The sequence below is a fragment of the Streptomyces sp. 7R007 genome, assembly GCF_054850255.1.
Map to the genome: position 1 here is coordinate 1 of NZ_JBTWMV010000024.1, position 56,796 is coordinate 56,796.

At 72.1% G+C, this 56,796-nt stretch carries 49 protein-coding genes (1 of these 49 only partly in view); 33 read left to right on the plus strand and 16 right to left on the minus strand.

Annotation, left to right across the window (positions count from 1 at the left end; all coding sequences use genetic code 11):
- Positions 1-1,666, plus strand: a 1,666-nt coding sequence (sucB, locus tag ACYF6T_RS27740) for a 2-oxoglutarate dehydrogenase, E2 component, dihydrolipoamide succinyltransferase (RefSeq protein ID WP_461699783.1), incomplete at its 5' end; no start/stop codon positions are given.
- Positions 1,667-1,728: 62 nt separating this feature from the next.
- On the opposite strand, the gene ACYF6T_RS27745 is transcribed toward sucB, so the two are convergent.
- Positions 1,729-2,433: a hypothetical protein gene (locus ACYF6T_RS27745; RefSeq protein WP_461699784.1), complete on the minus strand. Its 705-nt coding sequence runs from the start codon at positions 2,431-2,433 to the stop codon at positions 1,729-1,731.
- A gap of 278 nt (positions 2,434-2,711) precedes the next feature.
- Here ACYF6T_RS27745 and ACYF6T_RS27750 point away from each other — a divergent pair, with 278 nt between their 5' ends.
- From ACYF6T_RS27750 to ACYF6T_RS27765, 4 genes are all read left to right on the plus strand, one after another.
- Complete coding sequence (locus ACYF6T_RS27750; RefSeq protein WP_461699785.1) at positions 2,712-3,335, plus strand: GntR family transcriptional regulator; 624 nt, start codon at positions 2,712-2,714, stop codon at positions 3,333-3,335.
- 270 nt (positions 3,336-3,605) lie between these two features.
- A complete protein-coding gene (aceE, locus tag ACYF6T_RS27755; protein WP_461699787.1) occupies positions 3,606-6,308 on the plus strand; it encodes a pyruvate dehydrogenase (acetyl-transferring), homodimeric type in 2,703 nt (900 codons plus the stop codon).
- Positions 6,309-6,364: 56 nt separating this feature from the next.
- Complete coding sequence (locus ACYF6T_RS27760; protein ID WP_461699788.1) at positions 6,365-7,339, plus strand: helix-turn-helix transcriptional regulator; 975 nt, start codon at positions 6,365-6,367, stop codon at positions 7,337-7,339.
- Positions 7,340-7,395: 56 nt separating this feature from the next.
- Positions 7,396-7,914, plus strand: a complete 519-nt coding sequence (locus ACYF6T_RS27765; RefSeq protein ID WP_461699934.1) for a DUF4240 domain-containing protein — start codon at positions 7,396-7,398, stop codon at positions 7,912-7,914.
- A gap of 12 nt (positions 7,915-7,926) precedes the next feature.
- Here ACYF6T_RS27765 and ACYF6T_RS27770 read toward each other — a convergent pair whose 3' ends face one another.
- The gene (locus tag ACYF6T_RS27770; protein ID WP_461699789.1) at positions 7,927-8,160 is read right to left on the minus strand and encodes a hypothetical protein; all 234 of its coding nucleotides are present in this window, start codon (positions 8,158-8,160) and stop codon (positions 7,927-7,929) included.
- Between the two features lie 157 nt (positions 8,161-8,317).
- Between ACYF6T_RS27770 and ACYF6T_RS27775 the strand changes: the two genes are divergently transcribed.
- A complete protein-coding gene (locus ACYF6T_RS27775; protein ID WP_461699791.1) occupies positions 8,318-9,439 on the plus strand; it encodes a lipid II:glycine glycyltransferase FemX in 1,122 nt (373 codons plus the stop codon).
- Positions 9,440-9,450: 11 nt separating this feature from the next.
- Here ACYF6T_RS27775 and ACYF6T_RS27780 read toward each other — a convergent pair whose 3' ends face one another.
- On the minus strand, positions 9,451-10,272 hold the full coding sequence (locus ACYF6T_RS27780) for a peptidoglycan recognition protein family protein (protein WP_461699793.1): 822 nt from the start codon (positions 10,270-10,272) through the stop codon (positions 9,451-9,453).
- A 197-nt stretch (positions 10,273-10,469) separates the two neighbouring features.
- Between ACYF6T_RS27780 and ACYF6T_RS27785 the strand changes: the two genes are divergently transcribed.
- Positions 10,470-11,654, plus strand: coding sequence for a MarP family serine protease (locus ACYF6T_RS27785; RefSeq protein WP_461699795.1), 1,185 nt, complete (start codon positions 10,470-10,472; stop codon positions 11,652-11,654).
- A gap of 3 nt (positions 11,655-11,657) precedes the next feature.
- Here the strand turns inward: ACYF6T_RS27785 and ACYF6T_RS27790 are convergent, their stop codons facing one another.
- The gene (locus tag ACYF6T_RS27790) at positions 11,658-12,146 is read right to left on the minus strand and encodes a GNAT family N-acetyltransferase (protein WP_461699796.1); all 489 of its coding nucleotides are present in this window, start codon (positions 12,144-12,146) and stop codon (positions 11,658-11,660) included.
- Positions 12,147-12,213: 67 nt separating this feature from the next.
- On the opposite strand from ACYF6T_RS27790, the gene ACYF6T_RS27795 reads away from it, so the two are divergent.
- Positions 12,214-13,110 (plus strand): TIGR01777 family oxidoreductase, encoded by an 897-nt coding sequence (locus ACYF6T_RS27795; protein WP_461699797.1) that lies wholly within the window; start codon positions 12,214-12,216, stop codon positions 13,108-13,110.
- A gap of 149 nt (positions 13,111-13,259) precedes the next feature.
- Positions 13,260-14,618, plus strand: a complete 1,359-nt coding sequence (locus tag ACYF6T_RS27800) for an NAD(P)/FAD-dependent oxidoreductase (protein ID WP_461699799.1) — start codon at positions 13,260-13,262, stop codon at positions 14,616-14,618.
- Positions 14,619-14,643: 25 nt separating this feature from the next.
- Here ACYF6T_RS27800 and ACYF6T_RS27805 read toward each other — a convergent pair whose 3' ends face one another.
- Complete coding sequence (locus tag ACYF6T_RS27805) at positions 14,644-16,077, minus strand: regulator (protein ID WP_461699800.1); 1,434 nt, start codon at positions 16,075-16,077, stop codon at positions 14,644-14,646.
- 215 nt (positions 16,078-16,292) lie between these two features.
- On the opposite strand from ACYF6T_RS27805, the gene lipB reads away from it, so the two are divergent.
- From lipB to ACYF6T_RS27825, 4 genes are all read left to right on the plus strand, one after another.
- Complete coding sequence (lipB, locus tag ACYF6T_RS27810; protein WP_461699802.1) at positions 16,293-17,117, plus strand: lipoyl(octanoyl) transferase LipB; 825 nt, start codon at positions 16,293-16,295, stop codon at positions 17,115-17,117.
- A 74-nt stretch (positions 17,118-17,191) separates the two neighbouring features.
- Positions 17,192-18,157: a lipoyl synthase gene (lipA, locus tag ACYF6T_RS27815; protein WP_461699803.1), complete on the plus strand. Its 966-nt coding sequence runs from the start codon at positions 17,192-17,194 to the stop codon at positions 18,155-18,157.
- 277 nt (positions 18,158-18,434) lie between these two features.
- The gene (locus ACYF6T_RS27820; protein ID WP_461699804.1) at positions 18,435-18,635 is read left to right on the plus strand and encodes an SCO2195 family GlnR-regulated protein; all 201 of its coding nucleotides are present in this window, start codon (positions 18,435-18,437) and stop codon (positions 18,633-18,635) included.
- A 67-nt stretch (positions 18,636-18,702) separates the two neighbouring features.
- Positions 18,703-19,404 (plus strand): DUF4191 domain-containing protein, encoded by a 702-nt coding sequence (locus ACYF6T_RS27825; RefSeq protein WP_461699805.1) that lies wholly within the window; start codon positions 18,703-18,705, stop codon positions 19,402-19,404.
- A gap of 113 nt (positions 19,405-19,517) precedes the next feature.
- Here ACYF6T_RS27825 and ACYF6T_RS27830 read toward each other — a convergent pair whose 3' ends face one another.
- Complete coding sequence (locus ACYF6T_RS27830) at positions 19,518-19,988, minus strand: RDD family protein (RefSeq protein ID WP_461699806.1); 471 nt, start codon at positions 19,986-19,988, stop codon at positions 19,518-19,520.
- A 196-nt stretch (positions 19,989-20,184) separates the two neighbouring features.
- On the opposite strand from ACYF6T_RS27830, the gene glnA reads away from it, so the two are divergent.
- The 4 genes from glnA to pspAB all read left to right on the plus strand — a co-directional run bounded on the left by glnA (position 20,185) and on the right by pspAB (position 23,592).
- Positions 20,185-21,594 carry a type I glutamate--ammonia ligase gene (gene glnA, locus ACYF6T_RS27835; RefSeq protein ID WP_461699807.1) on the plus strand — a complete coding sequence of 470 codons (1,410 nt, stop codon included), beginning with the start codon at positions 20,185-20,187 and terminating at the stop codon, positions 21,592-21,594.
- 105 nt (positions 21,595-21,699) lie between these two features.
- On the plus strand, positions 21,700-21,963 hold the full coding sequence (locus ACYF6T_RS27840; protein ID WP_461699809.1) for an SCO2583/SCO2584 N-terminal domain-containing protein: 264 nt from the start codon (positions 21,700-21,702) through the stop codon (positions 21,961-21,963).
- A 117-nt stretch (positions 21,964-22,080) separates the two neighbouring features.
- Positions 22,081-23,004, plus strand: coding sequence for a zinc metalloprotease HtpX (gene htpX / locus ACYF6T_RS27845; RefSeq protein ID WP_461699811.1), 924 nt, complete (start codon positions 22,081-22,083; stop codon positions 23,002-23,004).
- 3 nt (positions 23,005-23,007) lie between these two features.
- The gene (gene pspAB / locus ACYF6T_RS27850) at positions 23,008-23,592 is read left to right on the plus strand and encodes a PspA-associated protein PspAB (RefSeq protein ID WP_461699813.1); all 585 of its coding nucleotides are present in this window, start codon (positions 23,008-23,010) and stop codon (positions 23,590-23,592) included.
- A gap of 49 nt (positions 23,593-23,641) precedes the next feature.
- Here pspAB and ACYF6T_RS27855 read toward each other — a convergent pair whose 3' ends face one another.
- The 3 genes from ACYF6T_RS27855 to ACYF6T_RS27865 all read right to left on the minus strand — a co-directional run bounded on the left by ACYF6T_RS27855 (position 23,642) and on the right by ACYF6T_RS27865 (position 26,585).
- A complete protein-coding gene (locus ACYF6T_RS27855; RefSeq protein WP_461699815.1) occupies positions 23,642-23,923 on the minus strand; it encodes a hypothetical protein in 282 nt (93 codons plus the stop codon).
- A gap of 321 nt (positions 23,924-24,244) precedes the next feature.
- Complete coding sequence (locus ACYF6T_RS27860) at positions 24,245-25,108, minus strand: GAF and ANTAR domain-containing protein (protein ID WP_461699816.1); 864 nt, start codon at positions 25,106-25,108, stop codon at positions 24,245-24,247.
- Between the two features lie 136 nt (positions 25,109-25,244).
- The gene (locus ACYF6T_RS27865; RefSeq protein ID WP_461699818.1) at positions 25,245-26,585 is read right to left on the minus strand and encodes a DUF2252 domain-containing protein; all 1,341 of its coding nucleotides are present in this window, start codon (positions 26,583-26,585) and stop codon (positions 25,245-25,247) included.
- Positions 26,586-26,854: 269 nt separating this feature from the next.
- Between ACYF6T_RS27865 and ACYF6T_RS27870 the strand changes: the two genes are divergently transcribed.
- A complete protein-coding gene (locus ACYF6T_RS27870; RefSeq protein WP_461699819.1) occupies positions 26,855-28,042 on the plus strand; it encodes a winged helix DNA-binding domain-containing protein in 1,188 nt (395 codons plus the stop codon).
- A 128-nt stretch (positions 28,043-28,170) separates the two neighbouring features.
- Here the strand turns inward: ACYF6T_RS27870 and ACYF6T_RS27875 are convergent, their stop codons facing one another.
- The gene (locus ACYF6T_RS27875) at positions 28,171-28,479 is read right to left on the minus strand and encodes a hypothetical protein (RefSeq protein WP_461699820.1); all 309 of its coding nucleotides are present in this window, start codon (positions 28,477-28,479) and stop codon (positions 28,171-28,173) included.
- A 150-nt stretch (positions 28,480-28,629) separates the two neighbouring features.
- Here ACYF6T_RS27875 and ACYF6T_RS27880 point away from each other — a divergent pair, with 150 nt between their 5' ends.
- The 8 genes from ACYF6T_RS27880 (at position 28,630) to ACYF6T_RS27915 (ending at position 37,638) form a co-directional block, all read left to right on the plus strand.
- Positions 28,630-28,989, plus strand: coding sequence for an arsenate reductase family protein (locus ACYF6T_RS27880; RefSeq protein WP_461699821.1), 360 nt, complete (start codon positions 28,630-28,632; stop codon positions 28,987-28,989).
- A gap of 148 nt (positions 28,990-29,137) precedes the next feature.
- A complete protein-coding gene (locus ACYF6T_RS27885; protein WP_461699822.1) occupies positions 29,138-29,842 on the plus strand; it encodes a hypothetical protein in 705 nt (234 codons plus the stop codon).
- A 254-nt stretch (positions 29,843-30,096) separates the two neighbouring features.
- The gene (gene glnII, locus ACYF6T_RS27890) at positions 30,097-31,125 is read left to right on the plus strand and encodes a glutamine synthetase (RefSeq protein WP_461699824.1); all 1,029 of its coding nucleotides are present in this window, start codon (positions 30,097-30,099) and stop codon (positions 31,123-31,125) included.
- A 337-nt stretch (positions 31,126-31,462) separates the two neighbouring features.
- Complete coding sequence (locus tag ACYF6T_RS27895; RefSeq protein ID WP_461699826.1) at positions 31,463-32,047, plus strand: winged helix-turn-helix domain-containing protein; 585 nt, start codon at positions 31,463-31,465, stop codon at positions 32,045-32,047.
- Between the two features lie 75 nt (positions 32,048-32,122).
- Positions 32,123-33,139, plus strand: coding sequence for an SDR family oxidoreductase (locus ACYF6T_RS27900; RefSeq protein ID WP_461699828.1), 1,017 nt, complete (start codon positions 32,123-32,125; stop codon positions 33,137-33,139).
- Between the two features lie 849 nt (positions 33,140-33,988).
- Entirely contained in the window at positions 33,989-35,257 is a 1,269-nt protein-coding gene (locus tag ACYF6T_RS27905; RefSeq protein WP_461699829.1) for a sensor histidine kinase, read from the plus strand.
- Entirely contained in the window at positions 35,242-35,895 is a 654-nt protein-coding gene (locus ACYF6T_RS27910) for a response regulator transcription factor (protein ID WP_461699830.1), read from the plus strand. The genes ACYF6T_RS27905 and ACYF6T_RS27910 overlap by 16 nt, the downstream gene beginning before the upstream one ends.
- Before the next feature lie 192 nt (positions 35,896-36,087).
- Positions 36,088-37,638 (plus strand): DUF1996 domain-containing protein, encoded by a 1,551-nt coding sequence (locus tag ACYF6T_RS27915; protein WP_461699832.1) that lies wholly within the window; start codon positions 36,088-36,090, stop codon positions 37,636-37,638.
- Between the two features lie 80 nt (positions 37,639-37,718).
- Here the strand turns inward: ACYF6T_RS27915 and ACYF6T_RS27920 are convergent, their stop codons facing one another.
- Positions 37,719-38,135 carry a hypothetical protein gene (locus tag ACYF6T_RS27920; protein ID WP_461699833.1) on the minus strand — a complete coding sequence of 139 codons (417 nt, stop codon included), beginning with the start codon at positions 38,133-38,135 and terminating at the stop codon, positions 37,719-37,721.
- A 117-nt stretch (positions 38,136-38,252) separates the two neighbouring features.
- Between ACYF6T_RS27920 and ACYF6T_RS27925 the strand changes: the two genes are divergently transcribed.
- From ACYF6T_RS27925 to ACYF6T_RS27945, 5 genes are all read left to right on the plus strand, one after another.
- Complete coding sequence (locus tag ACYF6T_RS27925; protein WP_461699834.1) at positions 38,253-38,753, plus strand: tetratricopeptide repeat protein; 501 nt, start codon at positions 38,253-38,255, stop codon at positions 38,751-38,753.
- A gap of 50 nt (positions 38,754-38,803) precedes the next feature.
- On the plus strand, positions 38,804-40,765 hold the full coding sequence (locus ACYF6T_RS27930; protein ID WP_461699835.1) for a hypothetical protein: 1,962 nt from the start codon (positions 38,804-38,806) through the stop codon (positions 40,763-40,765).
- A gap of 86 nt (positions 40,766-40,851) precedes the next feature.
- Positions 40,852-41,739 carry a metal-dependent hydrolase gene (locus ACYF6T_RS27935; protein WP_461699836.1) on the plus strand — a complete coding sequence of 296 codons (888 nt, stop codon included), beginning with the start codon at positions 40,852-40,854 and terminating at the stop codon, positions 41,737-41,739.
- On the plus strand, positions 41,739-42,758 hold the full coding sequence (locus ACYF6T_RS27940; RefSeq protein WP_461699837.1) for a PDR/VanB family oxidoreductase: 1,020 nt from the start codon (positions 41,739-41,741) through the stop codon (positions 42,756-42,758). Before ACYF6T_RS27935 ends, ACYF6T_RS27940 begins: the two co-directional genes overlap by 1 nt.
- Before the next feature lie 56 nt (positions 42,759-42,814).
- Entirely contained in the window at positions 42,815-43,504 is a 690-nt protein-coding gene (locus ACYF6T_RS27945) for a TetR/AcrR family transcriptional regulator (RefSeq protein ID WP_461699838.1), read from the plus strand.
- Positions 43,505-43,507: 3 nt separating this feature from the next.
- Here the strand turns inward: ACYF6T_RS27945 and ACYF6T_RS27950 are convergent, their stop codons facing one another.
- The 4 genes from ACYF6T_RS27950 to ACYF6T_RS27965 all read right to left on the minus strand — a co-directional run bounded on the left by ACYF6T_RS27950 (position 43,508) and on the right by ACYF6T_RS27965 (position 53,258).
- Positions 43,508-43,873, minus strand: coding sequence for a 5-carboxymethyl-2-hydroxymuconate Delta-isomerase (locus ACYF6T_RS27950; RefSeq protein WP_461699839.1), 366 nt, complete (start codon positions 43,871-43,873; stop codon positions 43,508-43,510).
- 60 nt (positions 43,874-43,933) lie between these two features.
- Positions 43,934-45,556 (minus strand): SpoIIE family protein phosphatase, encoded by a 1,623-nt coding sequence (locus tag ACYF6T_RS27955; protein WP_461699841.1) that lies wholly within the window; start codon positions 45,554-45,556, stop codon positions 43,934-43,936.
- A gap of 68 nt (positions 45,557-45,624) precedes the next feature.
- Complete coding sequence (pulA, locus tag ACYF6T_RS27960) at positions 45,625-51,027, minus strand: pullulanase-type alpha-1,6-glucosidase (protein ID WP_461699935.1); 5,403 nt, start codon at positions 51,025-51,027, stop codon at positions 45,625-45,627.
- A 152-nt stretch (positions 51,028-51,179) separates the two neighbouring features.
- Positions 51,180-53,258, minus strand: a complete 2,079-nt coding sequence (locus ACYF6T_RS27965) for a carbohydrate-binding module family 20 domain-containing protein (RefSeq protein WP_461699842.1) — start codon at positions 53,256-53,258, stop codon at positions 51,180-51,182.
- A 202-nt stretch (positions 53,259-53,460) separates the two neighbouring features.
- Here ACYF6T_RS27965 and ACYF6T_RS27970 point away from each other — a divergent pair, with 202 nt between their 5' ends.
- Together ACYF6T_RS27970 and ACYF6T_RS27975 are read left to right on the plus strand one after the other, a co-directional pair.
- Positions 53,461-54,837: an alpha-amylase gene (locus tag ACYF6T_RS27970; protein ID WP_461699843.1), complete on the plus strand. Its 1,377-nt coding sequence runs from the start codon at positions 53,461-53,463 to the stop codon at positions 54,835-54,837.
- Positions 54,838-54,875: 38 nt separating this feature from the next.
- Positions 54,876-55,799: a glycoside hydrolase gene (locus tag ACYF6T_RS27975; RefSeq protein WP_461699844.1), complete on the plus strand. Its 924-nt coding sequence runs from the start codon at positions 54,876-54,878 to the stop codon at positions 55,797-55,799.
- Between the two features lie 169 nt (positions 55,800-55,968).
- Here ACYF6T_RS27975 and ACYF6T_RS27980 read toward each other — a convergent pair whose 3' ends face one another.
- A protein-coding gene (locus tag ACYF6T_RS27980) for a glycoside hydrolase family 13 protein (protein ID WP_461699845.1) crosses the window boundary here: on the minus strand, positions 55,969-56,796 show its end. It continues 834 nt past the right edge of the window; 828 of the gene's 1,662 nt are visible here — the last part of the coding sequence; its start codon lies off the right edge, out of view — the gene reads right to left on this strand; its stop codon occupies positions 55,969-55,971.

The following is a 56,796-nucleotide window of genomic DNA, read 5'->3' on the forward strand; positions in this document are numbered from 1 at the left end:
GATCCCCTCGCCCGCCGCCGGTGTCCTCGCCTCCATCAAGGTCGCCGAGGACGAGACCGTTGAGGTCGGCGCCGAGCTGGCCGTCATCGACGACGGCACGGGCGCGCCCGCCGCCCCCGCCCCGGCCGCCGAGCCCGCGCCCGAGCCCGCCGCGGCTCCGGAGCCGGCCGCTGCCGCCCCCTCCACCGAGCAGGCCGCGCCCGCCCCGGCGCCCACCGCCGAGGCCGCGTCCGGCGGCGGTTCCGCCGAGGGCACGGACGTCGTCCTGCCCGCGCTCGGCGAGTCCGTCACCGAGGGCACCGTCACCCGCTGGCTGAAGTCGGTCGGCGACTCCGTCGAGGCCGACGAGCCGCTGCTGGAGGTGTCGACCGACAAGGTGGACACCGAGATCCCGGCGCCCGCCTCCGGTGTGCTGCTGGAGATCGTCGTCGGCGAGGACGAGACGGCCGAGGTCGGCGCCAAGCTCGCCGTCATCGGCGCCCCGGGTGCCGCTCCCGCGGCCGCCCCGGCCCCCGCCGCCCCGGCTCCGGCGCCCGCCGCCGAGGCCCCGGCCGCTCCGGCCCCGGCTCCGGCCGCCCCCGCGGCTCCGGCGCCCGCTCCGGCCGCCCCGGCCCCGCAGGCCCCGACGGCTCCGGCCCCGCAGCAGGTCACCACGCCGGCCCCCGAGCCGGTCCCGGCCGCTCCGGCGCCCGCCCCGGCTCCGGTCACCCCGGCCCCGGCCGCGACCGCCGGTGACGACGGCGCCTACGTCACCCCGCTGGTGCGCAAGCTCGCCGCCGAGAACGGTGTCGACCTGGCCACCGTCAAGGGCACCGGCGTCGGCGGCCGCATCCGCAAGCAGGACGTCATGGCCGCCGCCGAGGCCGCCAAGGCCGCCGCCGCTGCCCCGGCCCCCGCCGCTGCCGCCCCGGCCGCCAGGAAGGCGCCCACCCTGGAGGCCTCCCCCCTCCGCGGCCAGACCGTCAAGATGCCGCGCATCCGCAAGGTCATCGGCGACAACATGGTCAAGGCGCTGCACGAGCAGGCGCAGCTGTCCTCGGTCGTCGAGGTCGACGTCACCCGCCTGATGAAGCTGCGCGCCCGGGCCAAGGACGCGTTCGCGGCCCGCGAGGGCGTCAAGCTCTCCCCGATGCCGTTCTTCGTGAAGGCGGCGGCCCAGGCGCTGAAGGCCCACCCGGTCATCAACGCCAAGATCAACGAGGCCGAGGGCACGATCACCTACTTCGACACCGAGAACATCGGTATCGCGGTGGACTCCGAGAAGGGCCTGATGACCCCGGTCATCAAGCACGCGGGCGACCTGAACATCGCCGGCATCGCGAAGGCCACGGCAGAGCTGGCCGGCAAGGTCCGCGCCAACAAGATCACCCCGGACGAGCTGTCCGGCGCGACCTTCACCATCTCCAACACCGGTTCGCGCGGCGCGCTCTTCGACACGATCATCGTGCCGCCGGGCCAGGTCGCGATCCTCGGCATCGGTGCCACGGTCAAGCGCCCGGCGGTCATCGAGACCGAGGAGGGCACGGTCATCGGCGTCCGCGACATGACCTACCTGACCCTCTCCTACGACCACCGTCTGGTGGACGGCGCCGACGCGGCCCGTTACCTGACCGCGGTCAAGGCGATCCTGGAGGCCGGCGAGTTCGAGGTCGAGCTCGGCCTGTAAGGCGCGGCCCTTCTGCCGACCCGCCCCCGCCCGGTGCTTTCCGGGCGGGGGCGTCGTCGTGTCTAGCGGGGGGTCAGCGTGTGGTCGCTCCAGGCCCACAGCGTCTCCACCCACACGTTCGGGATGCCGAGGTGGGGCGCGTAGGTGAGGTGCCGGGTGCGGTAGGCGTGCAGGACGTCGTAGGTGGCGTCGAGGCAGTCCCGGGAGGTCGGCTCGCCGGTCGCGGGGTCGACGCCGACGAGGAAGCCGCGGCTCTCGACGGTGCGGATCATCGCCCGTGCGCTGCCGACGTCACTGGTGGAGGACGCGACACAGCGGTACCGGCTGTAGGGATGAGTCGACTTGCCCGGGTAGTGCGCGTCCCGGGACATCTCGCTGAGCATGCGGTCGTACGTCCCCTGCGCGTGCCAGGCGCCGATGGAGCCGCCGGGCGGGGTGTAGAGCTTGTTGCTGGGGTTCTCCACGGCGCCGTAGACCCACTGGTCCGTGCCGGTGACGCGGAAGCCCCAGCCGACGTGGCCGAACTTCTGCGCGCCGTCCGGCTTGACGAAGACGCAGGCGCCGCCGGTCGCGCCGTGGGCCGCGCCGCCCTGGGCGGGTGCGGCCATGCCGGTGAGCGCCGTGGCGCTGTGGCTCGGCGTCCGTGTCGTGGGCTCGGTCGCCGCCGTCGGTGTCGACCGGCAGCCCGTGAGGCCGACGAGTGTGCCGGCGAGCGCCGCCGCCGCGAGCGCCCAGCGAAGCCTGCCGCGCTGTCCCCCGATGTCCATGCCATCCCCCAGTCGTTCCCGGGGCGCCCCGGAACAGGCACCCCTGCCGACCGCGACGGCCCGGGCGGCCTGGGGGTTCTCGCCGTGACACGGCGGTGACGACTCCGCGGTCCGTCCGGTACGGGTCTTTACAGGCACCCTGAGGCTGTGAGCGTGTAAGTCTCGTCTCACCTGCGCGAAAGCGCCCCCGTGCGCCCCTCCCGGGAGCGCCGGCGGCCTTATTGTCTAAGCGTCAAAGCCCCCGGGGGCCGCAGGGCCCCTCGCTACGAGGAGCCCTCATGACCGCGCCCGTCGTCCACTCGCTGCGCGAGCAGATCCGCGAGCACATCCTGGAGGGGATCATCAGCGGGCGCTGGCAGCCGGGTGAGCGGATCGTGGAGCGCCGGATCGCCACCGAGCTGGAGGTCAGCCAGACGCCGGTGCGGGAGGCGCTGCGCGAGCTGGAGTCGCTGCGGCTGATCGAGTCGGCGCCGAACAAGGGCGTACGGGTGCGGAACCTGACGGCGGCCGACCTGGAGGAGAGCTATCCGGTGCGGGCCGGCCTGGAGGCGATCGCCGCCGAGCTGGCGGCCGAGCGGCTGGCGCAGGACTGCTCGGCGCTGGAACCGCACGTGGCCGCCCTGTACGAGGCCGACCGGGCGGCGGACGGCACGGGCCAGGTGCGGCACACGGTGGCCTTCCACCGGGAGCTGGTGCGGGCCGCGGGCAACTCCGTGCTGCTGCACACCTGGGAGGGGCTGGGCATCGAGGTGTTCACCGCGCTGTCCATCCGCTGGCTGGGGACGGTGCAGCAGTCGTACGCCGAGGAGCACGAGGAGCTCGTCCAGGCGTTCCGCCGGCGTGACCCGAGGATCGCGGAGCTGGTGAAGGCGCACGTGCTGGGCTGCGCGCCGCGCGCCTGACACAGCCGAGCATTCCTGCGCTCACCTGCGGAAATCTCTCTGAAAACCCCTCCCCGACGCGGCACCGGGTGCCACTTTCCCGGGCACCCCATGCCGACTTTCTCGGAATCGAGAAGTTTTGGCCCTCAACCCTTTGATCGATCATCGATCAGAGAGTTACAGTCGCCGACGGACCTCCACCCAGGTCCCAGCCCTGTCCTGCCAAAGACCTAGGGCACCCCCGAACCCTTGCCGATGAGGGAACCCCCTTCGACTGAGGAAGGCGGCGACATGACCGACCCCAACGCCATCCAGCCGAGCGAGCTCGACCAGCTCCCGGACCGCGACCCCGAGGAGACCGCCGAGTGGCGGGCCTCCCTGGACGCCGTCGCCAGGGAAGCCGGGCCGCACCGCGCCGCGTACCTGATGCGCCGCACGCTGGAGCGCGCCGAGGCGGGCGGCATCGCGCTGCCGAAGCTCCTCGAGACCGACTACGTCAACACCATCCCCACCTCCGCCGAGCCGGCCGTGCCCGGCGACGAGGAGATGGAGCGCCGGATCACCGCCTGGAACCGCTGGAACGCGGCCGCGATGGTGACCCGGGGCAGCAAACACGGCGTCGGCGGCCACATCGCCACCTTCGCCTCGGCCGCCTGGCTGTACGAGACCGGCTTCAACCACTTCTTCAAGGGCAAGGAGGCCGACGGGTCGGGCGACCAGCTCTACATCCAGGGCCACGCCTCCCCCGGCATCTACGCCCGCGCCTTCCTCGACGGCCGGCTCACCGAGCAGCACCTGGACAACTTCCGCCAGGAGGCGGGCGGCAACGGCCTGCCGTCCTACCCGCACCCGCGCCGGCTGCCCTGGCTGTGGGAGTTCCCGACGGTGAGCATGGGCCTCGGCCCGCTGTCCGCCATCTACCAGGCGCGCTTCAACCGCTATCTGACCGCGCGCGGCATCAAGGACGTCTCGTCCTCGCACGTGTGGGCCTTCCTCGGCGACGGCGAGATGGACGAGCCCGAGTCCACGGCGGCGCTCGCGCTGGCCTCCCGCGAGGGCCTGGACAACCTGACCTTCGTCATCAACTGCAACCTGCAGCGCCTCGACGGCCCGGTGCGCGCCAACTTCAAGATCGTGCAGGAGCTGGAGGCCCAGTTCCGCGGCGCCGGCTGGAACGTGATCAAGACGCTGTGGGGCACGGCCTGGGACGAGCTGTTCCGGCTCGACACCACCGGCGCGCTGGTCCGCCGGCTGCGCGAGGTGCCGGACGCCCAGGTGCAGACGTACCAGACGCGGGACGCGGCCTACATCCGCCAGGACTTCTTCGGCGCCGACCCGGCGCTCGCCGAGATGGCGAAGCTGCTGAGCGACGACAAGATCCTGGAGTGCTTCCACCTCTCGCGCGGCGGTCACGAGGCCCGCAAGGTGTACGCGGCCTACAAGGCGGCGCTCGACCACAAGGGCGCGCCGACGGTCATCCTCGCCCAGACCGTCAAGGGCTTCACCCTCGGCGAGGGCTTCGCGTCGAAGAACGCCAACCACCAGATGAAGAAGCTGACGGTGGACGAGTTCAAGGCGATGCGGGACCTGCTCGAACTGCCCATCAAGGACAGCGAGTTCGTCGACGGCGTGGTCCCCTACCGCCACCCCGGCGCCGACTCCCCCGAGGTGCGCTACCTCCAGGAGCGCCGCGCGGCCCTCGGCGGCCCGGCCCCGGCCCGCCGCGTCCACCCGGTGGCCCCGCTGCCGGCCCCCGCGGAGAAGGTGTTCGCGTCCTTCGACAAGGGCTCCGGCTCGCAGAACGTGGCCACCACCATGGCCTTCGTCCGCCTCGTCAAGGACCTGGTCCGCGACAAGGAGACGGGCAGGCGCTGGGTGCCGATCGTCCCGGACGAGGCGCGCACCTTCGGCATGGAGTCGCTCTTCCCGTCCCTCGGGATCTACTCCCCCAAGGGCCAGACGTACGAGCCGGTCGACCGCGACCAGCTGATGTACTACAAGGAGGCCACGAACGGCCAGATCCTCAACGAGGGGATCACCGAGGCCGGTTCGATGGCCGACTTCATCGCCGCTTCGACGTCGTACGCGACGCACGGCGAGGCGATGATCCCGTTCTACATCTTCTACTCGATGTTCGGCTGGCAGCGCACGGCCGACCAGATGTGGCAGCTCGGCGACCAGCTCGGCCGCGGCTTCCTGGTCGGCGCCACGGCCGGCCGCACCACCCTGACGGGCGAGGGCCTGCAGCACGCCGACGGCCACTCCCCCGTCATCGCGGCCACCAACCCGGCGGCGCTGTCGTACGACCCCGCGTTCGCCTACGAGATCGCGGTGATCGTCCGCGAGGGTCTGCGCCGGATGTACGGCGAGGCCAAGCCGGGCGAGGACCAGAACGTCTTCTACTACCTGACGGTCTACAACGAGCCGCTGCCGCAGCCCGCCAAGCCGCAGGGCCTCGGCATCGACGAGGGCATCGTCAAGGGCCTGTACCGCTTCAACACGGCGGAGTCGGCGGGCGTGACCGTCCCGGCGGGCGCCCCGCGCATCCAGCTGCTGGGCTCCGGCACGGCGATCCACTGGGCGCTCAAGGCGCAGCGGCTGCTCGCCGAGGAGTGGGGCGTGGCGGCCGACGTCTGGTCGGCGACGTCCTGGACCGAGCTGCGCCGTGACGCGCTGGAGGCCGACGCGGCCCTGCTGCGCGGCGAGGAGCGCGTCCCGTACGTCCGCCAGGCGCTGCAGGGCGCGGAGGGCCCGGTGCTGGCGGTCTCCGACTACATGCGGCAGGTCCCCGACCAGATCGCGCAGTGGGTCGAGCAGGACTGGTCCTCGCTCGGCGCCGACGGCTTCGGCCTCTCCGACACCCGTGAGGCGGCCCGCCGCCACTTCGGCGTCGACGCGGAGTCCGTCGTCGCCGCCGCGCTGGCCCAGCTCGCCAGGCGCGGCGAGGTGAAGGCGACGGCCGTGAAGGAAGCGCGCGCGAAGTACGGCCTGTAAGAGGCGTGCGACGAGGCCCCCGCCACCCGGCGGGGGCCTCGTCGCATGATGACCGTATGCGCGCCGCCCGCCTCATCAAGATGGTGCTCCTGCTGCAGTCCCGGTCCGTCATGACCGCCGCCGAACTGGCCCGGGAGCTGGAGGTGTCGGAGCGGACCGTCACCCGGGACGCGCAGGCGCTGTCGGAGGCGGGCGTGCCGGTGTACGCGGACCGGGGGCGGGCCGGCGGATACCGGCTGGTCGGCGGGTACCGCACGCGGCTGACCGGGCTGGCGCGCGGTGAGGCCGAGGCGCTGTTCCTGAGCGGGGTGCCGGGGGCGCTCAGGGAGATGGGGCTGGAGGACGCCGCCTCGGCGGCCCGGCTGAAGGTGTCCGCGGCGCTGCTGCCGGCCCTGCGGGACGCCCCGGAGAGCGCCGCCCGGCGGTTCCACCTGGACGCGCCCGCCTGGTTCACGGAGCCGGAGACACCCGCGCTGCTGCCCGTGATCGCCGAAGCGGTGTGGGCGGACCGCCGGGTCGGCGCCCGCTACCGGCGCGGGGACGGCGAGGTGGAGCGCGTCCTGGAGCCGTACGGGCTCGTGCTGAAGGCCGGCGTCTGGTACCTGTGCGCCCGGGTGGGCGGCGACGGCGCCTTCCGCACCTACCGCATCGACCGGTTCGCCGCCGTCGACGCCCTCGACGAGCGGTTCGACCGCGACCCGGACTTCGACCTGTCCGCCCACTGGGCCGAGCAGGCCGAGCGGTTCGCGCGGTCGATCCTGCGCGCCGAGGTCGTCGTACGGCTGTCGCCGGACGGTGCGCGCAGGCTGCCGTACGTCGTCGACCCCGCCGCCGCACGGGAGGCGCTGGCGGGCGCGGGCGACCCGGACGCGGACGGCCGGGTGACCGTGACCCTGCCGGTGGAGTCGGAGGAGGTCGCCCACGGGCAGCTCACGGCGCTGGGCCCGGAGGCCGAGGTGCTCGCGCCCGAGGAGCTGCGGGCGCGTTTCGCGGCGGACGCGGCCCGGCTCGCGCGCCTGTACGGCACATAACAATCCACCGCACTCCACGTGCGCCCCACTCCCGCAGGCCCGATGCTGGACCCGTGATGGACGAGACGGAGTTCTGGGAGCTGGTGGACGCCACCCGCGAGGCCGCCGAGGGCGACCCCGAGGAGCAGGCCGACCTGCTCGTGGACCGGCTGCTGCAGCTGGACCCGGACATGGTCCTGGACTTCGCCCGTCACTTCGAGGCCCGCTACAACCGGGCGTACACCTGGGAGCTGTGGGGCGCCGCCTGGGTCCTGCTGGACGGCGCGAGCGACGACGCCTTCGACTTCTTCCGCTGCTGGCTGATCGGCCAGGGCCGCGAGGTGTACGAGGGCGCGGTGCACGACCCCGACTCGCTCGCCGACCTGCTGGACGACTTCGACGAGGAGATCGACGGCGACGGGGAGGAGCTCGGCTACGCCGCGGACGAGGCGTACGAACAGCTCACCGGCACGGTCGCCCCCGACCTGGGCATCCCACCGGCGCCACCCGAACCCCTGGGCACCGCCCTCGACTTCGAGAACGAGCGCGCCCTCGCGGAACGCTATCCGAAGCTGTGGGAGCGGTTCCGGGACTGAACGCCGGGGGCGTCAGGCGGCCGTGGTGCGGCGGCGGGCCTGGTCCGACGGGATGTAGGCCAGGGGCTGGTCGGCCTTTGCCGTGTGGTGCATGGGGGCCGCGTTGGCCTGGTCGAGGGCGGACGCGGTGACCGCGGCCGGGCCCAGGACGACGGCCACGGCGGCGCACAGGGCCGTCCAGGGGCCGCGCGCGGCCTTGGTCCAGCCGCTGGTGCGGGCCGGGGCCCGGGTGTGACTGCTGTTCATTTCTTCCCCACCTCCAGTCAGTGCGTGTGCATGACGATAGGGAGCCGGTCTCGGGAAGACCGGTGAGGCGGCTGGGAGAAACCTGTGAACCGGGCGGCCTTGCCCCCTCCCGTGAACCCAGGCTTACGGTGGCCGCCCGAACAGGAGCACCCTGCCCATGACCAGCCCGTATGTGCGTGAGATCCAGCGCGAGGAGCATCTCGCCCACCTGCGGCTGCACCCCGACGCGAGCCATCTGCAGATCCCCGAGTGGGCCGACGTGAAGCCGGACTGGCTCGCGGAGAGCGTCGGCTGGTTCGACGGCGAGACACTGCTGGCCACCGCGCTCGTGCTCTGCCGCCCGCTGCCCGGCACCCGGCGCTTCCTCGCCTACCTCCCCGACGGTCCCGCCATCGACTGGCGCACCCCGCGCCCGGAGCGCTGGCTGGACCCGCTCGTCGCCCACCTGGCCGGCCGCGGCGCGTTCTCGGTCCGCATCGGGCCGCCCGTCGTCGTGCGGTGCTGGGATCCGGCCACCGTCACGGCGGGCATCGCCGACCCCGGCGTACGGCATCTGCGGGAGCTGCCCGCCGCCGACATCGACGGATTCGCCCTGGACGCCGCCGAGCGGCTGGAGCGGCTCGGCTGGCGGCGCTGCGCCGAGGGCGACGGCTTCGGCCTGGGCCAGCCGCGCTACGGCTGCCAGATCCCGCTGGCCGGGCGCACGCCGGACGCGTTGCGCGCCGCCCTCGCCCCGCACTGGGCGCAGGCCCTGCGCACGGCCGACGCGGCGGGCGTCCGGGTCGCCTGGGGCACCGGCGCCGATCTGCCGGAGTTTTACCGCCTGTACACCGCGACCGCCGCCCACGACGGCTTCAGGGCCCGCCCGCTGGAGTACTTCCAGCGCATGTGGAAGGCGCTGAACGCGGAGGACGACGACCGGCTGCGGCTGTATCTCGCCGAGTACGAGGGCGAGGTCCTCTCCGCCGCCTTCATGATCAACGTGGGGTCCCGCAGCTGGCACTCCTACCCCGCCTCCGGCCGCCGGGGACGCGAACTGCGGCCCAGCAGCGCCCTGTTGTGGCGGATGCTGTACGACGCCCGGACCTCCGGCGCCGAGACCTACGACCTGCGCTCCATCACCCCCGCCCTGACCGGGGGCCGGCTGCTGGGCCGCCTCCGCTTCAAGACGGGGGCGGGCGGCATGGCGGTGGAGTACCTCGGGGAGTGGGAGCGCCCGGTGGGCGCGCAGGGCAGGGTGCTGCAGCGGGCGGTGCGGGCCTGTCTGGAGCGCAGGTAGGCGCGGAGCGGTCACCGGCCCTGGAGGCGGGCCGCCCGTTGCCGGATCTCCGGGAGGCGGGCGGTGAGGGAGGCGCCGGGGCAGCTGGTCATGTAGCCGTCGCTGTGGGCGGCGAGGGCCGGGAGGGTGGCGGTGGTGCCGGCCGGAAAGCGGCTGAGGCTGTTGCTGGAGACCAGGCGGGCCGTGCCGCGCGGGTCGACGCCGGCCAGGCCCAGCTTCCAGGCGGCCAGCGCGGCGATGGCGTCCAGCATGGCGCGCGGGACCGGGACCCCGGCGGTGAAGGTGCCGATCGCGGCGATGCCGGCGGTGCGGTGGTTGAACCCCTGGGTGTGGGCGCCGGTGACGGGCCGGTCGACGCCGCCCGCACGGCCCTCGTAGATGGTGCCGCACCGGTCGACGAGGAAGTTGTAGCCGATGTCGTCCCACTGCCGGGCGCCGGTCTGGCCGGCGGCGAGGTAGCGGATGACGCGGGGAGTGTCGGCGCAGTCGTAGTCGTTGGGCGAGTCGGTGTGGTGGACGAAGACGGCGACGACCCGGTCGTCGTAGTGCGGGGGCGGCGGGGTGCGGGCGGCGGTGTCCGCCGCGCCGCCGGCCTCCGCCCAGACGGACCGCGGCACGATCGCCGGCCGCGCGGCGCGGTGCGCGGCGGCGGCGGCGCGGACCGTGGGTGGCCGGGCCGGGCCGGCCGCGGCCTGCCGTTCGACGCCGCCCGCGCACAGCGCCAGCGCGAGCACGGCGGCCAGGCCCGGCAGGCAGGCGAGCAGCGGCACCGCGCGGGCGGGTATCCGGACCCGGCGCCGCCGTCGTATCCCCCGGCGTCTTCGGACACGCATGGTCCCACTGTCCGTCCGATCCCGTCCGCCCGCGATGTGTGCTGTGCCACCCGGTGGAACCATCGTCCCGGTCCGGGTCGTTTCTCCAAGTGCACGGACATGCACGCGCGCGTGGCGGTTTCCGATCGTCACGCGCGCGTGACTGATCACTGGGCCCGTCCCAGCCGTACTAGGGGGTCAGAGAGAGAGGCGGCTTCGTGGACCTGCTCGACATCCTGTTGCTGCTGGTGGTCGCGGCCTACGCGGCATCCGGCTACCGGCGCGGACTGGTCGCCGGATGTGTGGCGCTCGCCGGGTTCGTGGGCGGTGCGGTCGTCGGGGTGTGGGTGCTGCCGTGGGTGATGGACATGGTGACGCCGCAGACGACCGGGGCGACGGTGGCCGCGGTGCTGACGGTGCTGGTCCCGGCGGTGGCGGGGCACGAGCTGGCGGGGCGCCTGGCGCTCCGGCTGCGGCGCGAGCTGGACCGGGGGCCGCTGCGGGTGGCGGACGGGGTCGGCGGGGCCGTGGCCAACTCGGCGGCGGTGCTGATCGTGGCGTGGGTGGCCGCGAGTGTGCTGGGCGCCTCCTCCTCGCCGCTGGTGACGACGGCGATCCGGGACTCGGCGCTGCTCGGCGCGGTCCAGGACGCCATGCCCGACACCACGCCGGCCTGGTTCTCCCGGGCCACCTCCGCGCTCACCCAGGCGGGCTTCCCGCAGGTCTTCAACCCCTTCGAGAACGAGTCGACGGCCGAGGTCGCCAAGCCCACCGGCGACAGCGTCACGGCGCGCGCGACGAACGCGGCCAAGTCGAGCACGGTCAAGATCGAGGGCGTCTCGGGCGACCAGGGGCGCGAGGGCAGCGGGTTCGTGTACGCGCGGGAGCACGTGATGACCAACGCGCACGTGGTCGCCGGCATCGACGACCCGAGCGTGCGGATCGGCGGGGTCGGGCGGTCGTACCAGGCGCGTGTGGTGCTCTTCGACCCGGACCGGGACGTCGCCGTGCTCTACGTGCCCGGTCTGGACGCCCCCGTGCTCCGCTTCGACGACAGCGCCGCGCGCGGCGACTCGGCGGTGGTGGCGGGTTATCCGCAGGACGGCGACCTGAACCTGCAGGCGGCCACGGTCGCCGGCCGGGTGCGGGCGACCGGCCAGAACATCTACAGCGACGCCACCGTCACCCGGGAGATCTACTCGATCCGCTCCACCGTGCGCCCCGGCAACTCCGGCGGACCGCTGCTGACCACCGACGGCCGGGTCTACGGCGTCGTCTTCGCCCGCTCCACCACGAACGACGAGACGGGTTACGTCCTGACGGCCGCCGAGGTCGCCGCCGACGCCCGGCGCGCGGCGGACGCGACGGGCGCGGTGGACACCGGCGAGCTGATCAGCTCCTGAGGCTCACAGGAAACAGCCCATGAGGACGTCGTCGACGTACGCGCCCTCCAGCAGGAACTCCTCCGGCAGGACCCCCTCCACCGCGAAGCCCTCCGCCTCGTAGAGCTTGCGGGCCGGCACGTTGTGCCCGAGCACCCGCAGCGTCAGCCGGCGCGCCCCCTGCCGGCGGGCCTCCTCCCGTACGGCCCGCAGCAGCGCCCGCCCGACGCCGGCGCCCCGCGCCTCCTCGGCGACCAGGAGCCCCTGGATCTGGCGCACGTGGGCGTTGCAGGCGAGCGGGGTCGGGTAGCCGAGCCTGACGTAGCCGACGACCTCGCCGTCCAGCTCGGCGACGAGGTGGTCGCGCGGCCCGAACCGCTCGTTGTAGAAGGGCTCGTAGGGCGGTTGCGGGCGCGGCTGGACGGAGTGCAGCGGCGACCAGGCGACACGGTCGAGGCGGCCCAGCGCGTCCTCGTCGTCGAGGGTGGCGTGGCGTATGTACGGAACGGACATGGCGGCCAGCCTAGGACGCGCCGTGTCCACACCGGATCTTTATCCCCGCACCGGGCAGGATGGGATTATGGAAAGTTCAAGAATCTTGGTGGCCGGCGCGTCCGGACTGATCGGCACGGCTCTGGTGCGTTCCCTGCGGGCCGACGGGCACACGGTGGTCCGCCTGGTCCGCCGCGCTCCCGAAAGCGCCGACGAGGTCCGCTGGGACCCCGAGCGGCGGCACGTGGACGCGGCCGGGCTCGCCGGGTGCGACGCCGTGGTCAACCTGGCGGGCGCCGGGGTGGGCGACCGGCGCTGGTCGGAGGCGTACAAGACGAGGATCCGGAACAGCCGGGTACACGGCACCGCCGCGCTGGCCGAGGCGATCGCCGCGCTCGATGACAAGCCGCGGGTGTTCGTGAACGGCAGCGCGATCGGCTACTACGGCGAGACCGGCGACCGCGCGGTGGACGAGGGCGCGCCGGCCGGGCGCGGGTTCCTGCCGGAGCTGTGCGTGGAGTGGGAGGGCGCGGCGGCGCCGGCCCGGGAGGCGGGCGTGCGGACGGTGTTCGCGCGCACCGGGCTGGTCGTAGGCCGTGAGGGCGGCGCCTGGGGACGGCTGTTCCCGCTGTTCAAGGCGGGGCTGGGCGGGCGGATGGGCGACGGGCGGCAGTACTGGTCGTACATCTCGCTGGCCGACGAGGTGGCCGCGATCCGGCATCTGATCGACACCGACGGCCTGTCCGGACCGTTCAACCTCACCGCCCCCGAACCGCTGACCAACCGTGAGATCACCGCGGCCATGGGACGCGTGCTGCACCGGCCGACGCTGTTCGCGGTGCCGGCGCCGGTGCTGCGGACGGTGCTCGGCGAGATGTCCGGGGACGTGCTGGGCAGCGCCCGGGTGCTGCCGGCGCGGCTGCTGGAGTCGGGCTTCACGTTCCGCCACCCGGGCATCGAGGAGGCGATCCGGGCCGCCCTGTGACCGTATGCGACCGGTGTGCGACCGTGCCCTGTTCATGCGCGACTTCCCTTGACCGATCACAGCCCTAACCTCGACCCGAACTCGGGTATTTCCAGAGCCTGTCGGGGGCATGACGTCTCCACCGGCCGCGCAACCCTGAGGAGGGGCACGTGCTTGAGCCCGCGTACCAGGCGGACGTCGTCGTCGTGGGGGCCGGGGTCGCCGGCCTGTCGGCGGCACATCGGCTGACCAGCGCAGGAGTGACCACCGCGGTGCTGGAGGCCGCCCCGTACGCGGGCGGCCGCATGTCGACGGAGAAGGTCGACGGCTTCCGGCTCGACCGCATCGGCCAGTTGCTGACCATGCCGTTGGGCGCATATCCCGATCAACGGCTCAACCCCGGTCTGGACACCCTCGCGCTGCGTCCCTTCGCGCCGGGGGTGCTGCTGCACAGCGACGGGCGCCGGCACCGTGCGGGCGCGGTCGCCACCACGGGGGGCGCACGGGGCGCACTTCATGCCGTACGGGCCCTGGCGAGTGCGCCCGCCAGGAGCGCCCCGCGCACGAGTGCGCCCCTCGGCACCGGGCTCGACCAGGCCCGGCTGGGCGCGGCGCTGGCGCGGCTGGCCGCGATGCCGGTGCACCGGCTGCTGGCGCGGCCGGAGCTGCCGGCGGGCCGGGCCCTGGCGGCGCGCGGGGTGCCCGCCCGCACCGTCGACGGCTTCCTGCGTCCGCTGCTCGCCGCGCTGCTGTGCGACCCGGACCTGACGACGTCCAGCCGGTGTGCCGACCTCGCGCTGCGGGCGTTCGCGAGCGGGGGGCTGTGTCTGCCGGAGGGCGGCGCGGAGGCGCTGCCGGAGCTGCTGGCCCGGGCGCTGCCGCCGGGCACCCTGCACACCGGGGTGCGGGTGACCTCCGTGGCCACCAACTCCGTGACCACCGCCGAGCACGGGGTGCTGCGCTGCCGGGCCGTGCTGCTCGCGACGGACGCGCGGGCCGCGGCGGACCTGCTGCCGGGGCTCAGGGTGCCCGGCTTCCATCCGGTGACCGTGGTGCACCACACGACCGACGAGCCGCCGGCGACCGGCGCGGCGCTGCTGCTCGACGCGGACCGCGGCGGGCCGGTGGCGCACACGGCGGTCGTCAGCGCCGTCGACCCCTCCCGCGCCCCCGCCGGCCGCGCGCTGGTGTCGTCGGCCGTCCTGGGGCCGCCGCCGTCCGACCTGGACACCGCCGTGCGCATGCACCTGGCGCGGCTGTACGGCACCTCGACCGCCCGCTGGGAGACCCTCGCAGTGCACCACACCCGCGAGGCCGTCCCCGCGATGCGCGCACCGCACGACCTGCGCCGTCCGGTGCGCCTCCTCGCCGGCCTCTACGTCTGCGGCGACCACCGCGACACCAGCACGGTCCAGGGCGCCCTGCACTCGGCCCACCGGGCCGCCACGGCGATCCTGGCGGACCTGGGGGCGGCGGGCTCGATGCACCGGGCGGACCCGCCGGGCGCAGCGCTGCGGGAGGCCGCGTGAGCCGGGTCTCCGGCCGGTGGCGGGGTCAGGTCAGGGCCGCCACCTTCTCCCGGTAGCCGCGGACCGGGGCCGCGTCCTTGTACGGTTCCAGGCGGCGTTCGAAGTCGCGTACGTACTCGATCGCGCGGACCGAGCGCATCTCCGCCGCCTGCCCCGCCGCCTCGGCGCCGAGCTGGCAGGCCTGGTCCAGTTCGCCGAGGCCCAGACGGGCGGAGGCGAGGACGACGCGGCAGAACAGGCGGCTGCGGGCGTACGCGGGCGCGCGCAGCTGGAGGGAGCGTTCGGCGTGCTGGGCGGCCGCGCGGAACTGCTGGAGGTCGCGGTGGGCGTGCCCGAACTCGTCGGCCAGCTGCGCCTCGTCGAAGAACCGCGCCCAGAAGGGCACCTCGTCCCCGGAGCGGGACGCCTCCAGCGCGCGTTCGGCCCGCACCAGCGACGCCGTGCAGTTGCGCACCTCGCCGAGCACGCCGTGCCCGCGCGCCTCCGCCGCGTGCAGCAGCGCCTGCACCACCGGCGGGGCGTTCGTCCCGACCCCCTGCTGGGCCACGCGGGCCAGCTGGACGGCCTCCCGGCCGTGGCCGAGGTAGACCGCCTGGCGGCTCATGGTGACGAGGACGTAGGAGCCGTACGCCCGGTCCCCGGCCGCCTGGGCCAGCCGCAGCGACTGGACGAAGTAGCGCTGGGCCAGACCGTGCGCCGCGATGTCGTACGACGTCCAGCCCGCGAGCCTGGTCAGGTCGGCCGCGGCCGCGAACAGCCGGCGACCGGTCTGCTCGTCGTAGGTGCCGCGCAGCATCGGCTCGCACTCGTGCTCCAGGTAGCGCACGAGGGCCTGGCGGGCGTGTCCGCCGCCGTACATGTCGTCGAGGGTGCGGAACAGGTCGCCCACCGAGCGCAGCGCGCTGATGTCGCCGGCGGTGACCTTGGCGCCGGGGCCGCGGTCGGCGCCGCGCTGGCGGGGTACGCCGGGCCGGCCCTGGGCGGGGACGCGGGCCGGTTCCGGGCCGCGGGCCACCTTGTCGTCGGCCCGTCCGATCAGCCAGTCCCGGCTGGGCACCACCAGCCCCGCCGGGGTGAACGCGATCTTGCGCAGCTCGGCGTGGCTGCCGGAGTCCTTGCGCCACAGCCCGCTGACGATGTCGACGGCCTCCTCGGGCGAGCCGGCGAACTCCAGCCCGGCGTACACCGGCGCGCAGGCGTCGAGCCCCAGGTCCTGGGCGGTGAGCCGGCGCCCCAGCCGCCGGGTGAAGACCTCGGCGATGAGGGCGGGCGTGGTGCCCCGGGGCTGCTGGCCGCGCAGCCATCTGGTCACGGATGTCTTGTCGTATCTCAGATCCAGCCCGTGTTCGAGACCGAGCTGGTCGACTCGACGGGCGAGACCCGCGTTGGAGAACCCCGCTTCTGCGATGAGCGCGGCGAGCTGTCGATTGGGAGTGCGCTGCGCGGGTCGTTCCGTCATCCTCGGTGCGGTCTCCTGCCCGGATTGCCTGTGAGCAGCCCTTTTGGCCTCTGTGAACGGCGTGAATGTAGCGGAGAGTGAGCATGCGGTCGCACACTTCGACGCTCGTTCATCCGATCGTGTGAGGATTGGCCACGGAGCTGACGCGAGACAGCCAGTCGTACAGTGGCGTAGGCACGTTTCGTGCCTTACGACCTTCTAGGGAGGCGCTTGCCGTGAGTGAGCTGCGGTTCGTCCGCATGGGGTTCGGTACCGAAGCGGTGGAGTACCAGGTGGCCTGGGACGAGCAGCGCCGGGTGCACGCGGCGCGCTTCGCCGACGAGATCCCCGACACCGTGCTGCTCCTGGAGCACCCGCCGGTCTACACCGCGGGCCGGCGCACGGCCGACGACGAGCGCCCCCTGGACGGCACCCCGGTCGTCGACGTGGACCGCGGCGGCAAGATCACCTGGCACGGCCCCGGCCAGCTGGTCGGCTACCCCATCCAGAAGCTCCCGCGCCCGGTGGACGTCGTCGCGCACGTCCGGCGCCTGGAGGAGGCGCTGATCCGCACCTGCGCCGAGTTCGGCCTGGAGACCACCCGGGTCGAGGGCCGCAGCGGCGTGTGGGTGCTGGGCGACCCCGTCGAACGGCGTCCGGCCTGGGGGTCCCCCCGGCCGGAGGCTGGGGGAGGCCTCTCGCTGGACTTCGACCCCCGCCTGACCGACGAGGAGTTCGACCCGCGCCTCAACGGCCCCGAGTACGCGCCCTCCAACGCCGGGCAGCGCCGTGAGGACCGCAAGATCGCCGCGATCGGCATCCGGGTGGCCAAGGGAGTGACGATGCACGGCTTCGCGCTGAACGTGAACCCCGACAACCGGTGGTTCGACCGCATCATCCCGTGCGGCATCCGCGACGCCGGGGTCGCCTCGCTGGCGGGCGAGCTCGGCCGGGACGTCACGATCGCCGAGGTGCTGCCGGTGGTGGAGCGGCACCTGAGGGACGTACTGGAGAACGCGGACCTCAAGCCGCGCGTGATCGACAAGACACCGGCGGCCTGAACACCACCACGGGCATTCAAATCAACGGGCGTACCCTTGAGCACGCCGAAGAATCAATCGCTAGGGAGCCGGTCGTGTCCGCAGTCACACCCGACGGACGCAAGATGCTGCGCCTGGAGGTCCGCAACAGCCAGACCCCCATCGAGCGCAAGCCCGAGTGGATCAAGACCCGGGCGAAAATGGGCCCCGAGTACACGAAGATGCAGAACCTCGTGAAGAGCGAGGGACTGCACACCGTATGCCAGGAAGCCGGCTGCCCGAACATCTACGAGTGCTGGGAGGACCGCGAGGCGACCTTCCTCATCGGCGGCGACCAGTGCACCCGGCGCTGCGACTTCTGCCAGATCGACACCGGCAAGCCCGAGGCCCTCGACCGGGACGAGCCGCGCCGCGTCGGCGAGTCCGTGGTGACGATGGACCTGAACTACGCCACCATCACCGGCGTCGCCCGCGACGACCTGGAGGACGGCGGCGCCTGGCTGTACGCGGAGACGGTCCGCCAGATCCACGCGCAGACGGCCGGCCGCGAGGGCGGTCACACCAAGGTCGAGCTCCTCGCCCCCGACTTCAACGCGGTCCCCGAGCAGCTCGCGGAGGTCTTCTCCGCCCGCCCCGAGGTCTTCGCGCACAACGTCGAGACGGTGCCCAGGATCTTCAAGCGCATCCGCCCCGGCTTCCGCTACGAGCGCTCCCTGAAGGTCATCACCGCGGCCCGCGACTACGGCCTGGTGACCAAGTCCAACCTGATCCTCGGCATGGGCGAGACCCGCGAGGAGGTCAGCGACGCGCTCAGGCAGCTGCACGACGCCGGGTGCGAACTGGTCACCATCACGCAGTACCTGCGCCCGTCCGTGCGCCACCACCCCGTGGAGCGCTGGGTGAAGCCGCAGGAGTTCGTGGAGCTGAAGGAGGAGGCCGAGCAGATCGGCTTCTCCGGCGTGATGTCCGGCCCGCTGGTCCGCTCCTCCTACCGGGCCGGGCGGCTGTACCAGATGGCGGTCGAGAAGCGCGGCGCGTACGTCGCCTCGCAGGCGGTCTGACCCCGCGCCGTGGCACGGAGTGCCAGCGGGTGGGCCTGAGCGCGTGTGAATCCGCGCACAAGCAACTACCGCTCAGTACTGGCCGATTGACGCGGTCCCGGACGTCCCCGCAGATGGGGGCGGTCCCGGGGCCGCGTCAAGGTCTTTTCGCTGCGTAGCAAGGCTTCATTGGTGTTTGACCGGTCGGTCACGCCCTGGTAACACCAATCAGTGACCCTGGTTGTACACCGCGTGCACCGCTCACCAGAGCCGCCATTCCCGAGGGGGGACCTCCATCATGCAGGCCGCGCCCGTTCGCGCCACCGCCATCCCGTCGTTCACCGATGCACTGCGTGCCGTCGAGTCGCTGCTGATGAGCAGCGGTCAGCGCACCGCCCGCCGCAACGCCTGGACCTCCGTCCTGGAGGACCGCCGCCGGGCCAAGGACCGGGTCGAGGCGCAGCGCGTCCTCGAGCAGGTCACGTCCGTCCGTTCCTGACCGTCCCCGACTCCCTTCCCGCCCACTGCCGTCGTCGGCGCTCCCCGGGCCACGTAGACTTCGCACCATGGCGAGGAAGGACACGGCAGCAGACGCTGCGAACCCCGGGCGACTGAAGCAGATCGCCCTGACCTACAAGATGACCCGCAGGGCCGACAAGAAGATCGGTCTTGTACTCGCGGCTGTCGGCATCGGCATCTTCGGTGTTTTCCTCGCGATCGGTTTCTTGATCGGTCACCCCATCTATCTCGGGATCCTGGGCCTGTTGCTCGCCTTCCTCGGAACGGCGATCGTCTTCGGGCGCCGGGCCGAGCGGGCGGCCTTCGGGCAGATGGAGGGCCAGCCGGGCGCCGCCGCGGCGGTGCTGGACAACATCGGCCGCGGCTGGACGACGACGCCGGCGGTGGCGATGAACCGCAGCCAGGACGTCGTGCACCGGGCCGTCGGCAAGGCCGGCATCGTCCTGGTCGCCGAGGGCAACCCGAACCGGGTCAAGAGCCTGCTGGCCGCCGAGAAGAAGAAGATGAACCGCATCGTCGCGGACGTGCCGGTGCACGACGTGATCGTCGGCACGGGCGAGGGGCAGGTCGAGCTGAAGAAGCTGCGGACCACGATGCTCAAGTTCCCGCGGGTGCTGACCGGGCCGCAGGTCACCGCGACCAACGACCGGCTGCGGGCGATGGGCGACCTGATGAGCAACATGCCGGTGCCGAAGGGACCGATGCCGAAGGGCATGAAGCTGCCGAAGGGCGGGCCGAAGGCGCGGTGACCGCAGTCGCGCGCGGACATACGGAGAACACCGCGCGCAGGCATACGGAGAAAGGGGCGTCCCGGGTGACCGGGGCGCCCCTTCGTCATGCGGCCGTCGCGGCCGTCGTGGGCCTAGATCCGCACCTCCACCGTGCCCGCCAGCCGGTCGTGCAGCCCCCGGCCGTCGCGGTCCCAGATCAGGGCCGGGAGGGCGACGCACAGCAGGGCGGTGCGCAGCAGGGCGCGCAGGGGGCTCGGGCGGCCCGTGGCGAGGGTGACCACGCGCAGGCCGAAGAGGCGCTTGCCGGGGGTGAAGCCGAGGGTGCCGACGGTCAGGACGCCGAGCACGAAGAAGACCAGCAGGGCCCAGTTCCCGGTGGCCTGGGGGTGGTAGCCGTGCGTGATCAGACCGTATGCGATCAAGAGGCACAGGCCCCAGTCGACGGCCACGGCGCCGAGCCGCCGTCCCGGGCGGGCGATCGAGCCCGGTCCGTGCTCGGGCAGGCCCAGCTGCTCACCGCGGTATCCGAAGTCGACACCGGCTTCCTCTGCGGCCGCGCGCGGGCCCGAGAGCCACGACCCAACTGCTTCCCTCTTGTCCACGCGTCCACGGTACTGCCCCTGTTTCGCGATACGGACAGGTGGGGTACACCGGGCGGGGTCCGGTTAACTTGTGCGAAACAAATGGGTCACGCCCGAGAAATCACGCGTCCCTAGGGTCGAGGTCAGCGTGTGCCACCGCACTGGCCGCACGAACGAACTACCACCCCGGCAGGCGGTCGGGAGTAGGAGGAGCTGGATGTTCCAGAACGCCGACGAGGCCAAGAAGTTCATCGCGGACGAGGACGTCAAGTTCGTCGACGTCCGCTTCTGCGACCTGCCGGGCGTCATGCAGCACTTCACGGTGCCCGTCGAGGCGTTCGACCCGGACGAGGAGCTCGCCTTCGACGGATCGTCGATCCGTGGTTTCCAGGCGATCCACGAGTCCGACATGGCGCTGCGCGCGGACCTGTCGACCGCCCGGGTCGACCCCTTCCGCCGCGACAAGACGCTCAACATCAACTTCTTCATCCACGACCCGATCACGGGCGAGCAGTACTCCCGTGACCCGCGCAACGTGGCCAAGAAGGCCGAGGCCTACCTCGCGTCGACGGGCATCGCCGACACGGCCTACTTCGGCCCGGAGGCGGAGTTCTACGTCTTCGACAGCGTGCGTTTCGCCACGTCGGCGAACGAGAGCTTCTACCACATCGACTCCGAGGCCGGCGCCTGGAACACCGGTGCGCTGGAGGACAACCGCGGCTACAAGGTCCGCTACAAGGGCGGTTACTTCCCGGTCCCGCCGGTCGACCACTTCGCCGACCTGCGCGCCGAGATCTCCCTGGAGCTGGAGCGGGCCGGCCTGAAGGTCGAGCGCCAGCACCACGAGGTGGGCACCGCCGGCCAGGCGGAGATCAACTACAAGTTCAACACGCTGCTCGCCGCCGCCGACGACCTCCAGCTCTTCAAGTACATCGTGAAGAACGTGGCCTGGCGCAACGGCAAGACCGCGACCTTCATGCCGAAGCCGATCTTCGGCGACAACGGCTCGGGCATGCACGTCCACCAGTCGCTGTGGAGCAACGGCGACCCGCTGTTCTACGACGAGGCCGGCTACGCGGGCCTGTCGGACACCGCCCGCTACTACATCGGCGGCATCCTCAAGCACGCCCCGTCGCTGCTGGCCTTCACCAACCCGACGGTGAACTCCTACCACCGCCTGGTGCCGGGCTTCGAGGCGCCGATCAACCTGGTGTACTCGCAGCGCAACCGCTCCGCCGCGATGCGCATCCCGATCACCGGCTCCAACCCGAAGGCCAAGCGCGTCGAGTTCCGCGCGCCCGACTCCTCCGGCAACCCGTACCTGGCCTTCTCCGCGCTGCTGCTCGCGGGCCTGGACGGCATCAAGAACAAGATCGAGCCGGCCGAGCCGATCGACAAGGACCTCTATGAGCTGGCTCCCGAGGAGCACGCCAACGTCGCGCAGGTCCCGACCTCGCTCCCGGCCGTCCTCGACTCCCTGGAGCGCGACCACGAGTTCCTGCTCGCCGGTGACGTCTTCACGGCCGACCTGATCGAGACCTGGATCGACTTCAAGCGCGCGAACGAGATCGCCCCGCTGCAGCTGCGCCCGCACCCGCACGAGTTCGAGCTCTACTTCGACGTGTGATCGGCGCCCGACCCGGGCATCACGCCCGCGCCCCGCTGTCGTACGGACGGCGGGGCGCGGGCGTATGTTCTATTCTGCCGACGACACGACACGGGGGTGGACGGGATGCCGGAGCACGAACAGGACGGCCAGGAGCGCGAGTTCGACCTGCGGTGGGCGGACAGCGCCGCGTACAAGGAGCCCTCCGCCCGAGCGCGGATGCTGGCCGCGCGGTGGAAGGAGAACCCGCCCGGGCCGCAGCCCTTCCGCGCCGACCCCGGCCCGGTGGCCCCGCGCCGCTCGTCCTGGGTGTCGACGGCGATCGTCCTGGGCTGCGTGGTGGCGGTCATCGTGCTGCTGGGGTGGGCGCGCTTCCGGGCGCCGTACTAGGGACAGGCCCCGCACAGGGACCTTTTGCTGCTCCTAGGGCCGTTCGGGACCGCTTCATGGTGGTCGGCGGGTGCACACTGGAGTGCGGGACGAGTGCCTGACTGCGGGGTGAGGCAGATGCGGAGTCGCTTCAGGAGCGACCGGCGGTTGACCGTGCGGATGACCGTCACGATGTTCCTGCTCGGATTGCTGTACGTGGGCTTCGTGGCCGCGTTGATCGTCTTGTTGAAGTCGTGGCTGCTCGTCGTGGTGCTGCTGGCGGCGATGTTCGTCGCGCAGTTCTGGTTCTCCGACCGGATCGCGATGTTCGCGATGCGCGGGCGGGTCGTGGAGCGGGAGGAGTACCCCGAGCTGCACGCCGTGGTGGACCGGCTGTGCGCGATCGCCGACATGCCGAAGCCGGTCGTCGCCGTCTCCGAGATGGACATGCCGAACGCCTTCGCGACCGGGCGCAGCCCCGATCACGCGGTGGTCTGCGTGACCACCGGGCTGCTGCGCCGGCTGGAGCCCGCCGAACTGGAGGGCGTGCTCGCGCACGAGCTGTCGCACGTGGCGCACAAGGACGTCGCCGTGATCACGATCGCGTCCTTCCTCGGCGTGATCGCCGGACTGATCGTGCGGTTCGCCTTCTACTCGCAGCTGTTCGGCGGCGGGCGCCGGGACCAGAACACCGCGGCCGTCTTCGCCGCCGTGATGGGCGTCTCGGCCGCCGTGTACGCGATCAGCTTCCTGCTGATCAGGGCCCTGTCCCGGTACCGGGAACTGGCCGCGGACCGGGCGGCGGCGCTGCTCACCGGGCGGCCCTCGGCGCTGGCCTCCGCGCTGACCAAGGTCACCGGCGACATCGCCCGGATCCCCACCAAGGACCTGCGGACCGCGCAGGCCTTCAACGCCTTCTACTTCACCCCGGCCACCGGCAAGGAGCCCGGCCTGGAGCGGTTCTTCTCCACCCACCCGACGCTGGACCAGCGGCTGGAGCAACTGGGCCGGATCTCCGCCGAGTTGGGCGAGGCGGCCACCCCTGGAACCGGAAAGGCGTGATGCATGGGGCTGCTGGACATCCTGCTCGGCCGCACGAAGCCGGTCCTGCCCGATCTGGACCGGCTCTTCGCGCTGCCGTCGGCCGCCGTGACCCTTGAGGCCGCGACCGGCTTCACCCCGACCGGCACCGGCGCGGTGTGCTTCGCCACGGTCGAGGGCGGGGCCTTCGAGCAGACCCACCGGGAGGTCCAGGCCCTGCTGGACGCGGACGCCGACCGGGAGGGGCCGCCGGTGGAGCTGAGCCAGGACGAGTTCGGCTACTCCTGGCTGGTCTCCCGCCGCTCCCCCGGCCGGCTGTCCGAGCTGGTCAACGACCTGCACGCGGTGAACAGTTCGATGGAGGTCAACGGCTTCGGGCCGCAACTGCTGTGCTCCCTCGCCGCCTTCGAGGGCGAGGGCGGCAGGCGGCTCGCGCTGGTGTACCTCTACAAGCGGGGCACGTTCTATCCGTTCGCGCCGCTGCCCGGTGGCGGGCAGCGGCGTGACAACGCGCTGGAGCTCGAGGTGAAGGCGGCGCTCGCCGGCGACCTGCGCATGGAGCAGGACCTCAGCCGGTGGTTCCCGGTCTGGGGCGCTCCCGGACTGTGAACCGGACGGCGAGCACTGCGCGCCTCGCCCGCTGCCTGTTCGCCTCGCGCTACTTGCTCTTCTCGCGCTCCTGACGGCGGGACTCCAGGGGGCGCTCACGGCGGTAGCGGCGCTCCCACTTCGCCTGCTGGTCACGGCGCTTGCGGTAGGCCTGGTAGCTGGACGGCATGGATCCCGAGGAGGATCCGCCGCCCGCCGACGAGGACGGTGAGCCGCTGCGTCCGTACTGCAGGTACAGGAACAGTACGGCGACCGCGGCGAGCCACCAGACGTGGTTTCCGAATCCTAAGAGGACCAGGACGACGGTCCCGGATATCAAGATGGTGCCCATCACGGGCCTCCGTGGGCGTGGGTTTCCGAGCGGTGCTGGATGTCGCGACGGGACGCTGGGGGAGGGGCGTCGGGCCGTCGGTGCGTAGAGAGTAGCCCCGAGTCCGGGGGGTGATGCCTGTCCTGCCGAAAGCGGGGTGAGCAGCTCCGCACCGTGTGTCCAGCGTAGGGAAGCGATCACTCGGCGTGCATCTCCTTTTCTCCGGCCCCGAGGGGGCGGCCGGGGCACGCTGTGGCCTCGACGACCACTTCATGCAGAACCTCAGCCAGAACCTGGGGCCCGGGGGCGGGGCGGACGGCTCGTTCCCCGGTCGGGGCCGCCTCAGCCCAGGCGCAAGCGGCCGGCCAGGATGCGTTCCGCCACGGACCGTGCGGACACCCCCTCCGCGAACGTCCGCGCCTTGATCATCTCCAGCGCGTCGGCCACCGTGCAGTCGAGCTGTACGGACACCATGCCGGCGGCCTGGTGCACGAGGGCGTGCACCTGCATGCCGCCGTACAGACTCGGGTCGCCGCCGGAACCGAGGATCATCGAGTGGGTGAGCGCGTCGGCGACCTCGGTGAGGTCCGTCGAGCCGGCGACGCCGGGGGCCGGGTCGAAGACGGTCAGCGCGCCGACGCAGACGTCCTCCATGCCGAGCGGCACGGCGATCACCTCGCTGATGCCGAGCTCCCGCACCGCCGGCCCGTATCCGCCCCAGCGCCGGTCCAGTTCCGGGCCGCGCGCCGACACCGGCCGTACGCTGCGGGCCGCCTCCAGGGCGGGTCCCTCCCCCAGCAGGAACTCCAGTTCCTGGGCGGCGCGGGCCGACTCGTCGGAGGCGGCCACGGCCAGTTGGTCCAGGGCCTCGCCAACCAGGGCGAGGGCGGCGCTGGGGGTGCCGCAGGCCTCCGCGACGCCGGTCATGAACAGGGGCCGTGGGGCGCGCTGGTCGCGGGCCCAGTCCGTCAGCCGCCGCGCGTAGGCGTCCAGCAGTCCGGCCGCGATCAGATGGCGGGCGGCCGTCGAGCGGTGCGCGGCGGCGCTGCGCAGGTGCAGTTCCCGGTGCTGCCGGAGGGGGGCCTCCTGGGCCAGGACCTCGCACCGTTCGGCGAGGCCGATCTCGTGCGCGGCACTGGCACGCGCCGTGTCGGCCTTCCGCTGCGCGGAGGTCAGCGGGTCGGGGGCTCCGAGACCGGGGACCATACCGGAATGCTACGCCCCGCACGGCCCCACAGCGGCGCCCCCGCCACCCGCCCGCGGTTCTCCGCCGGCCGGGTCGCCGGAGGCGTGTCGCGGGGCGTGTTCTGCGGGGGAAGTGCGTTGTCCGGTGGACGTGGGTTTACACGTCCGGGGTTGCTCGTAGCACGCCGGCGGCGATCGCGGTGGCCAGGGTCGCGTGGTCGGTGGTGGTCTGGTCGGCGTAGGACATCGCGAAGTCGGCTACGGCCTGGTCGAAGGTGTCGGCGCCGCCGAGGTAGGCGGCGATGGCGATACGGTCCCCGGAGCGGGCGTGCGCCCGGGCCAGGGCGGTGCCGCAGAGCCGGGCGTAGGCGAGGAGGTCGGCCGGGCTCATGCCGGCGACGTCGGCGGAGCCCTTCATGTCGCGTAGCTGACGCCAGTAGAAGGCACGGCCCTGGGGTCCGCTCATCCACCCCAGGAAGATGTCGCCGGCCGCCTGCAGCAGCCGCTGCCCGGCCACCACGCGGTGCCCGGGATGCACGTAGGGCCCGTGCGGCAGGTGCTCCTCCAGTACGGATCTGCGGGCCTCCTTGATCTGGAGGAACAGCGGGTCGTCGGCGTCCCGCCCGGCGAGCAGCACGATGAAGCAGCGGGTGCCGACGCTGCCCACGCCGACGACCTTGCGGGCGGCGTCCACGAAGCGGTACCGGTCCAGGAGCAGCCTGCGCTCCTCGGAGAGAGTGGACCGGTAGTCGCTGAAGATCTTGCGCAGGGCCGCCATGTCCGGCACACCGGCGGGCTCCAGCAGCGGCGGGTCGTTGATGATACGGCGGCGCCCGTCGACGACCTCGGTGAGCTTGCCGAGTGCCTGCAGGCTGGTGCGGCGGCGGGCGCGGGTGAGGCTGGCCTCGGCGCGGCCGCGGTGCCGGGCGTGACGCAGCAGCGGCAGCAGGCTGTCGGCGTCGATGCGCTCGTACCAGATCTCCAGTTCACCCCGGCCGGCCAGCCGCCGCATGGTCGTGCGGTACGCGGTCACCGCCTCCACGACGCTGCGGCGCGCCTTGGCGTCGCCGTGGCCGTTCTCCCGGCCGGCCACGGCGACGGAGGCCGCGAGACGGTGGACGTCCCATTCGAAGGGGCCGGGGTGGGTCTCGTCGAAGTCGTTCAGGTCGAACAGGAGGGTGCGCTCCGGGGAGGCGTACACACCGAAGTTCAACAGATGGGCGTCGCCGCAGAGTTGCACGGTCAGGCCGGTGTGCGGGCGGCCGGCGAGGTCGGCGGCCATGACGGCGGCGGCGCCGCGCAGGAAGGCGAAGGGGGACGCCGCCATGCGGCCGTACCGGATCGGCAGCAGTTCGGGCAGGCGGTCGCGGCCCTGGCGTTCCAGGACGGCGACGGGGTCGGGGCGGTCGACGGGCGGGACCCAGGAGGCGTGGGCGGAACGGGCGACGCGCTTACGGGCCGCCCTGCCGCGGGCGGCACGGTCGGCGGGCGTGCTCATGACGGCCCCCGGCCTGCGCCACGCCTGCCCATCGTGCCTCCGTCTCGCTCCTCGCGCCGCGGTCAGCGGTTCGCCGTCAGCGGTTCGCGGTCCGCGGTCCGCGGTCCGCGGTTTCGTCCTCGCCGTCCTCTTGATCGCAGTGAAGGCGGGTGCCGGAGGGCGCGCATGTCGGGTACGGCGATCGAGTGACGGGGTGGACGAGGGGACGCGGCCGTTGTCAGTGGGGGCGGGCACGATGGGGGGACCGGTGGAGCGACGGGGAGGTCGGGATGAGTGGCGCGGTGCGGTACGTCGGGGTGGCCGAGCGGCGGGCGCGGCTGGCGTCGCGGATGCGGCTGGCCGGGGGCACGCGGGCGGGCAGCCCGGAGGAGGTCGCCGGGTCGTTGGTCGCGCTGCACGGGTCGGACCCGGCGACGGTGTACCTGGCGATAGGCGCGCGGCTCGCCGACGCGGCCCGGACCGTGCCGGAGACGGAGCGGGCGCTGTACGGCGACCGGACGCTGGTCCGGATGCACGGCATGCGGCACACCGTGTTCGTCTTCCCCACGGAGCTGACCGCCGTCGTGCACGCCTCGACGGGGCTCACGGTCGCCGCCCGGGAGCGAGCCGCGCTGCTCAAGGACATGGCGACGGCGGGGGCGCCCGACGCGGCGTGGCTGAAGGAGGTCGAGGAGTCGGCGCTGGCCGCGCTGGCGCGGCGCGGCCAGGCGACGGCGGCGGAACTCGCCGTGGACGAGCCGCGGCTCAAGGAGCAGTTCGTGTACGCGGCCGGGAAGAGCTACGAGGGCGTGCACACCGTCTCCACGCGGCTGCTGAGGGTGCTGGGCGTGGAGGGGAAGGTCGTGCGGGGCCGGCCGCTCGGATCGTGGACGTCGAGTCAGTTCCGCTGGGCGGTGGCCCCGGCGCATCCGGAACTCGATGTCGCGGAGGCGCAGGCGGCGTTGCTCGGGCGGTGGCTGGCGGTGTGCGGGCCGGCGACCGAGGCGGACCTGAAGTGGTGGACCGGGTGGAGGGTGACGGAGGTCCGGCGGGCGCTCGCGGCGATCGGGGCGGAGACGGTGGCGGTGGACGAGGGCACGGCGTACGTCGTGGCCGGGGACGCCGGTCCGGTGGCGGAGCCGGTCGAGCCGTGGGCGGCGTTGTTGCCGGCGCTGGATCCGACGGCGATGGGGTGGCGGGAGCGGGACTGGTATCTGGCCCCGGGGCTGCGGTCCTCGTTGTTCGACAGGAGCGGCAACGTGGGACCGACGGTGTGGTGGGACGGGCGGGTGGTGGGCGGTTGGGCCCAGCGGGCGGACGGGGAGATCGTGTGGCGCTTGCCGGACGAGGAGGGCGTGGGGCGGGAGGGGGCGGCCGCGATCGGGGCGGCGGCGGAGAGGTTGCGGGAGTGGGTGGGGACGGTGAGGGTGACGCCGCGCTTCCGGACGCCGGTGGAGAAGGAGTTGGCGTCCGCCTGAGCGTCACACATGACGTAGACGCCACCACATGACGTGAGGCGTCACCACATGACCGGTACGCCGAGGAACTCCAGGCACCGCTGCATCCGTGCCGGACGCCTCCGGCAGAGGCGCCCGGCACCGCCGGCTCAGCGGGTGTAGCGGAGCAGGGCTCGGACCATGTGGCACGTGGTGTCGGACGGGGGATGGACGCCGATCAGCTCGGCGGTGTCGCGGATCGTCTCGTTGCGGGCCTGGTTCGGCACGTACACGCCCGAGTCGAGGAGGGCGATCGCGAGCCGCATCGCCTTGAGGCGGCGGTTGTGCGTGATGTACCACTCGCGCGGCCGTCCCGGTGGCAACGGCCGCTTCTCCACGGGCTCGTAGGGCAGGTCGAGCAGAACGGGACGCTTGGCGGTCGACTGGGTCGGCTTCGGCTTCAGTGCGGCAGCGGGCACAGGCATCCTCCTGTCGCGGTCGTCAGGGTGTACGGGGAAGAGCGAAGCCCCCGAACACCCTCGAACACTTCTTCTAGTGTACCGCCCGCCACTGACAAAAGGCCCTGGCCACAAGGGCTTTCGGGGTGTCCATCGCGTACCGTTGGCCCCATGGAGATCTGGATCAACCCGGCCTGCTCGAAGTGCCGCAGCGCCCTCACCCTGCTCGACGCCGAGGGCGCCGACTACACCGTCCGCCGCTACCTGGAGGACGTGCCGAGCGAGGCCGAGATCAGGGACGTACTCGAACGGCTCGGCCTCGAACCGTGGGACATCACCCGCACCCAGGAGCCCGCCGCCAAGGAGCTCGCGCTCAAGGACTGGCCCCGTGACGACGCCTCCCGCGACCGCTGGATCGCCGCGCTCGCCGAGCACCCCAAGCTGATCCAGCGCCCGATCATCACCGCGGACGACGGCACCGCGGTGGTCGCGCGCACCGAGGACGCCGTACGGGATGCCCTGTCCCGATGACGGCCGGGCGCGGCGAAGGCGTGCTGTGAGCCGGCTGCAACCTTGCTGTGACGCACGTTACTTCGGTGACCCCTGTAACCGTTGAGTAACGTCGGTTCGGTATCTCGTACATAGCGGCGTACGCTCCCCGACCTCCCAGGAGGCGCGCATGTCGCGTAGGAGAACTGCCAGTACGAAGAAGAAGCTCGCGCTGCTGGTGAGCGCGGCGGCGGTGGCGGGAGGCGGGGCCTTCGCCCTGGCCAGCACCTCGAACGCCGCGCAGTCGCAGTCCCCGTCGGCGCGGACCCTGTCCGCCGACTCGGCCGTCTGCCAGGGGCTGGCCACCGCCCTCGGCAACAACCAGAAGTTCATCGACGGCCAACGGGCCCATCCCGACGCCCAGTCGGCGGCCCGGATCGCCAACCGCGAGGCCGTCATCGCGCAGATCAAGGTCCAGCAGAAGGCGTCCGGTTGCGCGGTCGGGGAGTCGGCTCAGGACTCCCAGACCGCCGGGACCGGCCAGGGCGCTCAGCCGTCGCAAGCCGCTTCCACCCCCGCCTCTGCCTCCGCCTCCGCCACCGCCACCGCCCCGGCGGGAAACGCCGGTGGTCAGGCTGCCGCCTCCGGGCAGCAGGTCTGCAAGGGCTCGACTGTCACGCTCTCCGGCGAGGCCGGTGCCCCCGCGGCCTCCAGCAACCAGTTCCCGGCGGGGACGACGCTCAAGGTGACCAACCTCGACAACAACAAGTCCACGACGGTCAAGGTCACCTCGGTCTCCGGCAGCTGCGTGCTGCTCAACAACGCGGCCTTCGAACAGGTCCGCGAGCCCGGCAAGTTCCTGATCCGCCGGGCACTGATCGAGAAGGTGGGGTGAGGCCCTGAGACGACGCCCTCGTACGTGTCACAGGCCCCGCCACCCGCGGCCACGGGCGGCGGGGCCTGCCCCAAACCTTCCTCACCGCGTGAATCGCGCCACACCACGACCAGGTAACACCGGGTTCACATTCGAGCAATGATCGGGAAATCGCCTGTTGACAGGCTCGCGGGCGACATCGACGCGGCGCCCCAGTGCCGCAGCGCCGCAGCACCCGCAAGTGCGCCTAGACCCACCCCCGAAGGATGTGGCCCGTGAGCTTCAAGGCTGAGTACATCTGGATCGACGGCACCGAGCCGACGGCCAAGCTGCGTTCCAAGACGAAGATCCTCGCCGACGACGCCAAGGGCCAGGACCTGCCGATCTGGGGCTTCGACGGGTCCTCCACCAACCAGGCCGAGGGCCACGCCTCGGACTGCGTACTCAAGCCGGTCTTCTCCTGCCCGGACCCGATCCGCGGCGGCGACGACATCCTCGTCCTGTGCGAGGTCTACAACATCGACATGACGCCGCACGAGACGAACACGCGTGCCGCGCTCATCGAGGTGGCCGAGAAGTTCGCCGCCCAGGAGCCGATCTTCGGCATCGAGCAGGAGTACACCTTCTTCAAGGACGGCTACCCGCTCGGCTTCCCCAAGGGCGGCTTCCCGGCCCCGCAGGGCGGCTACTACTGCGGTGTCGGCGCGGACGAGATCTTCGGCCGTGACGTCGTCGAGGCGCACCTGGAGAACTGCCTGAAGGCGGGTCTGGGCATCTCCGGCATCAACGCCGAGGTCATGCCCGGCCAGTGGGAGTTCCAGGTCGGCCCGCTCTCCCCGCTGGAGGTCTCCGACCAGCTGTGGGTGGCCCGCTGGCTGCTGTACCGCACCGCCGAGGACTTCGGCGTCTCCGCGACGCTGGACCCCAAGCCGGTGAAGGGCGACTGGAACGGCGCGGGCGCGCACACCAACTTCTCCACCAAGGCGATGCGCGAGGGCTACGACGCGATCATCACCGCGTGCGAGTCGCTGGGCGAGGGCTCCAAGCCGCTCGACCACGTCAAGAACTACGGCGCCGGCATCGACGACCGCCTGACCGGCCTGCACGAGACCGCCCCGTGGGACAAGTACTCCTACGGCGTCTCCAACCGCGGCGCCTCGGTGCGCATCCCGTGGCAGGTCGAGAAGGACGGCAAGGGCTACATCGAGGACCGCCGCCCCAACGCCAACGTCGACCCGTACGTCGTGACGCGGCTGCTCGTCGACACCTGCTGCTCCGCGCTGGAGAAGGCCGGCCAGGTCTGATCCGCCGACTCCGCTCTTCGGTCCGCGGGCCGTGAGCTCGTCAGGGGCGTTCACCGGAAACGGTGGACGCCCCTCGCTGTGCCGCCCTCCCGTCTGCTTCAATGGCTCCATGGCCAGCTTCCAGAAGTCCACCGCTACGGGTCGCCATGACCTGGAGCCGTTCTGGCCTTCCCGTCAGCACCACGACTTCGACCGGGTGTGTTGTCGCGCGACGAACGCGCCGGCCCTCTAAAGCCGTACACGGCCCTCGACCGCCGTACACCACTCGGCCTTCGGCCCGCGCGCAACCGCGTACGTCCCTTCCGACGAACCTCTCGCGCGAAAGAGCTGACCTCTCATGGCGACCACTCGTCCGCTGACCTCCGCCCCCGCTCCCGTCTCCGTCTCCACCGCCGTCTCCTCCCCCTCCCCCGCCCGGCACCGGCTGCGCGCCGTCGATCCCGACGAGGTGATCGACGTGTCGGAGTTCCTGCCGCCGGGCGCCACCTGGCTGCCGGCGCCGCAGCACACCCTGCCCACGCTGCCGGGACAGCCGCCGATGGTCGGCTACCTCGTCCTCATCCCGGCCGACCGCCCGGACCTCGTCCCCGCGCTGCCGGAGCTCGCCGAGCCCGCCGAGGAGACCGGCGACCCACTCGTGCGCGTCGACACCACGCAGCGCACCGCCTCCGTCGACGGGCGTGAACTCGACCTGACCTACCTGGAGTTCGAGCTGCTCGCGCACCTCGTCGCGCATCCGAACCGGGTGCACACGCGCGACCAGCTGGTCACCACCGTGTGGGGCTACGGCCACGTGGGCGACGGCCGCACGGTCGACGTCCACATCGCCCGGCTGCGCCGCAAGCTGGGCGCCGAGCACCGGCAGGCGATCCAGACGGTACGCCGGGTCGGGTACAAGTACACGCCGCCGACCGGGCGTTGATCCGCCGCGCGCTCTTCCTCTGCCAATGGCAGATTCGTGTTCCGTCCCGCCCGCGCGCCGGGCACAGTCACCGGCATGAGACTTCTGGTGCTGGGCGGGACGGAGTTCGTGGGACGGGCCGTGGTGGAGGCGGCGCTCGGACGCGGCTGGGAGGTGACCGTCTTCAACCGGGGGCGGCACCAACCTCCGCCGGGCGTACGGGCGTTGCGCGGTGACCGGACGGCTCCCGGCGGACTCGCCGCGCTGGCGGAGGGCACCTGGGACGCCGTCGTCGACACCTGGTCGGCGGCGCCCCGGCCGGTCCGGGACGCGGCGCGGCTGCTGCGGGGCCGCGCCGGCCGGTACGTGTACGTGTCGAGCTGCTCCGTCTACGCCTGGGCGCCGCCCGCCGGTTACACCGAGGACGCGCCGCTGGTCGAGGGCGCCGATCCCCGTGCGGACGGGACGGACTACGCGCGCGACAAGCTGGGCGGCGAGCTGGCCGCCGTGGAGTCCTTCGGCGCGGACCGGTCGGTGCTCGTACGGGCCGGGCTGATCCTGGGGCCGTACGAGAACGTCGGGCGGCTGCCGTGGTGGCTGGGCCGGATCGCCCGGGGCGGGCCCGTACTGGCGCCTGGGCCAAGGGAGTTGGAGCTTCAGTACATCGACGTGCGGGACCTTGCCGCGTGGGTGCTCGGGGCGGTGGAGCGGGAGTCGAGCGGGCCGTACAACCTGATCGGGCCGCAGGGGCACGCCACCATGGGTGAGCTCCTCGACGCCTGCGTGGAGGTCACCGGCGCGGCGGCCGAGCTGTGCTGGACCGAGCCGCGGGTGATCCTCGACGCGGGCATCGAGCCGTGGACCCAGCTGCCGGCCTGGGTGCCGCCCGGCAGCGACATGTACGACGCCCTGTACTCCGCGGACGTCTCACGGGCCCTGGCAACGGGTCTGTCCTGCCGTCCCGTCCGCGAGACGGTCGCCGACACCTGGACCTGGCTGCAACGCCTCGCCGGCACCGCACGGACCCGACCCGACCGAACGGCCAAGGGACTCGACCCGGAAGCGGAGGCGAAGGTCCTGGCGACGACACGGGCCAACGACACGGGCCGCTGACCGCCCGCGGCAGGGGCGGCGACGAAGGCCGACGACCACCTACACCGGAACGACGACGGAAGCCAACGGCCGACTGCGCGGAAACGGCGACGGAAGCCAGAGACCGCCTGCACGGAGACGACGACGAACGCCAGAAACCGCCTGCACGGGAACGGCGACGAAGGCCGACGACCACCTGCACCGGGACGGCGACGAACGCCAGAAACCGCCTGCACGGGGACGACGACGGAAGCCAGAGACCGCCTGCGCGGAGACGGCGACGAAGGCCGACGACCACCTGCACCGGGACGGCGACGGAAGCCTGCGCCCGACTGCGCGGAGACGGCGACGAAGGCCAGAGACCGCCTGCACGGGGAAGGCGACGGAAACCAGAGACCGCCTGCATGGGGACGGCGACGGACGCCTGCGACCGACTGCGCAGAGACGACGACGAAGGCCAGAGACCGCCTGCGCGGAGACGGCGACGGAAGCCTGCGACCGACTGCACGGGGCGGGGAACGGCTGGCACCGGCCTTCGCGCGGGACGGCATGCCGGCAGCCCCCCACACCACGCGGCGCACCCGGCACCGGCCTTCACGCGAGACAGTGCGCCGGCAGTCCCCCGCACCGCGCGGCGCACCCGGCACCGGCCTTCGCGCGGGACAGTGGGCCGGCAGGTTCCCGCACCGCGCGGCGTACCCGGCACCGGCCTTCGCGCGGGACGGCATGCCGGCAGTCCCCCGCGCCGCGTGGCGTACGCGCGAGACAGTGGGCCGGCAGGCTCGCGCGTCGCGTGGTGTACCTGGTGCCACCCCCACGCGGGGTGCCCGGCCCCGTGACCCTTCCTGGTGGCTCGGTCAGACTGCTCGTATGGACAGCGACACGACGTACGCCAACGCCCGGGAACGGGCCCGTGGTTCGGCTCTGGCCGGGGTCCGCGGGCTGGCTCTGGCCCTGTTGACCCTGCCCGGTGCGGTCCTGTGCTGCACGCTCGCCGCCGTGTCCCTCGCGCTCGTCCCGGTCGGGGTCGGGATCGTCACGACGCCGTGGGTGCTGACCGGCGTGCGGGCCTTCGCGGACGCGCGCCGGGTGCTCGCCGCCCAGTGGTGCGGGGTGCGGATCGCGTCGGCGTACCGGCCGCTCCCCCAGGGCGCCAACCCCTGGACGCGCACCGTCGGCATGCTGCGCGACCCGGCGACCTGGCGGGACCTGCGGTGGCTGCCGGTGGACATGAGCGCCGGGTTCGTCACGGCGCTGCTGCCGGCGGTGCTGGTGTTCTACCCGCTGGAGGGATTCGCGGTCGTGGCCGGGCTGTGGCGGGTGTTCCCCGGCGGCGGCTACTGGTACGGGTTCGTGCACGTCACCAGCCAGACGTCGGCGTTCGGCGCGGGCGCCCTGGCGCTCGTCCTCCTGCCCTTCGCCGGCTTCCTTCCCCAGCGCCTGCTGACCGCCCACTTCCGCCTCACCCGCGCCCTGTTGACCCCGAGTCAGGCCGAACTCGCCGAACGGGTACGCGTGTTGACCGAGACGCGGCGCGACGCCGTCGACACCTCCGCCGCCGAACTGCGCCGCATCGAGCGCGACCTGCACGACGGCGCCCAGGCCCGTCTGGTGGCCATGGGCATGGACCTCGGCACCATCGAGGCGCTCCTGGACAAGGACCCGGCGCAGGCCAAACGGCTGCTCGCGCAGGCCCGTCAGTCCTCCGCCGACGCCCTCGCCGAGCTGCGCGACCTGGTACGCGGCATCCACCCGCCGGTGCTCGCCGAGCGCGGACTGGGCGACGCCGTACGGGCGCTGGCGCTGCGGCTGCCGGTCGCCACCGAGGTGACCGTCGAGGTCCCGGGCCGCGCGGACGCGCCGGTGGAGTCGGCCGCCTACTTCGCCGTCAGCGAGGTGCTGACCAACGCGGTCAAGCACGCCGACGCCGACCGGATCTGGATCGACGTGCACCACACCGACGACCGGCTGCGGATCACCGTCACCGACAACGGCAGGGGCGGCGCGGTGATCGGGGCCGGTTCGGGGCTGGCCGGAGTCGAGCGGCGACTCGGTACATTCGACGGCGTCCTCGCCGTCAGCTCACCCGCGGGCGGCCCCACCATGGTCACCATGGAGCTGCCTTGCGTGTTGTCCTAGCCGAAGACCTCTTCCTGCTGCGCGACGGTCTGGTGCGGCTGCTTGAGGCCCACGACTTCGAGATCGCCGCCGCGGTCGAGAGCGGCCCCGAGCTCACCCGCGCGCTGGCCGAGCTGGACCCGGACGTCGCCGTGGTCGACGTACGCCTGCCGCCCACGCACACCGACGAGGGGCTGCAGTGCGCACTGCGGGCCCGCCGGGAGCGCCCCGGGCTGCCGGTGCTGGTGCTGTCGCAGCACGTGGAGCAGCTGTACGCGCGCGAGCTGCTCGCCGACGGCAGCGGCGGGGTCGGCTACCTGCTCAAGGACCGGGTGTTCGACGCGGAGCAGTTCGTGGACGCCGTACGGCGGGTCGCGGCGGGCGGCACGGCCATGGACCCGCAGGTCATCCAGCAGCTGCTCACCCGGCGGGCCGCCGACGACCGGCCGCTGGGCCGGCTCACGCCCCGGGAGCTGGAGGTGCTGGAGCTGATGGCGCAGGGCCGCTCGAACGCGGCGATCGCCGCGCAGCTCGTCGTCACGGAACGGGCGATCGCCAAGCACACCTCCAACATCTTCGCCAAACTGGACCTCGAGGTGTCGGACGACGACAATCGCCGCGTCCTGGCCGTACTGGCCTATCTCGACCACGGCCGCTGAACACCTCCCGTGGCGGACACGTAACTCCCGGTGCCAAAACGGGAGTTGAAACCCGGTTCGGTCACCGATCCGGCACAAATTCGTGAGTCCGCTGAACACCCCTGGGACCCCTTGCGTATCAGAGGGAGCCGCTTCACTCCTGTCGGGCGCCTCGATGCCCCGCCAAGCCCGCAAGGAAGTCAGAGGAGTTCCATGGGACGCAACACACGAAAACGCCGTACGCCGCTGGCCACCAAGGCCATAGCCGCATCGGCGGCCCTAGCGCTCGGTGGGGGCGGGCTGATCTGGGCGAACTTCTACGCCTCGGCTCACGAGTCGAACAACTCGGGGCAGAACCAGACCAAGGCCGCCACCGGCACGGTGGCGACCATCTCCTGCCCGGACGTCGGCCAGAAGCTGACGAACGTGCCGGCCAAGGCCCAGCAGGGCGTGGCCACGGAGCTGGCGAACCTCGACAAGCAGATCACCGAGGCCTACGCCCGACTCGCCTCCACGCGTCAGGCACAGACGCAGGACGCGAACTTCGTGCAGAACGCGATCGTCGGTCCCCTGAAGGAGAAGCGGGCGGCCACCATCGACCGGATCCGCATCGACATCCAGCGGGTCGGCGGTCAGGTCGACGCCGCCTCGCTGAGCCAGCTCGCCGCCTGTACGACGATGAGCACCGACCAGGTCAACCAGACCAACGCCGGCGGCAACAACAACGGCGGCCAGAACAACAACACCGGTGGGCAGAACAACAACGGCGGCCAGAACAACGGCGGTCAGGCCTCTGCCAACCCGAGCGCCAGCGCCGGCACGCCGAGCAACATCGGCGGGCAGGCCGGCAACGGCCCCGTCGCCGCCGACTTCGTGGACATCACCAAGGTGCAGCCGAACGTCGCCGCGAAGCCGCAGAAGACCGGCAACGCCTCGACCGGCTCCTTCACCACGAAGTGCGGTGTGAACGCGAACAAGAACCACAACACCGACAACGTCATCGTGGCGCCCGGCGTGACCAACGGCGCGCACCACCTGCACGACTACGTCGGCAACCAGAAGGTCAACGCGTTCTCCACCAACAACTCGCTGATCGCGGACCAGACCAGCTGCCAGAACCGGAGCGACCTGTCGGCGTACTACTGGCCGGTGGTCCGCATCCAGGACGGCACGCAGGACTTCGACCAGAACGCGGACGGCGGCGGCAAGGAGGGCAACGTCGGCAAGATCCTGACGCCGGTGCAGGCGCAGATCAAGTACGTCGGCAGCCCGACCAGCAAGGTCACCGCGATGCCGAACTTCCTGCGCATCATCACCGGTGACGCCAAGACCACCACCAACGGTCTGGCCAACGCCAACGCGCACTGGAGCTGCACCGGCTTCGAGAACAAGGTGCAGCTGACCACGCAGTACCCGATCTGCCCGCAGGGCAGCAACGTGGTGCGCACGTTCGCCTTCCAGTCCTGCTGGGACGGCCAGAACATCGACAGCGCCAACCACCGCACGCACGTGGCCTTCGCGGACGCGGCCGGCAACTGCCAGAACGGCTTCAAGGCCATTCCGCAGCTGACGATGCGCCTGGTCTACAAGATCACGCCGCCGACCATCCAGAACGGCGTGGTGAAGAACGCCTACGCGGTGGACGGCTTCCCGGACCAGTTGCACAAGGCGGCCACCGACCACGACGACTTCATCGCGGTCTTCAAGAACAACCTGGCGAACAAGATCGCCAACTGCATCAACAGCGGTCAGCGTTGCCAGTGACCTGACCGGCCGGTACGGCGAAGCGGGCGGTGGGAATCCCCCACCGCCCGCTTTCGTGTCTTTGCGGACCTCGGCGGACCTCAGCCGCTGTGGCCGCCGTGCTCGCTGTGGTTGGTCCCGATCTCCTCCCAGCCGCCCAGCGTGCCCTGGAGCGCCTTGACCACGCCGTCGTCGCCGACGGCGACCCACTTGCGGCCGACGAGGTAGTAACCGCCGTAGTCCTTGGCGTCGTTGATCCACTCGCGCTGGCCGCGGTCGGTGGCGAAGGTGGCGAAGACGAACTTGCCGTCGGAGTTCTTGCAGATGGCCTGGCGGACCTCGTCGGAGTCGATCTGCAGGTCCGGCTTGCACTTCACCTTGGCGGCCAGGCTCTCCAGGCTGCCGGTGGCGGTGACCGGAACCTTGGCGGCCGCGTCGCTGTCCGAGGATCCACAGCCCGCCAGCGCCAGGACGGCCGCGGCGCCGGCCACGGCGAGCATCGGTCGGGTCAACCTCATCTGTTCCTCCGGGTCGCTGTACTGGCCCCTGGGGCCCGTCCCCTTCGATACGGCTGCGGGGCGCCGGACGCTCAAATCCGGTGTACGCGAGAGTACGGGTGTGCGAACGTATGGCCCGTGAACCAAGACTGGGAAGATCGCGTGACCGCCGCCTGGGCCACCTTCGACGACTACGCGGAGGACGACGCCGCCGACTTCCGGGCCGTGATCGACGCGCTCGTCGCCGAGCTGCCGGAGGACAGCCCGCTCGGCCCCTTCGAGCAGGCCTGCGCCTGGGACTCGACCGGCCACTCGGACAAGGCCGTTCCGCTGTACCGGGAGGCGCTGGTCCGCGGGCTGAGCGGCTACAAGGGCCGCCGCGCCAAGATCCAGCTGTCCAGCTCGCTGCGGAACACCGGGCAGGCCGAGGAGGGCGTCAAGCTGCTCACGCCGGAACTGGACGCCCCGTCCGACGAGTTGGACGACGCCGTACGGGCTTGTCTGGCGCTGTGCCTGTCCAGCCTCGGCCGGGACCGCGAGGGCCTCTCCCTCGTCCTCGGCGCCCTGGCGCCCCATCTGCCGCGCTACCAGCGCTCGATGGCCAACTACGCACGTCTGCTGGTCGAACCGGAGGACTGAAGTCGCCCGGGTGGCGGTGACCATTCAACGATTCGCTCGTTCTGCTGAACGTGCAGTCACAGGATGTCGCCCCGCGCCCCGCGCCCTCCGCCACCGACCCGGTCGTCGACGTCGAACAGGCCGAGGCCGCGCTCGTCGAGCACTACCCACGGCTGGTCCGGCTCGCCTACCTGGTGCTCCCGCCCGCCCTCGGCCGCAACCGGCGCGTGGTGACCGCGCACGCCCTGGTCCAGCGCGCCCTGCCCCGGGGCCGCGCGCAGACGGTGGCGATCCCGGCCCAGCAGGGGAGTCCCCCGGCGCGAACGAACGCGAGCGGGCGGGAGGGCCGTGAGAGCGACCCCGGGTACGCCTTCCTCCGCCTCCAGGTGCTGCGGACCGCCCTGGAGGCCGGCCTGCCGCTGCGGCTCACCGCCTGGCCCAAGCGCGCCCAACTGCCGCCGCTGCTCCCCCAGGTGTGGGGCCTGCGGCTGTTCCCGCGCTCCGGCGGCGCCGACGAACTCGCCCTGGACCAGCGCCTGTCCGCCCTGTCCGGCCCGGCCCGCGCCGCCTACGTCCTGCGCGGCCTGGAGAAGCTCACCGACGACGAGGCGCGCACGGTGCTCGGCGCCGCCGGGGTCGCCGACGCCGACGCCGAGGCGGCACTGGACGAGGCCGACGACGTACCGGCGCAGTACGCGCTGCTGGAGTCCCCCGAGTTCGACCCGTGCTCCCTGCAGGCCCGGCCCACCGACCTGATGCGGCGCCGGCAGCACACCAAGGCGGCGCTCGCCGCGGCCGCCGCGCTCGCCGTGTGCGGGGCGCTGCTCGGCCTGCCCGGCGACGGCTGGGGCCCCGACGGCGCCGCGGCGCCCGCGTACGCGCAGAACCCGGCCGCCGAGGCCGCCCTCGACCCCGCCAACCTGGTCCGGGTCGCCCCCACGGCGTGGGAGTCCGCCACCCGCACCGACTTCTCCGTCTGGCCCGCGCGCGGCGACCTCACCGGCGACAGGGCGCTGCTGCGGCGCGCCCTGGCCGTGTGGGCCCGGCCCGGCGAGAGGGTCCAGGTCTCCGCGACCCCGGGCACCCCGTCCGGCGGCCCGGCGGGACCGCCCCAGCTGCTGTACGCCGGCACGGTCGACGGCGCGCACGTGGTGATCCTCTACGACGGTCTGCGCATCGCCCGGTACGCCGAGCCCACCGACGGCACCCAGGGCGCCGCCCTCGACTTCGCGCGGGTGGACGGGGCCGGGCGGGCCGAGGCGAGCGCGGTGGTGCTGAGCCGGTCCGACGGCAACGTCCGCTATCTGACGGCTCCCTGGGTGCGGAAGGCGGCCGAGCGGGACCTGCTCAAGCCGGGCTCCGGCGCGATGGACCTCGATCTGGCCCACGGGGTCACCGCACCGCAGGCCAGCCCGGCCCTGGCGAGCGGGGCGTGCACGTCGTGGAACGTGCTCCAGCTGACCGACGGCACGGGCACACGGCTGCTGACCGACCTCGGCGAACTGGTCCCGGCCCGCCTCACGGTCGGCCGGCCCGGGTCGGCCCGGGAGGCGTCCGGCGCTCAGGCGCTGCGCACCTGGGCGCCGTACGCCTGCTCGCTGTCCTCGGTGCGGGCGGGCGGGGTGCGCAGTGTGAACGCCTGGGCGTACGCCGAGCAGCCGCTGCCGGACGCGAGCGGGACGGCCGACTGGGTGTGCACGCGGGCGGAGACCTGGCGCGGGGGCGGGACGCGGGTCCTGGCGCAGTTCCGCACGCCGGGCGGCACGTACGGGGCGGTCGCGGCGAAGGCGGAGAACGGGCCGGAGTGCGGGGCGAAGGACCCGCACGTGCTGGCCGGGGTGCTGTGGAAGTCGGAGGCGGGCAGCTGGTACCTGCTGGCCGCCGGGAGCCGGGGCACCTCGTCGGTGCGCGCGTCGGGCGGGGTCAGCGCGTCGAGCCGGGGCGGCCTGCTGGCGGCCCGGGCCGAGCAGGGGGCGCAGGCCGAGCTGAAGGCCACGCTGGACGACGGACGCGTGATCAGCGGGCTGCGGTGAGCCGGGGCCCCGCCTTGCTGACAGAAATGTAAATAAGGGTCCGCAAGGGGGTTCACCCGGGCGCTACCCGTCAGTACATTGACGCCATGTCCAACAAGCGTGAACGGGTGCCCCTCAAGGCCCGCAACGTCTCCTTCTCCTGGGACGGCACCCCGTTGCACTGGGTGCCGGGTGACCCGTTCGTCTCGCACACCATCAACGTGCTGCACCTGCTGCTGCCCGCCGGCGAGCGCTGGTTCGTGCACGTGTACAAGCAGGTGCTGCCGCTCATCCGGGACGACCGGCTGCGCGCGGACGTCATCGGGTTCATCGGGCAGGAGGCGATGCACTCGCAGGCCCACGACGAGGTGCTGCCGCACCTGAGGGAGCTGGGCCTGGACCCGACGCCGTACACCGCGCAGGTCGACTGGTTCTTCGAGAAGCTGCTCGGGGACCGCACGCTGCCGCCGGGGCGGGCCCGCAGGTGGTGGCTGCTGGAGCGGGTCGCGCTGATCGCCGCCATCGAGCACTACACCGCCTTCCTCGGCGACTGGGTGCTCAACGCCCACGCGTTGGACCGGCGCGGCGCCGATCCGACCATGCTGGACCTGCTGCGCTGGCACGGCGCCGAGGAGGTCGAGCACCGGTCGGTCGCCTTCGAGCTGTTCCAGCACGTGGACGGCGGCTACGGGCGGCGCGTGCGGACCTGGGCGACGGCGTTCGCGACGCTGGTCTTCCTCTGGCAGCGCGGGACGCGGTTCTTCATGGCGAACGACCCGACACCGCTGGACGAGAAGCCGAGCCTGAAGGACCTGTACGTGCGCGGCAGGCAGGGTCTGCTGCCCTCGGCCGGCGCCATGCTGCGGTCGGTCCCGCGCTATCTGAGCCGCGACTACCACCCCTGCCAAGAGGGCTCCACCGCGCAGGCGGTGGCCTATCTGGCCTCCTCCCCCGCCGCGCTCGCCGCCCTCGCCGCCGAGAAGAAAGCCGCGTGATGCCGAAGCTCCGTACCGTCGCCCTCACCCTCGGTGCCGCCCTGCTCGCCCGGCGCGCGCTGCGCCGCCGGGTCCAGTCCTCGCCGCTGTGGCCGTGGCCCGCCCTGGAGCACCCGGTCTCCGGGCGTCCCCGGTCGCGGGCGCTCCGGCTGCTGGTCACCGGGCACCGGACGGTGGCCGACGGGGTCGTACACCTGCGCCTGGAAGGCGAGGACCTGCCGCGCTGGGAGCCCGGGGCGCATCTCGACCTGGTGCTGCCGTCGGGGCTGGTGCGGCAGTACTCGCTGTGCGGGGACCCGGCGGACACCTCCTGCTACACGGTGGCCGCGCGGCTGGTCGAGGACGGGCGGGGCGGCTCGCGCGAGGTGCACGAGCAGGTGCGGGAGGGGATGGAGCTGGAGGTGGGCGGTCCGCGCAACCGCTTCCCGCTCGTCGAGGCCCCTTCGTACGTCTTCGTCGCGGGCGGCATCGGCATCACCCCGATCCTGCCGATGCTGCGCGCCCTGCCGGACGGCGTGGAGTGGCAACTGCTGTACTGCGGGCGGTCGTTGGATTCGATGCCGTTCGTGCGGGAGGTCACCGAGCTGGGCGGGGACCGGGTGACCGTGGTCGCCGGGGTGCCGGATCTCGACGCGCTGCGCGTACCCGAGGACGCCGCCGTCTACTGCTGCGGGCCGGAGGGGCTGATGGCGGCGGTCGAGGAGCGGCACCCGCGGGTGCACCTGGAGCGCTTCACCCCGCGCACCACCGCCGACGGGGCCGCCTTCGAGCTCGAACTGCGGCGCAGCGGACGGACGTTGACCGTGCCGGAGGGCACGAGTGTGCTGGCCGCGGTGCGGGCGGAGCTGCCGGACACGCTGTACTCCTGCGAGCAGGGCTTCTGCGGGACCTGCCAGCAGCGGGTGCTGGAGGGCGAGGTGGACCACCGGGACGAGCTGCTGACGGACGGGGAGCGGGCCGACTCGATGCTGATCTGCGTGTCGCGGGCGCGCGGTGATCGTCTCGTGCTGGACATGTGAACGCCGTTGGTCGGTCCGGTCCGTTCGAGGCCGGATCCGATCGGTAAGGTGTTCGCATGAGTACCGGGGTACGCCGCAGAATGGGAGTCGAGGAGCGGCGGCAGCAGTTGATCGGCGTCGCCCTCGAACTGTTCAGCCAACGCTCGCCCGACGATGTCTCCATCGACGAGATAGCAGCCGCGGCCGGCATCTCCCGGCCGCTGGTCTACCACTACTTCCCCGGCAAACTCAGCCTGTACGAGGCCGCGTTGCAGCGTGCGGCGGACGATCTGGCGGGCCGCTTCAAGGAGCCGCACCACGGTCCGCTGGGGGCGCGGCTGCTGCGCGTGATGCACCGGTTCTTCGACTTCGTCGACGAGCACGGCCCCGGTTTCTCGGCCCTGATGCGCGGCGGCCCGGCGGTGGGCTCCTCGGCCACCAACGCGCTCATCGACTCCGTACGGCAGGCCGCCTTCGACCAGATCATGTCGCACCTGGGTGTCGAGGACCCGCCCGCACGCCTGGAACTCGTCGTGCGCTCCTGGATCTCGCTCGCCGAGTCCACCGCGCTGATCTGGCTCGACGGCCGCCGCATCCCGCGCGCCGAACTGGAGCACCAGCTCGTCAACGACTTCGCCGCGCTGGCCGCCGTGAGCGCCGCCTACGACCCCGAGATGGCCGCCCTGCTGCGCAAGACGGTCCAGGAGGAGCCGGGCGGCGGCCCGTTCGCGGACCTGGCCGCCCGGCTGATCGCGCTGGCGTCCTGAGCGTCAGCGCACGAACTTGCGGTACGACGGATCGAGGTCCCGTACCTCGGCGGAGGCGTGCAGGGTGTGGCCCTCCCGGGGCGTCACGTACGTGCCCAGCAGTTCCAGCACGGACTCCGTCAGGCGGGCCTTCGTCTCGTCGGTGCGCCCGGCGAGCAGGCCGATGGTGACGTGCACGATGACGTTGCGCTGGTCGAAGTCGTCGTAGGCGTACGCCGACAGCCCGCCCCGGAACGTCGTCTTGCAGGCCTCCGGCTTGGCCGCGGCGATCTCGACGACCGACTCGTGCAGGGCCCGGGCGAAGCCGCCCCTGTCGAAGGCGTCCCTGTCCTCCCGCACTGCGGTGTAGTCGACGGTGATCTGCGGCATGGGCACTCCTGTTCTACGGCGGCGACAGGCTCACCCTAGTTCCCCGGCCGCGGGCGGGCATCAGCTCCTCAGCCGCAGGGCCAGCATCGCGATGTCGTCCTCCCGCTCGTGCCCGAAGCAGGCCAGCAGCGTGTCGCACAGGGCGTCGAGGCCGGGCAGGGCGCCGACGGCGGCCGCGCGCAGGTGCTCCATGGAGACCGACAGATCCGTGCCCCGGGTCTCGATCAGACCGTCGGTGACCATCAGCAGCCGGTCGGTGGGCTCCAGGAACAGCTCGGTCGGCGCCGGGTGCGGCACGCCCAGGCCGAGCAGCGGGCCGGCCGCCTTGGCGTAGTCGGCGGTGCCGGAGTCCCGCACGATCAGCGGCGGGATGTGGCCCGCGTTGGCGATCCGGGTGCGCCCGGTCTCCGGCTCCAGCAGGACCAGGCAGACGGTGGCCGTGACCTCGGGATGGTAGTGCTGGAGCATCCGGTCGAGGCGCTCGGCGAGCACCGCCGGGTCGCTCTCCTCGACGCAGTAGGCGCGCAGCGCGTGCCGGATCTCGACCATGATGGTGGCCGCCTCCAGCGAGTGCCCGACGACGTCGCCGACCGCGGTGAGCACGCCCTCCTTCGTGCGCAGCACGGCGTAGAAGTCGCCGCCGATCTCGGTCTGCCGGGAGGCGGGCACGTACCGCACGACGGTGTCCACGCCCGGCAGTTCGGGCAGTTTGTGCGGCTCGGGCAGGAAGCTGTGCTGGAGGGTGAGGGCGACATGCCGCTCCACCTGGTACATGAGCAGCGGCTCGGCGGCCAGCGCGGTGGCCTCGGCGAGCTGGGCCAGCAGCGCCTCGGCCTCCGGGCCGACCCGGCGCATCCCGCGGGTGGGCGCGGCCAGGCACACCGGGGCCTTGCCGTCCTGGGTGACGACGAGGGCGAGGCGGGCATCGTGCTGGACGCCGGGCCGGAAGAACCCGGCGGGCCACAGCGGGGCCGGCACGGTGGTGATCTGCACTCCGGACTGGCCCCGGGTCAGCCGCCGCAGCAGGGCGGTGACGGCGCGGTGGGCACCCTCGTCGGGCAGGGCCACGGAGGTACGGTCCCGGGACAGGCCGCGGTAGAGCTGGTCGTCCTGGTCGAGGACGAACACGGCGGCGGGGGTGCCGGTGACGCGGGCGGTGCCGTCGGCGGCGGCGTCGGCGAGCTCCTGCAGGGAGCGGGCCGACTGGATGCCGACGATCGTCTCCGACAGCAGCGTCAGCCGCCGGACCAGGGCCTGGCTGTCGGCGCGCAGTTGCGCGGTGCGGACCGCGGCCCGGACGGCCGCCTCGATCTCCTCGGGCTCGGCGGGCACCGTCAGGTACACCTCGTCGCCCGAGTCCAGGCCGCGGCAGCGGTCGGCCGGGGGCACCGCGGCGGCCGAGAAGTGCACGACGGGCAGGCCGGCGGTGTGCGGGCTCTCCTTGAACCGGCGGCACAGCTCGAAGCCGCTCATGTCCGGCAGGCCCACGTCGACCAGCGCCACGTCGGGCAGGGTGCCCTTGAGCCGCCGGGCGTCGAGTTCGCGCAGTGCCTCCCCGCCGCAGGCGACGGCGACGACGCGGTGCCCGGCCCGGCGCAGCACGCTCTCCATGGCGTACCGGCTGGCAGCCACGTCGTCCACGACCAGTACGGTCGTGCCTGTCGGTGTGCCGTTGAGGTCCATGTTCCTGCCTCTGGACAACAGCGGTGGGACAGACCGTCGAGGCCTGCCCCACCACGGTAATGCCGTTGTCAGGAAATGCGGGAGAACACCGCAACGGTCCGTGCCGGAACGCTGAAAGTGCCCGATTCACTCTGATACGCGGCCGACTTCACGATAGGGTCCGCTCCGTCCCGCTGCACGGGATGCAGCCGGTAGCCCGTCCCCGCCAGCGCGCTCACCCGCTGCTCCTGCCGGTCCGGCGTGGCGTTGAAGACGACGACCAGGTCACCGAGTTGCATGGTGATCACGCCGGGCGTCTCGTCCTTCCCGGACAGCGGGAAGGAGAGCCTCGACTGCACCGCGTCCGCCGTGGCCAGCGAGAAGACGCTGTCCGTCGTACGGATGCGCAGCAGGTCCCGGTAGGCCGCCGAGGCGCCGTCGATCTGCGCGCAGCCGACCTTGACCGTGCCGAGCAGCGGTTTGGCGTACGGCCACTTGGCGGCGTTGTCGGCCGCCATGGGCAGGCCGCGTCCGAAGCCGTTGCCGTCGGCGCAGTTCCAGTGGATGGCGTTGAACCAGTCGCCGCTGTCGAAGGAGTTGCGGTCCAGGGACTTGGAGCGCAGCAGGTCGGAGCCGGCCTGGGAGAGCGCCGGGCCCTGCGAGAGGGCCGCGGTGGCCATCGCGAGGACCTGCATACGGGCCCGGTCGGCGGCGCTGGTCGTGGCGGGCAGCTTGTACGTCAGCGCGTCGAACAGGGACTCGTTGTCGTGGGCGTCGACGTAGGCGAGGGCGTCGCCGGGCGCGTCCGCGTAGCCGGCGGGCGAGCCGTTGTAGTCGACCTCGGCGCCGGTGACCTCCTTGCCGTCGGTGTCGGTGAAGTGGTACTTGGCGAGGTTTCCGGTGAGGCCGACCTTGATGAGGTCCTGGTAGTGCAGGAGGCGGGCCTTCTGCTCGGCCGGGGTGCCGTTGGCCGTCGAGGAGTTGGGGTCGGTGTAGAGGCCGGAGGCGAAGCCCTGGACGCCGGGGTCGGAGTCGAAGGGGCCGCCGCCGCGCACCGCGTCCCGGGCGCGGTCGGAGAAGGTCGCGATGCCGGTGCCGGCCATGTTCTGCTGGGTGGCCTGCACGAAGCGGGCGTTGTCGGCGACCTCGCCGAAGTTCCAGCCCTCGCCGTAGAGGATGATCTTCTTGCCGTCGACGCCGTCCTTCTTGAGGGTCAGCGCGTCGAGGGCCTTGCGGACGGCGAGGATGTTGGCCTTGGGGTGGTGGCCCATCAGGTCGAAGCGGAAGCCGTCGACCTTGTACTCCTTGGCCCAGGTGACGATGGAGTCCACGACCAGCTTGCCCATCATCGCGTTCTCCGGCGCGGTGCCCGCGCAGCAGGTGCTGTTGGCGACCGAGCCGTCGGCGAGGAGCCGCTGGTAGTAGCCGGGCACGATCTGGTCGAGGACGGAGGCGGCGGCCTCTCCGCTGGCCGCGGTGTGGTTGTAGACGACGTCCATGACCACCCTGAGGCCGTCCTGGTTGAGCGCCTGGACCATCTTGCGGAACTGGACGGTGCGGGCCGTGCCGTCCGGGTCGGTGGCGTACGAGCCCTCGGGGACCGTGAAGTGGTACGGGTCGTAGCCCCAGTTGTAGGCGTCGCCGGCCGCCGTCTTCGCCACGCACGCCTGCTGCTGGTCGGAGTCGGCCGGGAAGGAGGCGAGGTCGCAGCCGGGGCTCGCCTGGTCCGCCTTCTTCTCGGGGACGGTGGCGAAGTCGAAGGCCGGCAGCAGATGCACGTAGGAGGTGCCGGACTTCGCCAGCTCGCGCAGGTGCCGGGAGCCGTCGCTGTCCTTGTCGGTGAAGGCGAGGTAGGTGCCCTGCTCCTTGGCCGGGACGGTCGGGTCGGCGACCGAGTAGTCCCGGATGTGCAGCTCCTGGATCTGGGCGTCCCTGAGCGGTACGGCCTTGGGCTTGGCCAGGCTCGACCAGCCGCTCGGGGCGAGGGACTTGTCGTTCAGGTCGGTGACGAGGCTGCGCTCGGAGTTCGCGGTGAGGGCGACCGAGTAGGGGTCGGTGACCTTGTTGGTGACGACCTTGCCGGCGCTGGGCGCCCACACCTTCACGACGTACCGGTAGGGCTTGTCCTTCCAGGACGCGGGACCGGTGACGGACCAGACGCCGGTGGCGCCGTCCCGGTGCATCGGCTTGAGGGCTCCGTCGAGCTCCAGGGAGACGCTCTGCGCGGTCGGCGCCCAGACGGCCAGCGTGGGGCGGCCGTTGTGGAACGTCGGCCCCAACTCGGCCTTGGTGGCCGCCGGGTAGAGGTCGTCGAGCACGCCGGCGGTCTGCACGCCGGTCGCGGCGAGCACCGCGCCGTTCGCGGCCCGCTGGGAGGCGACGACCTGGCCGCCGAGCGCCTCGCGCACCCGGTCGCGGTCGCGCGGGTCGACCGACCAGGCCGTGTAGTCCTTCAGGTACGGGAACTTCGCCTTCTGGGCGTCGGTCAGGCTGGTCTTCGTCAGCCGCAGCCAGCGCTCGTCGTCGCTGGTCAGCGTGCCGTTCTTGACGGCGATGGAGCCGTCGTGGGAGGAGACGAGCTGGGTGGAGACGGCGCCGTCGGAGCCGTTCCAGGCGACGGTGTCCCGGTCGATCCAGACCGCCTTGGAGGTGCTCAGGTCGAGCGCGGCAGCCGAACCGGCCGGCTGGGGCAGCAGGTACTTCTCCTGGCCGTTCAGCAGCCACACCTCGTACCCGTTGGCCGTCAGGTCCAGCGACTGGTCGGCGGCGAGGTCCTTCTCGTCGCCCTTGTGGATGATGTAACTGAGGCTGGTGGCACCGTCGGTGAGGGGCACCTCGAAGACGGCGCCGTAGGCGTCCGTCCGCACCGGCGTCAGCGGCTTCGACCAGTCGGTGGGGTTCGCGGCGCCCGTCCACACGTGCAGGCCCCAGCCGTCGTAGTTCCCGTCGGCGCGGTGGTAGTGGATGACCGCCTTGGTCGTGTCCTGCGCCGGGTAGTCGGCCGTGGGCTTCTCCGTCCGCACGGCCTCCTTGCCCTGCTCGATCCAGACCTCGCCGGTCTTGGTGACGTCGATCGAGCGGTCCGCGGAGACGTCCTTGTCGCCGTCCTTGTCGATGACGAGGAACCCGACGTTCGAGGCGCCGGACTTGACCTTGACGTAGGCGAAGGCCCCGTAGGCGTCCCGCCCGACGAAGGGGTGGCTGTCCGGCCAGGTGGTGGACTCGCCGTCGGCGAGGTCGCCCCAGGCGTACAGGCCCCAGTTGCCGTAGTCGCCGTCGGCGCGCTTGTAGTGGACGATCACGTAGTCCCGGGAGGAGGCGGTGGGCGTCTCCTCGGCGGGCGGGGTGCCGGAGGCGGAGGCGGCCGTCGCGGACGCCGTGTGTCCGGCGGAGTCGACCACAACGGCCTTGTAGCGCAGGGCCGTTCCGGCCGCTACGTCCTTGCCGAGGGTCTGGGTGACCTTGTACGGGGCGTGGTCGGCGGAGCCGAGGGTCCGCCAGGCGCCGTCGCCGACCTGGGCGGCGAAGACGACCCGGTTCAGCTGTCCGCCGTCGACGTCCGCGGAGACCTCGACCGTGCCGGTGGCGCCGGCGTCGGGGGCCTTGAGGGTGAGCGTCGGCTTGGCGGCCGGGGCGGCGAGCGGGCCGGTGGCCTTCAGGACGATCGCCGAGCCGGCGGGCACCGTGACGGTGACCTTCTTGTCGGCGCCGGAGGTGACGGTGTCCGAGGTCCCGTAGATGCCGCGGAACGTCATGTCCGCCGAGCCGGTCGCGAAGGTCGCCGTCCGCGCCTGGTCGGCGTTGTTGAAGGCGACGACGTACTCGGTGCCGCCCTGGGTGCGGGAGAAGGCGTAGATCCCGGCGCCGTCGGCCGCGTAGCGCTCGGTCTGCACTCCGTCGGTGAGGGCGGGGTTGTCCTTGCGCAGCTTGCCGAGAGCACTGATCTGCCGGTAGAGCGGTGCGCTCGTGTCGTAGGCGTCGCTGGCGTGCGTGCGGCTCGTGCCGATCTCGTCGTCGTCGAGGTAGTCGGCGACCTTCGAGGCGAACATGGTCTGGCGGGCGTCCTTGTCGCCGCCGGAGCCGGTGAAGCCCTGCTCGTCGCCGTAGTAGACGACCGGGTTGCCGCGGCTGAGGAACATCACCTCGTTGGCGAGCTCGTCCTTCGCGAGCAGTTCGGCGTCCGTCGCCTTCGGGTTGTCCTGCTTGAGGAAGTACCCGATGCGGCCCATGTCGTGGTTGCCGAGGAAGGTGACCTGCTCGTAGGCGTTGGCCTTGTCGGTCGTGTACTTGTAGTCGTCGCCGAAGACCTTCGACAGGCTCTGCGCGCTGCCGCCCTGGGAGGCGTAGGAGCGGGCGGCGTCCTGGAAGGGGAAGTCGAGGGTGGCGTCGAGCCGGCCCTGGGTGACGTACGGCGAGGTGACGGAGGTGTCGGCGGAGTAGACCTCGCCGAACATGAAGAAGTTCCTGCGGCCGTGCGCGGCGGCGTACGTGTCGAGCGCCGTCGCCCACTGGGTCCAGAACTCCATGTTCACGTGCTTGACGGTGTCGATGCGGAAGCCGTCGACGCCGAAGTCCCTGACCCAGCGCTCGTAGATCCTCTCCATGCCCCGCACCACCTCGGGACGCTCGGTCCACAGGTCGTCGAGGCCGGAGAAGTCGCCGTAGGTCGTGGACTCGCCCGCGTAGGTCGAGTCGCCCCGGTTGTGGTACATCGTCGGGTCGTTGAGCCACGACGGCACCTTGCTGTGCTCGGTGACGGTCGGGGTGCGCGGGAAGGAGGCGGTGGAGACGGCCGGGAAGGCGCTCTTGCCGTCCGCGTAGTCGCTGTCGTCGAAGGGCTGCCCGTCCTTGGTCAGGTACGGGAACGCGCCCTTGGAGAGGTAGTCGTAGGACTTCTCCTCGTAGTCGACGACGTCGGCGGTGTGGTTGGTGATGACGTCGAAGAAGACCTTCATGCCCTTGGCGTGCGCCTTGGAGATGAGGGTCGACAGGTCCTTGTTGGTGCCGAAGTGCGGGTCGACCTGCGTGAAGTCGGTGATCCAGTAGCCGTGGTAGCCGGCCGAGGCGTTGGACCCGGTGCCCTGCACGGGCCGGTTCTTGAAGATCGGGGCCATCCAGATGGCGGTGGTGCCCAGCCCCTTGATGTAGTCGAGCCTCTTGGTCAGGCCCTTGAGGTCGCCGCCCTGGTAGAAGCCCTTGTCGGTGGGGTCGTAGCCGGTGGACAGGCGCGAGCCGGTCAGCCCGCCCCGGTCGTTGGAGGTGTCCCCGTTGGCGAAACGGTCCGGCATGACGAAGTAGAACTGCTCCCGCGTGTCGTCGTGCCGGGCGGGCTCGGCGGCGAGCTTCGCGTCGGACGGCGGCGCGGGCGGGGCGTCGGCGCGGGCGGCGAGCGGCTGGACGAGCGCCGCGGCCAGCGCGGTCACGGTGACCGCGGCGACCCGGCCGGTCCGGGCGGTGCGGCGCCTCTGCGGCGCCTGCCATCTCGGTATCACGGACATGGACTCCTTGCGATGACGGCTCTCTTGGGTCCGACCCCGCGCGACCGTATCGCCGCCGAAAGGTTTACAGCAAGACGTGTGAAACCCCCGGAAAGAACTTTCAGGTTCCTTCCGGGGGCGGGTGAGGCACTCGGCGGGCCGGGCGGCTACTTCCAGGTGTCGCCGGTGGTGTAGCCCGAGGACGTGCCGGTCGTGTAGGCGCGGTTGGTGCCCGACTCCCAGGTCACGTTCCCGGAGCCGTCCTTCTTGATGTACTTGTACGTGAAGGCCGTGCTCTTGGGCACGATGACCAGCTTGCTCCACGTCGGGTACGAGGCCGAGGACAGCGGGATCGCGTCGGCGGTGTTCCAGGAGCCGAGGGAGGCGACGGAGCCCACGACGTAGACGTTGGTGCCCCAGTCGGTGGTGGCGTACTCGTTGAAGGTGACGTCGGTGGCGTCGGCGTTCGCCACGTTCCAGGAGTTGTCCAGGGAGATCGCCGACTCCGCCGTGGTGGCCGATCTGTTGGCGTTGGACTCCCAGGTCACGTTGCCGGAGGCGTCCTTCTTTATGTACTTGTAGGTGAAGCCGGTGTCGATCGGCACGCTCACCTCCCCCGACCAGACCGGGTATCCGGACGACGACAGCCGGACCGCCTTGGCGGTGTCCCAGCCGCCCAGTGCCGCGATCGAGCCGACCACGTACACGGTGGTGCCGCTCGTGGTGGACGCGTACTCGTTGAAGGTCGCGCTCACCGTCGACGTCGAGCCGCCGCTGCCGCCGCCCGCGTCGCCGCAGCCGACCGTGCAGGTGTAGGAGGCGTTGTAGAAGGCGACCGCGCTCTTGGCCGGGATGGTGATCGTGGCGCTGCCGCCGGAGACGGTGACCGTGGAGGCCCCGCCGTCGACGACATTGGAGTACGTGCCGTCGGCCATGCCGGTGGTGAACGTATAAGTAGCGCTGCCGGAGCCGTTGTTGAGGGCGAAGAAGCCCGCGCCGCTGCGCCCGAAGCCGATCACGTCCGACGACTTGGTCTGCCAGTCCGAGACGGCGGCCGTGTCGACGGCGTTGTGCCAGGCGACCATGCCGACGACCCCCGTGTCCCGGTCGAGGCAGTACCACGCGCCGCTCGTGCAGTCGGTGTCGGTGACGAAGCCGGAGGAGTTCGGCGGCGCCTGGTCGCTCTGCGTCCACTCCCAGCTGGCGTACACCGTCGGCGTCGACCACTTGTAGGCCAGCTGGAAGAGGTTGGCCAGCTTGTAGGTGTCGCCGTCCTTGTACGACATGTGCAGGCCGTTGCGCTCGGTGTCGTGGTTGGTCACGAACGACACCGAGTCGGCGGCCGGCAGGATGCCGCTGCCCGCGATCGAGGACAGGTCGCTGACGTTGCCCTGGAAGGCGGACTTCAGCTTGCTCGCGTAGGTGAAGTCCAGGACGTCGCCGGAGGCGTAGTAGTCGCTGGGCTGCGGGGTCGAGCCGGGGTAGATCTCCTGGAAGACGTACGGGTCCGTGCCCGAGGTCGTGTCCGTGAGCTTCGACTCGATCGCCGCGAGGTCGGCCTCCGGGATGTGCTTGGCCGCGTCGACGCGGAAGCCGTCGACGCCCAGGGCGAGTTGGGAGTTGAGGTAGTCGGCGATGCCGGTGCGGACCGTGTCCGAGCCGGTCCTCAGGTCGGGCAGGCCCAGCAGTTCGCAGTTCTGGACCTGGGTGAGGTTGGAGTAGTCCTGGATGGTCAGGTCGGAGGTGGGGCAGTCCGAGGAGTCGTGGTAGTCGGCGCGGTCCCACTCCGGGGTGTCGTACTTGCCGGTGATCGTGGTGCCGTTGTAGCCGGTGCCGGTCTGCGCGGCGGTGTGGTTGATCACCGCGTCCGTGTAGACCTTGACGCCGGCCTGGTGGCAGGCGCTGATCATCGACGCGAACTGCGCCTCGGTGCCGAAGCGGCTGTTCAGGTCGTAGGAGTAGGGCTGGTAGACGTCCCACCAGTAGTACGAGGACTGCTTGAGGGACTCGGCGGGCGGGGCGACCTGCACGGCGCCGTAGCCGGCCGGGCCCAGCACGTTCGTGCACTCGGAGGCAATGGACTTCCAGTTCCATTCCCAGAGGTTGGCGATGACGTCGCCCTTGGCGGTGGTGTCCGCGTGGGCCGGGGCCGCGGGCAGGGCCACGGCTCCGGCCAGGGCGAGGGCGCCCGCGGCGGCGGCGGTCACGGTACGGCGGAGGACACCCGGGGGGTGGTGTCTGCTCATGAGCGGCTCCGAAAGAACTCCGTGCGGAAGGGACAGGGTTCAACAAGCCGTGAGCCTGAGGTAGTTGAGAAGGGCACGTCAAGGTCGGCGATGAAAGTTCTTGCTGTGAATTTCAAGTCCCTTGCTGTAAACCTTTCGTTAGCGGTACGGTCGCGCCGCGCCCGGCAAAGACGCCTGGCGGTCACCTCAAGGAGCCCCCACCGTGATAAAGAGATGGCCCGTCACCGCGACCGCGCTCGCCGCCACGGCGGCCGCCGTCCTGACGCCCGGCACCGCGCACGCCTCCCCGCCCGGCACCAAGGACGTCACCGCGGTCCTCTTCGAGTGGAACTTCGCCTCGGTCGCCAAGGAGTGCACCACCACCCTCGGCCCCGCCGGTTACGGCTACGTCCAGGTCTCGCCGCCCGCCGAGCACATCCAGGGCTCGCAGTGGTGGACGTCGTACCAGCCGGTCAGCTACAAGATCGCGGGCCGGCTCGGCGGCCGTACGGCCTTCCAGAACATGGTGAACACCTGCCACGCTGCCGGCGTGAAGGTCGTCGTCGACACGGTGATCAACCACATGTCGGCGGGCAGCGGCACCGGCACCGGCGGCTCGTCGTACACGAAGTACGACTACCCGGGCCTGTACTCCTCCTACGACTTCGACGACTGCACCGCGCAGGTCAGCAACTACCAGGACCGCTGGAACGTCCAGCACTGCGAACTGGTGGGCCTGGCCGACCTGGACACCGGCGAGGAGTACGTCCGCAAGACCATCGCCGGCTACCTGAACGACCTGCTCTCGCTCGGCGTCGACGGCTTCCGCATCGACGCGGCCAAGCACATCGACGCGGCCGACCTCGCCAGCATCAAGTCACGGCTGACGAACCCCGGTGCGTACTGGAAGCAGGAGGTCGTCTACGGCAGCGGGGAGGCCGTGCAGCCCACCGAGTACACGGGCAACGGCGACGTCCAGGAGTTCCGCTACGCCTACGACCTCAAACGGGTCTTCACCAACGAGAACCTCGCCTATCTCAAGAACTACGGCGAGGGCTGGGGCTATCTGAGCAGTTCGGTCGCCGGGGTCTTCGTCGACAACCACGACACCGAGCGCAACGGCTCCACCCTGAACTACAAGGACGGCGCCACCTACACGCTGGCCAACGTCTTCATGCTCGCCTGGCCCTACGGCGCGCCGGACGTCAACTCCGGCTACGAGTGGTCCGACACGGACGCGGGGCCGCCCAACGGGGGCCAGGTGAACGCCTGTTGGCAGGACGGCTGGAAGTGCCAGCACGCCTGGCCGGAGATCCTGCGCATGGTCGCCTTCCGCAACGCCACCCGCGGCGAGGCCGTGACGAACTGGTGGGACGACGGGGCCGACGCCATCGCCTTCGGGCGGGGCGCCAAGGGGTACGTCGTGATCAACCACGAGTCGGGCAGCCTGAGCCGCGCCTTCCAGACCTCGCTGCCCGCGGGGACGTACTGCGACGTGCAGAACAACACGAGCGTGACGGTGAACTCCAGCGGCCAGTTCACGGCCACGCTGGGCGCGAACACGGCCCTGGCGCTCTACGCGGGCAAGTCGGCCTGCTGACCCCCTTGACGCTGGCGCTCCCGCGACAGGGGCGGATCATGCTGCGCACACTCAGGAAACGGACTCCGGCTCCGGCGGCGGCCCTGCTCACGGCCGCCGGGGTCACCGCCGCCGGCACCCAGGACGCCTGTGCCGCCACCTCGGTGACCGTCGACGGCTCGGTCACCTACCAGCCGATCGACGGCTTCGGCAGCTGCGAGCACTTCGGACGGGCCGCCATCATGAACGGCTCGCAGGGGCTGTCGGCCCGGCACCAGAAGGAGCTGCTGGACCTCCTCTTCAGCCGCTCCACCGGCGCTGGCCTCAGCATCCGCCGGGGCGAGTTGCGCGAGCGGCGACCGGCGCCGGGCGTACGCGGACTTCCTCGTGCAGTACGCGAGGTTCTACCGCCAGGTTCACGAAGGTCCTCGGCCCGATCGCCAGGGCGGCGGGCCTACCGCGTGAGTTGCTGCGACTCCTTCGGCTGGGACCAGCAGAAGGCGTCCAGCGCCGCGATCGAGGCCGACGCGACGGCCCGCCGCCTCGTCACCACGCTCACCGCGCACACCTACGCCAGCGCGGTGGACGGCCCGCTGCCCACCCGGCACCGCACCTGGATGTCGGAGTGGTCGCCCGACGGCACCGCCTGGAACGAGAACGGGGACGACGGCAGCGGCTACGGCGGCATCACGGTCGCCGCCGCGATCCACGACGCGCTGACGAAGGGCGACGGCAGCGGCTACGTCTACTGGTACGGCGCCTCGACCGGCGCCACCCGCGGCCTGATCCAGATGGACGGCGACGGCCACCACGTCTCCCCACGCCTCTGGGCGATGGCGAACTACAGCCGCTTCCTCCGCCCCGGCGCCCTGCGCACGGCCGCCACGACTTCCGACCCGGCCCTGAAGCTGCGGAGGCGACCCCGGTGTCCTGCGCCCTGCGCAACACGGGCATCACGGCGGGAACCGCGACCCCCTACCTGACGGACACGGCCCACGGCACGTCCGCCCAGCCGCCCGTCCTCCTCGCGGGCGGCACCCTGACCGCCACCGTCCCGGCGCGCTCGCTGGTCACGTATGTCATCCGCCGTCGGCCGGGCGTGAGTCGGGCCCGCCGCCCGAGAAGGCGGCGGGCCCGGTGGGTGGGCCGTCGTCAGGCCGTCGTCCACCACACCGTCGTGTCCGACGGGATCTTCGTCTCGTCCTCCGCCTCCGTGATGTCGCCGCTGGTGAGCAGCACGCGGCCGCGGGTGGGGGTGGTGACGGCCTCGCCGGTGGTGTTGGTGACGCAGACGAAGTCGCCGCGGCGGAAGGCGAGGACGCCCTCGGGGGCGCGCAGCCACTCGACCGCGTCGCCGGCGCCCAGGCCGGGGTGGGCGCGGCGGATGGCGAGGGCGGTGCGGTAGAGCTCCAGGGTGGAGGCCGGGTCGCCGGTCTGGGCCTCGACGCTGAGCTCGCCCCAGCCCTCCGGCTGCGGGAGCCAGCTGCCGCCGGTGCCGAAGCCGTAGGAGGAGCCCTCGCGGGTCCACGGGATCGGCACGCGGCAGCCGTCGCGGAAGCCGTCCTGGCCGGCGCCGCGGAAGTACGCCGGGTCCTGGCGCACCTCGTCGGGCAGGTCGACGACGTCCGGGAGGCCCAGCTCCTCGCCCTGGTAGAGGTACGCCGAGCCGGGCAGGGCGAGCATGAGGAGGGTGGCGGCGCGGGCGCGGCGCAGGCCCAGGGCGCGGTCGCCCGCGGTGCGGATCTGGGTGCCGAGGCCGGGCGGGTTGGCGAAGCGCGTGGCGTGGCGGGTGACGTCGTGGTTGGACAGCACCCACGTCGCGGGCGCGCCGACCGGGCGCATCGCCTCCAGGGTGCGGTCGACGACCGTGCGGAGCTGGTCGGCGTCCCAGTCCGTCGACAGGTACTGGAAGTTGAACGCCTGGTGCAGCTCGTCGGGGCGGACGTAGTTCGCGGTGCGCTCGACGGTCGGCGTCCAGGC

Bases quoted from the DNA above. Each gene is read 5' to 3' on its own strand.
- ACYF6T_RS27745 (WP_461699784.1), bottom strand. From the start codon at position 2,433: ATGGACATCGGGGGACAGCGCGGCAGGCTTCGCTGGGCGCTCGCGGCG.
- ACYF6T_RS27750 (WP_461699785.1), top strand. From the start codon at position 2,712: ATGACCGCGCCCGTCGTCCACTCGCTGCGCGAGCAGATCCGCGAGCAC.
- aceE (WP_461699787.1), top strand. From the start codon at position 3,606: ATGACCGACCCCAACGCCATCCAGCCGAGCGAGCTCGACCAGCTCCCG.
- ACYF6T_RS27760 (WP_461699788.1), top strand. From the start codon at position 6,365: ATGCGCGCCGCCCGCCTCATCAAGATGGTGCTCCTGCTGCAGTCCCGG.
- ACYF6T_RS27765 (WP_461699934.1), top strand. From the start codon at position 7,396: ATGGACGAGACGGAGTTCTGGGAGCTGGTGGACGCCACCCGCGAGGCC.
- ACYF6T_RS27770 (WP_461699789.1), bottom strand. From the start codon at position 8,160: ATGAACAGCAGTCACACCCGGGCCCCGGCCCGCACCAGCGGCTGGACC.
- ACYF6T_RS27775 (WP_461699791.1), top strand. From the start codon at position 8,318: ATGACCAGCCCGTATGTGCGTGAGATCCAGCGCGAGGAGCATCTCGCC.
- ACYF6T_RS27780 (WP_461699793.1), bottom strand. From the start codon at position 10,272: ATGCGTGTCCGAAGACGCCGGGGGATACGACGGCGGCGCCGGGTCCGG.
- ACYF6T_RS27790 (WP_461699796.1), bottom strand. From the start codon at position 12,146: ATGTCCGTTCCGTACATACGCCACGCCACCCTCGACGACGAGGACGCG.
- ACYF6T_RS27795 (WP_461699797.1), top strand. From the start codon at position 12,214: ATGGAAAGTTCAAGAATCTTGGTGGCCGGCGCGTCCGGACTGATCGGC.
- ACYF6T_RS27805 (WP_461699800.1), bottom strand. From the start codon at position 16,077: ATGACGGAACGACCCGCGCAGCGCACTCCCAATCGACAGCTCGCCGCG.
- ACYF6T_RS27820 (WP_461699804.1), top strand. From the start codon at position 18,435: ATGCAGGCCGCGCCCGTTCGCGCCACCGCCATCCCGTCGTTCACCGAT.
- ACYF6T_RS27825 (WP_461699805.1), top strand. From the start codon at position 18,703: ATGGCGAGGAAGGACACGGCAGCAGACGCTGCGAACCCCGGGCGACTG.
- glnA (WP_461699807.1), top strand. From the start codon at position 20,185: ATGTTCCAGAACGCCGACGAGGCCAAGAAGTTCATCGCGGACGAGGAC.
- ACYF6T_RS27840 (WP_461699809.1), top strand. From the start codon at position 21,700: ATGCCGGAGCACGAACAGGACGGCCAGGAGCGCGAGTTCGACCTGCGG.
- htpX (WP_461699811.1), top strand. From the start codon at position 22,081: ATGCGGAGTCGCTTCAGGAGCGACCGGCGGTTGACCGTGCGGATGACC.
- pspAB (WP_461699813.1), top strand. From the start codon at position 23,008: ATGGGGCTGCTGGACATCCTGCTCGGCCGCACGAAGCCGGTCCTGCCC.
- ACYF6T_RS27855 (WP_461699815.1), bottom strand. From the start codon at position 23,923: ATGGGCACCATCTTGATATCCGGGACCGTCGTCCTGGTCCTCTTAGGA.
- ACYF6T_RS27860 (WP_461699816.1), bottom strand. From the start codon at position 25,108: ATGGTCCCCGGTCTCGGAGCCCCCGACCCGCTGACCTCCGCGCAGCGG.
- ACYF6T_RS27865 (WP_461699818.1), bottom strand. From the start codon at position 26,585: ATGAGCACGCCCGCCGACCGTGCCGCCCGCGGCAGGGCGGCCCGTAAG.
- ACYF6T_RS27870 (WP_461699819.1), top strand. From the start codon at position 26,855: ATGAGTGGCGCGGTGCGGTACGTCGGGGTGGCCGAGCGGCGGGCGCGG.
- ACYF6T_RS27880 (WP_461699821.1), top strand. From the start codon at position 28,630: ATGGAGATCTGGATCAACCCGGCCTGCTCGAAGTGCCGCAGCGCCCTC.
- ACYF6T_RS27885 (WP_461699822.1), top strand. From the start codon at position 29,138: ATGTCGCGTAGGAGAACTGCCAGTACGAAGAAGAAGCTCGCGCTGCTG.
- ACYF6T_RS27895 (WP_461699826.1), top strand. From the start codon at position 31,463: ATGGCGACCACTCGTCCGCTGACCTCCGCCCCCGCTCCCGTCTCCGTC.
- ACYF6T_RS27900 (WP_461699828.1), top strand. From the start codon at position 32,123: ATGAGACTTCTGGTGCTGGGCGGGACGGAGTTCGTGGGACGGGCCGTG.
- ACYF6T_RS27905 (WP_461699829.1), top strand. From the start codon at position 33,989: ATGGACAGCGACACGACGTACGCCAACGCCCGGGAACGGGCCCGTGGT.
- ACYF6T_RS27915 (WP_461699832.1), top strand. From the start codon at position 36,088: ATGGGACGCAACACACGAAAACGCCGTACGCCGCTGGCCACCAAGGCC.
- ACYF6T_RS27920 (WP_461699833.1), bottom strand. From the start codon at position 38,135: ATGAGGTTGACCCGACCGATGCTCGCCGTGGCCGGCGCCGCGGCCGTC.
- ACYF6T_RS27935 (WP_461699836.1), top strand. From the start codon at position 40,852: ATGTCCAACAAGCGTGAACGGGTGCCCCTCAAGGCCCGCAACGTCTCC.
- ACYF6T_RS27940 (WP_461699837.1), top strand. From the start codon at position 41,739: ATGCCGAAGCTCCGTACCGTCGCCCTCACCCTCGGTGCCGCCCTGCTC.
- ACYF6T_RS27945 (WP_461699838.1), top strand. From the start codon at position 42,815: ATGAGTACCGGGGTACGCCGCAGAATGGGAGTCGAGGAGCGGCGGCAG.
- ACYF6T_RS27950 (WP_461699839.1), bottom strand. From the start codon at position 43,873: ATGCCGCAGATCACCGTCGACTACACCGCAGTGCGGGAGGACAGGGAC.
- ACYF6T_RS27955 (WP_461699841.1), bottom strand. From the start codon at position 45,556: ATGGACCTCAACGGCACACCGACAGGCACGACCGTACTGGTCGTGGAC.
- ACYF6T_RS27965 (WP_461699842.1), bottom strand. From the start codon at position 53,258: ATGAGCAGACACCACCCCCCGGGTGTCCTCCGCCGTACCGTGACCGCC.
- ACYF6T_RS27975 (WP_461699844.1), top strand. From the start codon at position 54,876: ATGCTGCGCACACTCAGGAAACGGACTCCGGCTCCGGCGGCGGCCCTG.